This window comes from Pseudomonas sp. C6002 (assembly GCF_013385805.1).
Classification (GTDB): Bacteria; Pseudomonadota; Gammaproteobacteria; order Pseudomonadales; family Pseudomonadaceae; genus Aquipseudomonas.
The window spans coordinates 59,831-117,500 of the sequence record NZ_JACAPH010000034.1 but is presented as its reverse complement, the minus strand read 5'-3'; the positions used below and the strand labels follow the sequence as shown (position 1 = coordinate 117,500).

The 57,670-nt window shown below is 59.7% G+C and carries 45 protein-coding genes, 4 tRNA genes and 2 pseudogenes; 27 read left to right on the top strand and 24 right to left on the bottom strand.

Annotated features, from left to right (window positions below; genetic code table 11):
• The first annotated feature begins 449 nt into the window (after window positions 1-449).
• From HX817_RS25775 to HX817_RS25765, 3 genes and pseudogenes are all read left to right on the top strand, one after another.
• Window positions 450-1,580 (top strand): carbon-nitrogen hydrolase family protein, encoded by a 1,131-nt coding sequence (locus tag HX817_RS25775; RefSeq protein WP_008431963.1) that lies wholly within the window; start codon window positions 450-452, stop codon window positions 1,578-1,580.
• A 4-nt stretch (window positions 1,581-1,584) separates the two neighbouring features.
• Window positions 1,585-2,619, top strand: a complete 1,035-nt coding sequence (locus HX817_RS25770) for an AraC family transcriptional regulator (RefSeq protein ID WP_177021050.1) — start codon at window positions 1,585-1,587, stop codon at window positions 2,617-2,619.
• Between the two features lie 300 nt (window positions 2,620-2,919).
• Window positions 2,920-3,939 (top strand): annotated as a pseudogene (locus tag HX817_RS25765) (pyruvate dehydrogenase).
• Window positions 3,940-4,083: 144 nt separating this feature from the next.
• Here HX817_RS25765 and HX817_RS25760 read toward each other — a convergent pair.
• The gene (locus HX817_RS25760; protein ID WP_008431958.1) at window positions 4,084-4,554 is read right to left on the bottom strand and encodes a MarR family winged helix-turn-helix transcriptional regulator; all 471 of its coding nucleotides are present in this window, start codon (window positions 4,552-4,554) and stop codon (window positions 4,084-4,086) included.
• 145 nt (window positions 4,555-4,699) lie between these two features.
• Between HX817_RS25760 and aceE the strand changes: the two genes are divergently transcribed.
• Window positions 4,700-7,369 (top strand): pyruvate dehydrogenase (acetyl-transferring), homodimeric type, encoded by a 2,670-nt coding sequence (gene aceE, locus HX817_RS25755; protein ID WP_177041589.1) that lies wholly within the window; start codon window positions 4,700-4,702, stop codon window positions 7,367-7,369.
• On the opposite strand, the gene HX817_RS25750 is transcribed toward aceE, so the two are convergent.
• Window positions 7,370-8,209, bottom strand: coding sequence for a DUF2242 domain-containing protein (locus tag HX817_RS25750; RefSeq protein ID WP_003207865.1), 840 nt, complete (start codon window positions 8,207-8,209; stop codon window positions 7,370-7,372).
• Window positions 8,210-8,298: 89 nt separating this feature from the next.
• Window positions 8,299-9,198, bottom strand: coding sequence for a LysR family transcriptional regulator (locus HX817_RS25745; protein WP_177041587.1), 900 nt, complete (start codon window positions 9,196-9,198; stop codon window positions 8,299-8,301).
• 127 nt (window positions 9,199-9,325) lie between these two features.
• Here HX817_RS25745 and HX817_RS25740 point away from each other — a divergent pair, with 127 nt between their 5' ends.
• Together HX817_RS25740 and nhaA are read left to right on the top strand one after the other, a co-directional pair.
• Entirely contained in the window at window positions 9,326-10,504 is a 1,179-nt protein-coding gene (locus HX817_RS25740; protein WP_177041585.1) for an MFS transporter, read from the top strand.
• 115 nt (window positions 10,505-10,619) lie between these two features.
• Window positions 10,620-11,954: a Na+/H+ antiporter NhaA gene (gene nhaA / locus HX817_RS25735; RefSeq protein WP_177041583.1), complete on the top strand. Its 1,335-nt coding sequence runs from the start codon at window positions 10,620-10,622 to the stop codon at window positions 11,952-11,954.
• A gap of 89 nt (window positions 11,955-12,043) precedes the next feature.
• Here nhaA and HX817_RS25730 read toward each other — a convergent pair whose 3' ends face one another.
• The 10 genes from HX817_RS25730 to HX817_RS25685 all read right to left on the bottom strand — a co-directional run bounded on the left by HX817_RS25730 (window position 12,044) and on the right by HX817_RS25685 (window position 21,435).
• Window positions 12,044-13,918, bottom strand: coding sequence for a SurA N-terminal domain-containing protein (locus tag HX817_RS25730; protein WP_003207860.1), 1,875 nt, complete (start codon window positions 13,916-13,918; stop codon window positions 12,044-12,046).
• Window positions 13,919-14,148: 230 nt separating this feature from the next.
• On the bottom strand, window positions 14,149-14,421 hold the full coding sequence (locus HX817_RS25725; protein WP_003174819.1) for an HU family DNA-binding protein: 273 nt from the start codon (window positions 14,419-14,421) through the stop codon (window positions 14,149-14,151).
• A gap of 146 nt (window positions 14,422-14,567) precedes the next feature.
• A complete protein-coding gene (gene lon, locus HX817_RS25720) occupies window positions 14,568-16,964 on the bottom strand; it encodes an endopeptidase La (protein WP_003207858.1) in 2,397 nt (798 codons plus the stop codon).
• Window positions 16,965-17,115: 151 nt separating this feature from the next.
• Complete coding sequence (gene clpX / locus HX817_RS25715) at window positions 17,116-18,399, bottom strand: ATP-dependent Clp protease ATP-binding subunit ClpX (RefSeq protein WP_003207856.1); 1,284 nt, start codon at window positions 18,397-18,399, stop codon at window positions 17,116-17,118.
• 112 nt (window positions 18,400-18,511) lie between these two features.
• The gene (gene clpP, locus HX817_RS25710; RefSeq protein WP_003174822.1) at window positions 18,512-19,147 is read right to left on the bottom strand and encodes an ATP-dependent Clp endopeptidase proteolytic subunit ClpP; all 636 of its coding nucleotides are present in this window, start codon (window positions 19,145-19,147) and stop codon (window positions 18,512-18,514) included.
• Between the two features lie 92 nt (window positions 19,148-19,239).
• Window positions 19,240-20,550 carry a trigger factor gene (gene tig / locus HX817_RS25705; protein WP_003207855.1) on the bottom strand — a complete coding sequence of 437 codons (1,311 nt, stop codon included), beginning with the start codon at window positions 20,548-20,550 and terminating at the stop codon, window positions 19,240-19,242.
• Window positions 20,551-20,951: 401 nt separating this feature from the next.
• Window positions 20,952-21,027, bottom strand: a tRNA-His gene (locus HX817_RS25700).
• An 82-nt stretch (window positions 21,028-21,109) separates the two neighbouring features.
• Window positions 21,110-21,194 (bottom strand) — tRNA-Leu (locus HX817_RS25695).
• 56 nt (window positions 21,195-21,250) lie between these two features.
• A tRNA-His gene (locus HX817_RS25690) sits at window positions 21,251-21,326 on the bottom strand.
• Between the two features lie 32 nt (window positions 21,327-21,358).
• Window positions 21,359-21,435: transfer RNA gene (locus HX817_RS25685), tRNA-Arg, on the bottom strand.
• Between the two features lie 230 nt (window positions 21,436-21,665).
• Between HX817_RS25685 and folD the strand changes: the two genes are divergently transcribed.
• The gene (gene folD, locus HX817_RS25680) at window positions 21,666-22,520 is read left to right on the top strand and encodes a bifunctional methylenetetrahydrofolate dehydrogenase/methenyltetrahydrofolate cyclohydrolase FolD (protein ID WP_003207853.1); all 855 of its coding nucleotides are present in this window, start codon (window positions 21,666-21,668) and stop codon (window positions 22,518-22,520) included.
• A gap of 207 nt (window positions 22,521-22,727) precedes the next feature.
• Complete coding sequence (gene pbpG / locus HX817_RS25675) at window positions 22,728-23,660, top strand: D-alanyl-D-alanine endopeptidase (RefSeq protein WP_003207851.1); 933 nt, start codon at window positions 22,728-22,730, stop codon at window positions 23,658-23,660.
• Between the two features lie 46 nt (window positions 23,661-23,706).
• Here the strand turns inward: pbpG and HX817_RS25670 are convergent, their stop codons facing one another.
• Window positions 23,707-24,336 carry a peptidase C39 family protein gene (locus tag HX817_RS25670; RefSeq protein WP_050550299.1) on the bottom strand — a complete coding sequence of 210 codons (630 nt, stop codon included), beginning with the start codon at window positions 24,334-24,336 and terminating at the stop codon, window positions 23,707-23,709.
• Window positions 24,337-24,599: 263 nt separating this feature from the next.
• On the opposite strand from HX817_RS25670, the gene HX817_RS25665 reads away from it, so the two are divergent.
• On the top strand, window positions 24,600-24,761 hold the full coding sequence (locus tag HX817_RS25665) for a hypothetical protein (RefSeq protein ID WP_003207847.1): 162 nt from the start codon (window positions 24,600-24,602) through the stop codon (window positions 24,759-24,761).
• Between the two features lie 4 nt (window positions 24,762-24,765).
• On the opposite strand, the gene HX817_RS25660 is transcribed toward HX817_RS25665, so the two are convergent.
• The gene (locus tag HX817_RS25660; protein ID WP_003207845.1) at window positions 24,766-25,176 is read right to left on the bottom strand and encodes a hypothetical protein; all 411 of its coding nucleotides are present in this window, start codon (window positions 25,174-25,176) and stop codon (window positions 24,766-24,768) included.
• Between the two features lie 216 nt (window positions 25,177-25,392).
• On the opposite strand from HX817_RS25660, the gene HX817_RS25655 reads away from it, so the two are divergent.
• The 3 genes from HX817_RS25655 to HX817_RS25645 are packed head-to-tail and all read left to right on the top strand — an operon-like array spanning window position 25,393 to window position 31,172.
• Window positions 25,393-28,614, top strand: coding sequence for an efflux RND transporter permease subunit (locus HX817_RS25655; protein ID WP_087693205.1), 3,222 nt, complete (start codon window positions 25,393-25,395; stop codon window positions 28,612-28,614).
• Entirely contained in the window at window positions 28,604-29,770 is a 1,167-nt protein-coding gene (locus HX817_RS25650) for an efflux RND transporter periplasmic adaptor subunit (RefSeq protein ID WP_177041581.1), read from the top strand. Before HX817_RS25655 ends, HX817_RS25650 begins: the two co-directional genes overlap by 11 nt.
• Window positions 29,754-31,172, top strand: a complete 1,419-nt coding sequence (locus HX817_RS25645) for an efflux transporter outer membrane subunit (RefSeq protein WP_177041578.1) — start codon at window positions 29,754-29,756, stop codon at window positions 31,170-31,172. Before HX817_RS25650 ends, HX817_RS25645 begins: the two co-directional genes overlap by 17 nt.
• 51 nt (window positions 31,173-31,223) lie before the next feature.
• Here the strand turns inward: HX817_RS25645 and HX817_RS25640 are convergent, their stop codons facing one another.
• From HX817_RS25640 to HX817_RS25625, 4 genes are all read right to left on the bottom strand, one after another.
• Window positions 31,224-32,471 (bottom strand): ATP-grasp domain-containing protein, encoded by a 1,248-nt coding sequence (locus HX817_RS25640; RefSeq protein ID WP_087693202.1) that lies wholly within the window; start codon window positions 32,469-32,471, stop codon window positions 31,224-31,226.
• The gene (locus HX817_RS25635) at window positions 32,468-33,397 is read right to left on the bottom strand and encodes a DMT family transporter (protein WP_087693201.1); all 930 of its coding nucleotides are present in this window, start codon (window positions 33,395-33,397) and stop codon (window positions 32,468-32,470) included. Before HX817_RS25635 ends, HX817_RS25640 begins: the two co-directional genes overlap by 4 nt.
• Before the next feature lie 75 nt (window positions 33,398-33,472).
• Window positions 33,473-34,036: a phosphoribosyltransferase family protein gene (locus HX817_RS25630; RefSeq protein WP_177022258.1), complete on the bottom strand. Its 564-nt coding sequence runs from the start codon at window positions 34,034-34,036 to the stop codon at window positions 33,473-33,475.
• A gap of 4 nt (window positions 34,037-34,040) precedes the next feature.
• The gene (locus HX817_RS25625; protein ID WP_177041576.1) at window positions 34,041-34,982 is read right to left on the bottom strand and encodes a cysteine synthase family protein; all 942 of its coding nucleotides are present in this window, start codon (window positions 34,980-34,982) and stop codon (window positions 34,041-34,043) included.
• 215 nt (window positions 34,983-35,197) lie between these two features.
• Between HX817_RS25625 and HX817_RS25620 the strand changes: the two are divergent.
• Together HX817_RS25620 and HX817_RS25615 are read left to right on the top strand one after the other, a co-directional pair.
• A pseudogene (locus HX817_RS25620) lies at window positions 35,198-35,539 on the top strand (RND transporter); the annotation flags it as partial.
• 844 nt (window positions 35,540-36,383) lie between these two features.
• Complete coding sequence (locus tag HX817_RS25615; protein ID WP_087693199.1) at window positions 36,384-36,632, top strand: DUF6124 family protein; 249 nt, start codon at window positions 36,384-36,386, stop codon at window positions 36,630-36,632.
• Window positions 36,633-36,755: 123 nt separating this feature from the next.
• Here HX817_RS25615 and HX817_RS25610 read toward each other — a convergent pair whose 3' ends face one another.
• Window positions 36,756-38,039, bottom strand: a complete 1,284-nt coding sequence (locus HX817_RS25610; RefSeq protein WP_087693198.1) for a Zn-dependent hydrolase — start codon at window positions 38,037-38,039, stop codon at window positions 36,756-36,758.
• A gap of 179 nt (window positions 38,040-38,218) precedes the next feature.
• On the bottom strand, window positions 38,219-39,706 hold the full coding sequence (locus HX817_RS25605; RefSeq protein WP_177041574.1) for an NCS1 family nucleobase:cation symporter-1: 1,488 nt from the start codon (window positions 39,704-39,706) through the stop codon (window positions 38,219-38,221).
• 601 nt (window positions 39,707-40,307) lie between these two features.
• Here HX817_RS25605 and hydA point away from each other — a divergent pair.
• The 3 genes from hydA to preA all read left to right on the top strand — a co-directional run bounded on the left by hydA (window position 40,308) and on the right by preA (window position 44,552).
• Window positions 40,308-41,747 carry a dihydropyrimidinase gene (gene hydA / locus HX817_RS25600; RefSeq protein WP_177036793.1) on the top strand — a complete coding sequence of 480 codons (1,440 nt, stop codon included), beginning with the start codon at window positions 40,308-40,310 and terminating at the stop codon, window positions 41,745-41,747.
• Window positions 41,748-41,910: 163 nt separating this feature from the next.
• On the top strand, window positions 41,911-43,278 hold the full coding sequence (locus HX817_RS25595) for an NAD(P)-dependent oxidoreductase (protein ID WP_087694481.1): 1,368 nt from the start codon (window positions 41,911-41,913) through the stop codon (window positions 43,276-43,278).
• Window positions 43,278-44,552: an NAD-dependent dihydropyrimidine dehydrogenase subunit PreA gene (gene preA, locus HX817_RS25590; protein WP_177041572.1), complete on the top strand. Its 1,275-nt coding sequence runs from the start codon at window positions 43,278-43,280 to the stop codon at window positions 44,550-44,552. Before HX817_RS25595 ends, preA begins: the two co-directional genes overlap by 1 nt.
• A 118-nt stretch (window positions 44,553-44,670) precedes the next feature.
• Here preA and HX817_RS25585 read toward each other — a convergent pair whose 3' ends face one another.
• Window positions 44,671-45,291 (bottom strand): TetR/AcrR family transcriptional regulator, encoded by a 621-nt coding sequence (locus HX817_RS25585; RefSeq protein ID WP_003207828.1) that lies wholly within the window; start codon window positions 45,289-45,291, stop codon window positions 44,671-44,673.
• A 144-nt stretch (window positions 45,292-45,435) separates the two neighbouring features.
• Here HX817_RS25585 and HX817_RS25580 point away from each other — a divergent pair, with 144 nt between their 5' ends.
• The 10 genes from HX817_RS25580 (at window position 45,436) to HX817_RS25535 (ending at window position 54,551) form a co-directional block, all read left to right on the top strand.
• Complete coding sequence (locus HX817_RS25580) at window positions 45,436-45,879, top strand: GNAT family N-acetyltransferase (protein WP_003207827.1); 444 nt, start codon at window positions 45,436-45,438, stop codon at window positions 45,877-45,879.
• Between the two features lie 23 nt (window positions 45,880-45,902).
• Window positions 45,903-46,268 carry a copper homeostasis periplasmic binding protein CopC gene (gene copC / locus HX817_RS25575; RefSeq protein WP_003207825.1) on the top strand — a complete coding sequence of 122 codons (366 nt, stop codon included), beginning with the start codon at window positions 45,903-45,905 and terminating at the stop codon, window positions 46,266-46,268.
• Between the two features lie 3 nt (window positions 46,269-46,271).
• A complete protein-coding gene (gene copD / locus HX817_RS25570; RefSeq protein WP_003207822.1) occupies window positions 46,272-47,129 on the top strand; it encodes a copper homeostasis membrane protein CopD in 858 nt (285 codons plus the stop codon).
• Between the two features lie 148 nt (window positions 47,130-47,277).
• Window positions 47,278-48,546 carry an OprD family porin gene (locus HX817_RS25565; protein WP_102369547.1) on the top strand — a complete coding sequence of 423 codons (1,269 nt, stop codon included), beginning with the start codon at window positions 47,278-47,280 and terminating at the stop codon, window positions 48,544-48,546.
• A 304-nt stretch (window positions 48,547-48,850) separates the two neighbouring features.
• Window positions 48,851-49,672: an NAD(P)-dependent oxidoreductase gene (locus HX817_RS25560; RefSeq protein ID WP_177041570.1), complete on the top strand. Its 822-nt coding sequence runs from the start codon at window positions 48,851-48,853 to the stop codon at window positions 49,670-49,672.
• A 30-nt stretch (window positions 49,673-49,702) separates the two neighbouring features.
• Entirely contained in the window at window positions 49,703-50,578 is an 876-nt protein-coding gene (locus tag HX817_RS25555) for an SMP-30/gluconolactonase/LRE family protein (RefSeq protein ID WP_177041568.1), read from the top strand.
• A gap of 51 nt (window positions 50,579-50,629) precedes the next feature.
• Window positions 50,630-51,601, top strand: a complete 972-nt coding sequence (locus HX817_RS25550) for a TRAP transporter substrate-binding protein (RefSeq protein WP_177041566.1) — start codon at window positions 50,630-50,632, stop codon at window positions 51,599-51,601.
• A gap of 67 nt (window positions 51,602-51,668) precedes the next feature.
• Window positions 51,669-52,196 carry a TRAP transporter small permease gene (locus HX817_RS25545; protein WP_003207813.1) on the top strand — a complete coding sequence of 176 codons (528 nt, stop codon included), beginning with the start codon at window positions 51,669-51,671 and terminating at the stop codon, window positions 52,194-52,196.
• Entirely contained in the window at window positions 52,197-53,477 is a 1,281-nt protein-coding gene (locus tag HX817_RS25540; RefSeq protein ID WP_003207810.1) for a TRAP transporter large permease, read from the top strand.
• 213 nt (window positions 53,478-53,690) lie between these two features.
• A complete protein-coding gene (locus HX817_RS25535) occupies window positions 53,691-54,551 on the top strand; it encodes an aldose 1-epimerase (RefSeq protein WP_177041564.1) in 861 nt (286 codons plus the stop codon).
• A 123-nt stretch (window positions 54,552-54,674) separates the two neighbouring features.
• Here HX817_RS25535 and HX817_RS25530 read toward each other — a convergent pair whose 3' ends face one another.
• Both HX817_RS25530 and HX817_RS25525 read right to left on the bottom strand, forming a co-directional pair.
• On the bottom strand, window positions 54,675-55,820 hold the full coding sequence (locus tag HX817_RS25530) for an HlyD family secretion protein (RefSeq protein ID WP_003207807.1): 1,146 nt from the start codon (window positions 55,818-55,820) through the stop codon (window positions 54,675-54,677).
• Window positions 55,817-57,475, bottom strand: a complete 1,659-nt coding sequence (locus tag HX817_RS25525) for an MFS transporter (protein WP_003207803.1) — start codon at window positions 57,473-57,475, stop codon at window positions 55,817-55,819. Before HX817_RS25525 ends, HX817_RS25530 begins: the two co-directional genes overlap by 4 nt.
• Window positions 57,476-57,670: the final 195 nt, after the last annotated feature.

Sequence of the window (57,670 nt, the reverse complement as noted above, 5' to 3'; positions counted from 1 at the left end):
ACATTGATGGGTGCGAAGAGGAAGTTCATGGACTCTTACGCACACATCTTTACTTGTACATACAAGCATATGCAAGGTTGTTGCCAACTCGACGCGTCGTTGAACAGAGAGGCCTGTAAGGCGCTGAAACACCTGAGTTGCGCGGCCAGCCCTCCGCGAACCCATCGCGCGAATCAACCTTGGCGAGGAACTTGCGCACGGTATTGAGGCACAAAGTAACAATCTGCCAGAAGCTGGTGCGCGCACGAGTAACATCCCACGGCATTGACCAGCGCGCGTGCACCTGTGGTCACAACCCGTTACTGTCGACCCTGGAAAGATCAGGGCCGCGGCGAAAACACGCACTCAAGGCTTTTGAGATTTTCGTGCCAAACCACGGTTTTTCGTACCCAGCCCAGAAATTTGAGAGAAAATGCAAACCCAGCACACGGTCCGTTGTCATTTGCCCCATGCGTAAACTTCTTGGCTTCACCCTCATCATGGCCCTGGTCGCCGCCGTTTCCGCCTATCTGGTCTGGACCCAGGAGCGCCCCGTGGGCCATTACCTGTCCGACCTGCGGATCAACCTGGCCGTCGACCAGGGCGTGCCCGCCGACCGCGGCAACCTGCTGGGCATCCAGCCGGAACTGTTCCCCGCCGACTACCAGAGCCTGGAACGCCTGCACCTCAAGCTGGCGGCCTATCTGCAAAACGCCCGTGACCAAGGCCTGATCAACGACAAGACCATCGTGGTACTGCCGGAACATATCGGCACCTGGCTGATGGTCAGCGGCGAAAAGAACGAGCTGTACCAGGCCACCAACCTCAAGGAAGCGATGAACTGGTTGTCGGCGAGCAACCCGCTGCTGTTCCTGCGGGCCTTGATCAGCGCCAAGGGTGACGACCGCATCGACGACGCCTACCTGCGTATGAAGGCCCCGGCCATGGCCCGCGACTATCAAGTGCTGTTCGGTGGCCTGGCCAAGGAATTCGGCGTGACCCTGGTGGCCGGCTCCATTGCCCTGCCCAACCCGAGCGTCAACCAGGGCCAGCTGCAGATTGGCCATGGCGCGCTGTACAACACCAGTGTGGTCTTCGACCGCGATGGCTTGCCGCTGGGCCAGCCGCAACGCCAGCTGTATCCGATTTTTGACGAGCGCGGCTTTATTGAGCCGGGCGATGAAAACAGCGTCAGCGTGGTCGATACCCCGGCCGGGCGCCTGGGCATCCTGATCGGCAGCGACAGCTGGTACCCGGACAACTACCGCAAGCTCAACGAGCAAGGCGCCCAGTTGGTGGCGGTGCCGGCCTTCGTGATTGGCCGCGAGACCTGGGACAAGCCGTGGCGCGGCTTCAAAAGCGTGTCGACGCCAGCCGAGATCAGCCTCAAGCCCGAAGAGCTCAGCGAAGGCGAAGCCTGGCACCGCCTGACCCTGATCAGCCAGCAACCCATCAGCCAGGCCACCGCCGGCATGAGCGTGTTCCTGCGCGGGCAGTTCTTTGACATGGGCAGCGCCGGGCAAAGCTTCCTCAGCAGCAACGGCCAGGTGTTCGCCGACGGCAATGCCCGTGGCGCGCGCCTGCTGAACGTGTGGCTGTAACTCAATGAAGCCGGTGCGGCTTGGGGATTTGTCGGTGGGCTTCGTCCACACCTTGGCCGATGCGATCCACAGCCATGGCCTGGACCCGCAACCGTTGCTGCTGCAATACGGCCTTGACCCGGCACGCCTGGCCGAGGCGGGTGCACGCTTGTCGATCCCGCGCTATATGCGCCTGGGCTTTGCGGCCATCCAGTTGACCGGCGACGCCAGCCTGGGCCTGCGCATGGGCCAGCTCAGCCGCCTGAGCCAGGCCGGGCTCGCCGGGGTCACCGCCGCCCAGGCGCCCACCGTGCGCGAAGCCGCCCGTACCCTGACGCGCTTCGAAGCCTTGTACGGCTCCAACTATCGCGGCCAGTCGAGCTTTCACGAGGACACGGATGGCGCCTGGTTGCGCTTCTATTCCATCAGCCCCTACAACGCCTACAACCGCTTTGTGGTGGATTCGATCATCGCCGGGTGGCTGCATCAGTTGTCGAGCCTGAGCCTGCAACCGGTGCAGGCGCAACGCATCGAAATCGAATTCGAAGCACCGGACTACAGCGAGCGCTACAGCGTGCTGGGGGACTGCCCGATCCAGTTTGGCGCCGAGCACAATCAGTTGCGCCTTAGCCAGCAAACCCTGGCCCTGCGCAACCCGGAACACTGCCCGAGTACCTGGCAATTACTGGTGCAGTTGTGCGAACGGGAACTGGAGCAGTTGACGCGCACCCGCAGCCTGCGCGAGCGCATTACCCGCTTGCTCGGGCCGATGCTCAATGGTGGCCGGGAACCCGACCTGGAAGAAGTGGCGTCACGCTTGAAACTGCCGACCTGGACCCTGCGGCGCAAGCTGGCGGAAGAAGGGACTCAGTTCCGGGCGATTCTCAACGACACTCGCCGCGACCTGGCCATGACCTACATTCGCGATACCGAACTGGCGTTCGGTGAAATTGCCTATTTGCTCGGTTTTGCTTCAGCGGAAGCCTTTCAACGGGCGTTCAAGCGCTGGAACAGCCAGACCCCAGGGGAATTTCGCCGCAGTCAGCGGCATTCCGCCTGACGTCTGTCTTACAGCTCGGTGGCATCATCGGCCGGATCCAGCGGATCCAGTTCAAAGGCGTGGTACTCGAGCAATTCTTCTTGGTAATCGTCCATGGTTGACTCCTTGTTTTATGAAAAGGGGTTGCTTAGTGACCTGCACAACCAGCCTAAAGTGCCGTCATGACGAAAAAATGTCCGTGGCATGACGTTCCTGCACTTCAGGATTAAACGTAGCAGGATTGCCTTGATTTAGCCGGATGAATTTTAGATGCAACTGCAATCATTGCAATTGCAATCGTAAGCCAAATTCCTTTAGGGTATGGGCACCCGTTGCCAAGCGACCCTGCTCATGACTGCCAGCACCGAACGCTCTGCCCTGATCTGCATCGACGCCCTGAATGCAACGCAGCAGCCCCGCTGCTCGCCCCTGTATAGCGTGATGACCATGGCCAACACCCTGGAGTCCAGCCGGCAGGCGTGGGTGATTCGCGGCCAGTCGCGCTCACGCCGAGTGGTGAGCTGGCCCACCTGGTTCGCGCGCAATACCGGGGAAAAACCCATGCTGTACCTGCACACGGCCGCGTCATCGGCGCAGTTGCGCGCGCTGTCCGGCGAGACCCGTCAGCGGGGCATCCTGTGCAACGACAATGCAACCCAGCCCTCCCCTTCACTGCCCTAATGGCTGGCCAGCAATCCTCACTGCACACCTTATGACCCGGCCTCCGGCGAGGAAGCCCGGGCGATTGTGCTGGCGGGTTTGCAGGCGCTGTATGTCGACGGCGAGCCGGGGTTCTACTACCTGGCACTGCACGATCAACACGAAGGGCCAGGGCTGAGCCCGCAGGATAGTGAGCATGCGCTCAGGGGCATGTACCGGGTCCGGCGCTCATACACCAGTGAATTGAGGGTGCGGTTGCTGGGTGCGGGTCGAGCGTTTGAAGAAGTCGTGCACGCCGCGCAGTTGCTCGAGACGGATTGGAACGTCGAGGCGCAACTGTGGAGTTGCCCCAGCTATACACGGCTGGCCCGCGAAGCGAATGCGGCGCAACGCTGGAACCGCCTGCACCCGTTGGAACCGAAGCGCAGTTGTCATCTAAGGGATTGCCTGGCTGGGGATGGCGCGCCGGTGGTCGCGGTCACCGGGTATCCGCAGCCGATCGTCGATCAATTGGCGGGGCATGTGGATGCGCGGTTTGTGGCGTTGGGTGCGGGCTCCGTGGAAACGTCTGCACCCAGTCGATATTGGGTAGCGGTGCTGGCATTGAAGGCGTTGGCGGATGACGGCTGGATCGAAGCAGAACAGGTGGAGACCGCCCTGAATCGATATCACCTGAAATGACGATCTGCAATCCATCGCAGATCAAATGTGGGAGCGGGCTTGCTCGCGAAGACGGTGTGCCTGTTGATATTACTGTTGCTGACACACCGCTTTCGCAAGCAAGCCCGCTCCCACACGGAATCCGCGTCGCCTGGAATATTTGCTTCAGGTCTTACGCCGCCCACGGGTCTGCACACCCGCCTCCATCGCCAGCCCTGCAGTGCGTTCCAACGCCTCGGCAAAACCCCGGCGTTGCTCGCTGTCGAGCTGCGACAAAAACAATTCATCCACGCTGCTTTCGTAGATTTTCCACATCTTTTTACGCAATACCCGGCCCGCGTCGGTGATCGAGACAAAGGCAGCACGCCCGTCACCGTCGGAGCGCGAACGCACCACCAGGCCGTCCTTTTCCAGGCGGTCGACCAGACGCGTCAGGTTGTAGCGTTCGATGGCCAGCACATCGGCCAATTCGTGCATGCGCCGGGTGCCATCGGGGCCACTTTCCAGGCCCCACAAAGCGTCGTACCAGGCATACGGCGGCAGACCGGCATCGGCCAGGCGCCGTTCGATTTCACGGATGACCGTCCTGTGGGCCCGAACAAAACGGAACCAGACATCAGGCTCTTTCGACGACATGCAACACCATCCGGGGAATTTCAAGAAGGTTGCAATAGTAGCTCATCCCGCGCTAGATTCAGCCATGTAGTTGCAATTGCAACTACATTCGCAAAGCTCCCACAAGGAGCCCACACGCTGAAACCCGTCCACCCTGGAGCCTGACATGACCCCGAACACTGCAGTACGCCTCGACGACGATCCACAGGAAACCCGCGAATGGCTGGAGTCCATCGAATCGGTGCTGTCCACCGAAGGCCGCCCGCGCGCGCATTACCTGATTGATCAGTTGCTGGATTTCGACGTGGCGCGGCATGGCGACTTCTACGGGCGGGTGACCACCCCGTACGTCAACACCATCCCGGTAGACCGCCAGTTGCCCTACCCCGGCAACCTGGCCACCGAGCGCCGGCTGAATGCGTTTATTCGCTGGAACGCCATGGCCATGGTGCTGCGCGCGGGCAAACATTCCGGCGTGGGCGGGCATATCGCAACCTATGCGTCGGCTGCGGTGCTGTATGACGTAGGCTTCGACCATTTCTTCCGTGGCCGAACTGAAAGCTTCGATGGCGACCTGGTGTACATCCAGGGCCACTCCGCGCCGGGCATTTACGGGCGGGCGTACCTCGAAGGCCGGATCAGCGAAGCCCAGCTGGACAACTTCCGCCGGGAAGCCGGTGGCGACGGTTTGTCATCCTATCCGCACCCTCGCCTGATGCCGGACTTCTGGCAGTTTCCTACGGTTTCCATGGGCCTCGGACCGATTACCGCCGCGTATCAGGCGCGCTTCATGCGCTACCTGGAGTTCCGCGACCTCAAGCAGCACCAGGGCCGCAAGGTGTGGGCGTTCCTCGGTGATGGCGAGATGGATCAGCCGGAATCCCTGGCAGCCATTTCCCTGGCCGGGCGCGAGAAGCTCGACAACCTGATCTTCGTGGTCAACTGCAACCTGCAACGCCTGGATGGGCCGGTGCGCGGCAATGCCAAGGTGATCCAGGAATTCGAAAGCCTGTACCGCGCCGCCGGCTGGAACGTGATCAAGGTAATCTGGGGCGGCGGCTGGGATGCGCTGCTGGAAAAGGATAAAAGCGGCTTGCTGCGCCAGCGCATGATGGAGTGCGTGGACGGCGACTATCAAAACTACAAATCACAAAACGGCGCCTACGTGCGGGAACACTTCTTCGGCAAATACCCGGAGTTGCTGGCGCTGGTGGCAGACATGTCCGACGACGACATCTGGAAACTCTCACGGGGCGGCCATGACCCGGACAAGGTCTACAACGCCTATGCCGCCGCCGTGCGTCACAGCGGCCAGCCGACGGTGATCCTGGCGAAAACCGTCAAGGGCTTCGGCATGGGCGAGGCCGGCGAAGGCCAGAACATCAACCACCAGTTGAAAAAGATGGGCGCTGAAGCCGTCAAAGCCTTCCGCGATCGCTTCGGGCTGGAAGTGGCCGACGACCAACTGGCTGAAATCCCGTATCTCAAACCGGCCGCCGACAGCGAAGAGGCCCGCTATTTCGCCGCCCGCCGCCAGTCACTGGGTGGCTACGTGCCGGCTCGCCATAGCGCGGTCGAGTCGCTGAAGATCCCGGAACTGGATGCCTTCGCCACCCAGCTCAAGGACACCGGCGAACGCGCGATCTCCACCACCATGGCCTTTGTGCGCATCCTCGGCACCCTGCTCAAGGACCCGAACCTGGGCAAACTGATCGTGCCCATCGTGCCGGACGAGTCCCGCACCTTTGGCATGGAAAGCCTGTTCCGCCAGATCGGCATTCACTCCGCGGTCGGCCAGCTCTACACCCCACAGGATGCCGGTCAGCTTTCCTACTACAAGGAAAGCAAGGACGGACAGATCATGCAGGAAGGCCTGAATGAATCCGGCGCCATTTCCTCGTGGATTGCCGCGAGTACGTCCTACGCCAACCACGGCTTGATGACCGTGCCGTTCTACATTTTCTATTCGATGTTCGGCTTCCAGCGGGTCGGCGACCTGGCCTGGGCCGCAGGTGATGCACGAGCGCGGGGCTTCCTGCTGGGGGCGACGGCCGGGCGCACCACGCTGATGGGCGAAGGCCTGCAGCATGACGATGGCCACAGCCATGTGCTGTCGTCGGTGATCCCGTGTTGCATTTCCTACGATCCGACGTTTGCCTTCGAGCTGGCGGTGATCATTCGCGAAGGCATGCGCCGGATGTACGTCGAGCAAGAGGACATCTACTACTACATCACCCTGCTCAACGAAAACTACCCGCACCCGGCGATGCCCGAAGGCGTCGAGGGCGGGATTCTCAAGGGCATGTATCGGTTGAAGGCGGCTGAAGACACCACGCAACCACGGGTACAGCTGATGGGCAGCGGTTCGATCCTGCGGGAAGTCATCGCCGCCGCGGACCTGCTGCGCGATGATTTTGCCGTGGCCAGCGATGTGTGGAGTGTCACCAGCCTGACCGAGCTGCGCCGGGAAGGCCATGCCGTGGAGCGCTGGAACCTGCTGCATCCTGAAAGCGAACCGCGTACCAGCTATGTCGAGCAGTGCCTTGAGGGCCAGCCCGGGCCCGTGGTGGTCGCCACCGACTACATGAAAATCTTTGCCGATCAGATTCGCCCGTTTGTACCGGGCCGGCGCTTTGTGGCGCTGGGCACCGATGGCTTCGGGCAATCGGATACCCGCGAAACCTTGCGCGAGTTCTTCGAGGTGGACCGGTATTTCATTGCCCTGGCGGCCTTGAAGGCGCTGGCGGATGACGGCCTGATCAGCCGCGCCAGGGTGGCGGAGGCGATCAGCCGCTACGGGATCAACGTCGACAAGGCCAACCCCGTAGCGGTGTAGTTACTGCGCAGGCGTCGGCAGAGGCGGAATCGCTTCGGTCGGCGCCGGCAGCGCAGGAGTGGTGGCTTCTGGCGCAGGTGCCGGGGCTTCCTTTGGTGCAATCGGCGCAGGTTCCGCCGGTGGTACCACCGGCTCCGATGCCGCTGGCACTACCGCCGGCGTCACTGGGGCTGCCGGTGTGGCCGGCGCTTCTTTTGGCACTTCTTTCGGCGCTTCAACCTTATCGGCCTTATCGGCTGCCGGAGCTGCCTTAGGTTCCGGGATGCCCAGGTCAGCCTTGGGTTTCTCTGGAATATGCGCTGCCTTTTTCACTTCCTGGGGCAGGAAAACGTCCACCAGGGCGAAATAACGCTCATAAAACTTCGGCGCAGACACCGTCTCGCTGGCCACCTTGACCATGGAGTCGTCGGTGGAGCCAATCGGCATCGACACCGAACCCAACACACCCACACCGAGGCTGGCGGAGTTGTTGACCTTCTTCAAGGCGTAGCGATCCTGCAAGGCGTTGGCGAACATCGTCGAGTGATGATTGCCGCTGCCATCGTCGGCACACACCACGTTGAAGCTGATCTGCAGGTGAGTTTCGCCGGTCTGCTGGAAGCTCTTGTTACCCGCCACCAGCTTTGGATCGCTGCTGGTGATGATGTAACCCTGGCTCAACAGCGCACGCCGCGCCGCTTCGCAGGCCGCCGTGTCACTGACCGGGTAATCACGGGAAAACGTGCCGGAGTCGTCGAAGTTCTCATGTTCATAAATAGCGGTCTTGGGTGACGAGCAGCCCGCAGCGCCCGCCAGCACCAGCGCCAACCCGAGGCTACGCAAGTGAAATGATGTCGACATCGAAAATCCTGAGGAAAACAGTCAGGGCGGTATTGTGCAACAGAACGTGGCCTCGGCGCGCGAATTCCTGTCGGTAAAACGTCACAGCCTTACGGGACGGTGTCCGCAGGAAAAAGCCGCTCGCCCATATGGTCGATAAACACGCGCAATTTCGCCGAGGCATGGCGACTTGATGGCCAGAGCATCCAGAAGCTGCCGCTGTGCTCCAGGTAATAGTCCAGCACCCGTTGCAGCCGGCCCTGCTCCACCGATTCGCGGACCATGAAGTCTGGCAGGCAGGCAATCCCCAGGCCTTCATGGGCCACGTGCATCAGTGATTCGATGGTGGTGGAGACCAGCGGCGCACGCAGGGTCGGCTCCGGCAGGCCCGGCTCCGGGCGCAGAGGCCAGGTTTCCAGTTTGCCGGTGGCGCAGAATTTGTGGCGCAGGCAGGCGTGGTCGCTCAAATCCCGGGGCTGGCGCGGCGTACCGTGCAGGCGCAGGTACTCCGGGGACGCCACCAGCACCAGGCGGTAATACCCGATGTGGCGCGCCATCAAGCGTGAGTCCTCGGGTTTGCCGGTGCGGATCACCGCGTCGAAACCCTCCTCGATCACATCCACCATGCGGTCGGAGAAGTCCACGTCCAGCTCGATCTCGGGATAGGCGCGCATGAAATCCGTCAGTACCGGCATCAACAAGCCGCGCACTTGCGGCAGGCTGACGCGCAACTTGCCTCTGGGGGTGGCGGATGCCTGGCTCAGTTCCTGTTCTGCGGCTTCGACTTCCGCCAGGATGCGCCGGGAGCGTTCGAGAAACAGCGCGCCCTCGCTGGTCAACGTGATACTGCGGGTGCTGCGATGGAACAGCCGCACCCCCAGGCGCTCTTCGATGCGCGCGATGCTTTTGCCAATCGCCGAGGACGACACCCCCAGCATGCGCCCGGCCTCGGTAAAGCTGCGGGTTTCGGCCACCTGCACAAACACTGAAATACTGCCCAGGCTGTCCATCGTCTCGCTCCCGAGGATTGCGGACATTGGCGTCCGATAAGTTCGGAACCTTAGCCTGTTTTTCTCCACCGTGCAGCACCCTACTCTGGCTCCCTGCCCTTTCGTCTGAAAACCGGAGCCAAAAAACATGAGCGACAGCGCCCTATCTTCCACGACCCCCACGGTGAGCCGTGAACGACTGCCTCTGGGCGGCCTGTTGGCATTAGCTACCGCCGGCTTCATCACCATCCTCACCGAAGCCATGCCGGCAGGCTTGCTCCCGCAAATGGGCGCCGGCCTCGGGGTGTCCGAAGCGTTGGTGGGCCAGTTGGTGACCCTGTACGCCCTGGGCTCGCTGTTGGCCGCGATTCCCCTGACCATCGCCACCCGGGGCTGGCGCCGGCGGCCATTGCTGATGATTGCCATCGGCGGGTTTGCCTTGGTTAACAGTGTGACGGCGTTTTCCAGCGATTACCTGCTGACCCTGGTGGCCAGGTTCTTCGCCGGGGTGTTCGCGGGATTGCTCTGGGCGCTGCTGGCCGGTTATGCCAGCCGCATGGTTGCGCCGCACCTGCAAGGCAGGGCCATTGCCGTGGCCATGCTCGGCGCGCCATTGGCGCTGTCACTGGGTGTACCGGCCGGGACATTCCTGGGCACCACGGTGGGCTGGCGCCTGAGCTTCGCGATCATGTCCGGCCTGACGGTTGTGCTGCTGGCCTGGGTGCGCTGGCAGGTCCCGGACTTTGCCGGGCAACAGGCGGAAAAACGCCTGGGGCTGCGCCAGGTGCTGGCACTGCCAGGGATTCGTCCGGTGCTGTTTGTGACTTTCACCTACGTACTGGCTCATAACATTCTCTACACCTATATCGCGCCGTTCCTGGTACCTGCCGGGATTGCAGCGGACATCGACCAGGTGCTGCTGGTGTTTGGCCTGGCGGCGCTGCTGGGTATCTGGATCGTCGGCGCGCTGATTGATCAGCGGCTGCGCGCCTTATTGGTAATCAGCTGCGCAATGTTCGCGCTGTCGGCCCTGGCGCTGGCGCTCTGGATCACCTCGGCGACGGTGATCTACACCACGGTGGCGTTATGGGGGCTGGCGTTTGGCGGTTTGCCGGCATTGCTGCAAACGGCGCTGGCCAAGTCGGCCGGGGATTCAGCCGATGCCGCACAGTCGATGCTGGTGACGGTGTGGAACCTGGGCATCGCCGGTGGCGGACTACTCGGCGGCATGTTGTTGCAAGGGTGGGGAGTGACATCGTTTCCATGGGCGGTCGCCGCGTTGGTCGTACTGGCGCTGATCGCGACGCTGCGTTTAACCGATGTTTAAACGAAACGTGACGTGATGTTTCTTAACTCTTATGATCGCACCGGGTGCGCTGCTGCATACGGCACAGCGCAGGTTAAAGGATAAGCATTGGTCGGGCCGCCAATGGAGACTTGTCGTGCCTGATAAACACCCTGCTATTCCGCGCCCCCAGGTTCTGGTCGAAGGCGCCCTGTCCGCATTGGAGCGGTTTTCAAGGATCGAAGCAGTCAGCGGTATCGTGTTGCTGCTGGCAGCGATCGTCGCGCTGGTCTGGGCCAACAGCCCCGTCGCAGATTCCTACGAACACTTCTGGAACACCCCACTCACTATCGGGCTGGGAGACTTCACGGTCTCGCGCTCGTTGCACTTCCTGGTGAACGATGGGCTGATGACCATCTTCTTCCTGGTGGTGGGCGCCGAGATTCGCCAGGAGATCAGGGACGGCGCACTCGCCAACCTGAAACTGGCCACCCTGCCCCTCGGCGCGGCACTGGGTGGCGTGCTGATGCCGGCGCTGATTTACACCCTGCTCAACCATGGCACGGTCGCGGCCAGTGGCTGGGCAGTGCCCACTGCCACCGACATTGCATTTGCCGTGGGCGTGCTGGCGCTGTTGGGTAAATCCATCCCCGCCGGCGTGCGCATCCTGCTGCTGGCGCTGGCGATCATTGATGACATCGTCGCCATCCTGATCATCGCGATTTTCTATACCGCCAGCCTGGACTACATGGGCCTGGTGATCGCGGCCTGCGGGCTGGCGCTGGTGCTGGTTTTTCAGCGGATGGGAATTGGCAAGGCGGTGGTGTACCTGTTGCCGGGGGCGATTGTCTGGTTTGGGCTGCTCAAGACCGGCGTCCATCCGACGCTCGCGGGCGTAATGCTTGGCCTGATAACGCCCGTGACTTCCAGACCGACTCGGGAACGCCCTCTGGACACCATCGGGCGCACATTTAACGAGCTGATGGACCGGCTTTCGCATCCGTCAGAAAGTGCCCATCAGGTCGCCAAACCATTGAAGCAATTGAGACAGGCCCAACGGGAAATGTTGCCGCCGGTGCAGCGGATTCAAGCCGGGTTACACCCATGGGTGGCCTTCGGCGTCATGCCACTGTTTGCCCTGGCCAACGCCGGAGTGAGCCTGCAAGGGTTCAACCTGGACGATCCACTGCCCCACGGCGTGTTCATGGGGGTCATCCTGGCCCTGGTGCTCGGCAAGCCGCTGGGCGTGATGCTGGCGAGCGTGGTGCTGGTCAAACTGAACATCTGCCAACTGCCGGAGGGCGTGACCTGGAACGGCGTCGCCCTGGTGGGCCTGCTGGCGGGAATTGGTTTCACCATGTCGATCTTCATCTCGTCGCTGGCCTTCTCCGATCCGACGCTGCTGTCGGCTGCCAAGCTGAGTGTGCTGAGCGCTTCGACCCTGGCGGCTGTGATTGGCCTGAGTTGGGGCAAGCTCAAGTTTGCGCGTTGAATCAAGACTGGTTGAGTCAGCTGATTAGTGGATAAAAAAAGACCCCGGCCTCTTCAGGCCGGGGTCTTTTTATTCAGGCTGTTACGAGATCAGAACTTCTTGATCTCAGCCTTGGTTTCCAACTGCTTGCGATAGGCGGCGAAGTCTTGCTGGCCGACACGGGACGCGAGGAAGCGGCGGTACTGAGCCTTCTCGTCATCGGTCGGTGCAGCGGCTTCATTGACCGCGTTCAAGCGCACGATCACCAGGCTACCGTCTGGCAGTGTCACGCTGGTGAAGGTCGGCTTGTCCTTGGCCGCAGGCTTTGGCATGCGGAACAGGGCTTGCAGCACGGCTGGCTCGACGCCTTCCTGGCCCCGGGTGGCCGCTTCGGTGACTTTCCAGGCCTGGCCATCCACCGGCTGGTTCAGCGGGGTCTTGCCATCACGCAGGTTGGCAATCAGCTCGTCCGCGTGAGTCTTCGCCGCAGCGCTCGCGCGCTCCTTGGTCAACTGGGCACGGATGGCAGTGGCAACGCTTTCCAGCGGCAGCTGGGTAGGCTTCAGGTGCTCTTTGGCACGCAGTACCACGATGGTTTCCGGGTCCAGCTCGATGGCGGTGCTGTTGGCACCCTCATCCAGTACTTCAGGGCTGAATGCAGCGGTCACCACGGCACGGTTGGCAGCGATGCCTTCGCCACCTTCACGGCCAAACGGCGCGGAGGTGTGCACGGTCAGCTTCAGGTCCGACGCCGGCTGGGCCAGGTCGGAAGCTTCGAATGCAGCGTCTTCCAGTTGCTTGGTCGCATCGACGAAACGCTGTTCAACCTGTTGGGTCTTGAGCTCGCGGGTCAGCTTGTCTTTCAGGCTGGCGAACGATGGCACTTCAGGTGCTTCAACGCCCAACAGCTTGATCAGGTGCCAGCCGAAGCTGGAACGCACCGGTGCCGAGACCTGGTCCTTGTTCAGTGCATACAGCGCTGTTTCGAAGGCAGGGTCGTAGACGCCAGGGCCAGCGAAACCGAGGTCACCGCCGTTGTTCGCAGAACCCGGATCCTGGGAGAACTCCTTGGCCAGGGCTTCGAATTTCTCGCCCTTGGCCAGGCGCGCCTGGATTTCTTCGATCTTGGCCTTGGCCTGCTCGTCAGTGGTCTTGTCGTTGACTTCAATCAGGATGTGCGCCGCGCGACGCTGTTCAGCGAGGTTGGCGGTTTCTTTCTGATAGAGGGCTTGCAGCTCATCGTCCTTGACCGCGACCTGGTCGAAGAAGGAAGCCTTCTTCAGCTCCAGATAGTCGATGACCACCTGGTCCGGGGTCATGAACTCCTTGGCGTGCTGGTCGTAGTAAGCCTTGACCTCGTCGTCAGTGATCTTCACTGCTGCAGGGTCGGCCTTGACGCTGACGGTGGCGAAATCGCGGGTCTGTTTTTCCAGACGGGCGAACGCGAGCACTTCGGCATCAGTCACAAAACCGCTGCCGGCAATGCCTGCACGAACCTGGCCGATCAGCATTTCCTGGCTCAGCATCTGACGGAATTGCATACGGCTGTAGCCCAGCTGACGGATCACCTGGTCGAAACGCTCAGCGTTGAACTGGCCATCCACCTGGAATTCCGGCGTCTGCAGGATCACTTGATCCAGCGCAGCTTCGGAGAAAGCGAATTTCGAATCGGCCGCGCCTTGCAGCAGCAGCTTGCGATCGATCAGGCCCTTGAGGGCGGCGTCGCGCAGCAGCTTTTCGTCCAGCAAGGAAGCATCGAAGTCCTTGCCCAGCTGTTGCATCAGCTGGCGACGTTGCATGTCGACGGCCTGGCCCAGTTCGCTTTGGGTGATTTCTTCACCGTTGACCTTGGCCACGTCCTGCTTGTTGTTGGTCGAAGCCTGAAAAATAGCCTCGATACCGGTGAACGCCATCAATGCGACGATGATCCCGATAATGGTCTTGGCAATCCAGCCTTGTGAATTGTCCCTGATATTCTGCAGCATGCGTCCCCCAGAAACGGTTGAACTTCAAAATTAGGCAACCGTGGAGCGTGGGTAGAGTCCGGATAGAAGAAAGGCGCATCCGAGGATGCGCCTTCTCGTAACTGGCGGAGCGGACGGGGGTTTGAACCCACACCCCCGGCGTGGCGACCCGATGGATACTCGGGTCAGCTGCCGCTCCGCTGCCAGGTCAGACCTGCGTCCGACCCGGATGGGTAAGGCTTGAGCGAAGCTTAGTTAACGGCTTCTTTCAGGGCTTTACCGGCTTTGAAACCTGGTTTTTTGGCAGCGGCGATTTGCAGAGCCTTGCCAGTCTGTGGGTTACGGCCAGTGCGAGCTGGACGATCGGTCACAGAGAAAGTACCGAAACCAACCAGTACCACAGAGTCGCCGGCCTTGAGAGCGCCAGTGACGGATTCGATTACTGCGTCCAGCGCACGGCCAGCAGCGGCTTTCGGGATATCAGCAGATGCAGCGATAGCATCAATCAGTTCCGACTTGTTCACTCTAAGTCCCCTTATATCTATTGAGTATGATTCTAAGTTTTTTGGTGAAAGCAAAAACCAGTGCTGAATGGCCTACAGACACTTAAGAGCCGCTTTATAACAAGGGCTCTAAAAAGCTGTCAAGGAAGCCCCCAGGCTTAAACGTATTAATGCGTGCTAATTCTTTCCTTAGAGTCAGTCTCGCGTTTTTCATCCTTTGCAACTATCTCCGGAGCCACATCCGGCAAGGGCTCCGGCGCGTATTGCAGCGCAATTTGCAGGACCTCGTCAATCCATTTAACCGGTTTAATCTGCAGATCCTGCTTGATGTTGTCAGGAATCTCCTTCAAGTCGCGAACATTCTCTTCAGGAATGATCACAGTCTTGATACCACCGCGGTGTGCAGCCAGCAATTTCTCTTTGAGGCCACCAATGGCCAGTACCTGGCCACGCAGGGTGATTTCCCCGGTCATGGCGACATCGGCGCGCACCGGAATGCCGGTCAGGGCTGATACCAGTGCCGTGCACATGCCTACGCCTGCGCTAGGACCGTCTTTCGGCGTTGCCCCTTCCGGCATGTGGATGTGGGTGTCGTGCTTCTCGTGGAAGTCCAGGGGGATCCCCAGGCTCTTGGCGCGGCTGCGCACCACGGTCTGCGCGGCGGTGATGGATTCAACCATCACGTCACCCAGGGAACCGGTCTTGATCAGTTGCCCTTTGCCCGGGATTACGGCGGCCTCGATGGTCAGCAATTCGCCGCCCACCTGGGTCCACGCCAGGCCAGTGACCTGGCCTACCTGGTCCTGCTGCTCAGCCAGGCCGTAGCGGAATTTGCGCACGCCCAGGAAGTGTTCCAGCAGGTCAGCGGTGACCTTCACCGAGAAGCGTTTTTCCAGCGCATGTTCCTTCACGGCCTTGCGGCAGATCTTCGCCAGTTGACGCTCAAGGCCCCGTACACCGGCCTCGCGGGTGTAGAAACGAATGATGTCGCGGATCGCGTCGGCATCAAATTCGATCTCGCCTTTTTTCAGGCCGTTGGCCGCAATCTGCTTGGGCGAGAGGTATTTGACGGCGATGTTGATCTTCTCGTCTTCGGTGTAACCCGGCAGACGAATCACCTCCATCCGGTCCAGCAAGGCTGGCGGAATATTCATCGAGTTGGAGGTGCACAGGAACATTACGTCGGACAGGTCGTAGTCGACTTCCAGGTAATGGTCGTTGAAATTGTGGTTCTGCTCGGGGTCGAGCACTTCCAGCAAAGCAGACGCCGGGTCGCCACGCATGTCGCTGCCCATCTTGTCGATTTCATCGAGCAGGAACAGCGGGTTGCGCACACCCACCTTTGTCATCTTTTGAATCAATCTTCCTGGCATCGAACCGATGTAAGTCCGGCGATGACCACGGATTTCCGCTTCATCACGCACACCGCCCAGGGCCATGCGCACGAATTTGCGGTTGGTGGCGTGGGCAATCGACTCCGCCAGCGAGGTTTTACCCACACCAGGAGGACCGACCAGGCACAACACCGGGCCACGAATCTTCTTCACGCGCTTTTGCACGGCGAGGTATTCGAGAATGCGTTCCTTGACTTCTTCGAGGCCGTAGTGATCGGCGTCGAGAATATCTTCGGCGCGGGCCAGGTCCAGGCGCACTTTGGTCTGGGCCTTCCACGGCACCTGCACCAGCCAGTCGATATACGAACGAACCACGGTGGCTTCGGCCGACATCGGCGACATTTGCTTGAGCTTGTTCAGCTCGGCAGTGGCCTTGGTCAACGCGTCTTTCGGCAGGCCGGCGGCATCGATGCGCTTTTTCAGCTCCTCGATTTCGTTGTGGCCTTCCTCGCTGTCGCCCAGCTCTTTCTGAATGGCCTTCATCTGCTCATTCAGGTAGTACTCGCGCTGGCTGCGCTCCATTTGCTTTTTGACACGGCCGCGAATGCGCTTCTCAACCTGCAGCAGGTCGATTTCGGCATCCAGCAGCGCCAGGACGTGTTCGACCCGGGCCGACAAATCGATGATCTCGAGAATGTCCTGCTTCTGCTCGATTTTCAGCGCCATGTGCGCGGCCATGGTGTCGACCAGGCGGCTTGGCTCATCAATGCTGTTGAGGGAGGAGAGGACTTCTGCGGGGACTTTCTTGCCCAGTTGCACGTATTGCTCGAACTGGGACAGCAGGCTGCGAACGAACACTTCGGATTCGCGCTCAGGGGCGTCGACTTCGTCGATCAGCGCCACTTCGGCACGCAGGTGGCCGTCCACTTCCATGAAGCGCTCGACCGCACCGCGCTGCTCGCCTTCCACCAGCACCTTGACGGTGCCATCAGGCAGCTTGAGCAGTTGCAGGACAGTTGCAACGGTACCAACGCGATACAGGGCATCTTCGCCCGGATCATCGTCAGCAGGATTTCTCTGGGCCAGCAGCAGGATCTGCTTGTCGCCCGTCATCGCGGCCTCGAGGGCTTCGATAGACTTCTCGCGCCCCACGAACAGCGGGATAACCATGTGCGGATAGACGACGACATCACGCAACGGCAGGAGAGGCAATTCGATGGTTGTCTTCATGATTTCGCCTCTATGACAGATGAAAGTAAGCTTGAAACCAAGATGGGGGCTGCCTGCAAAAAAAACAAGCGTAATGGCATCAGTTAAACGCAGTAAAAACAAAGGGGCCCCTTAAGGCCCCTTTATTTTGTACAGCTCGGCAGTGCAACGCTTACGCGTCTGGCGCAGCCTTGGCAGCCGGCTCACTGTTTTCGTAGATATACAGTGGCTTGGACTTGCCTTCTATAACGCTTTCGTCGATCACCACTTTACTCACCTCGGACTGCGAGGGGATTTCGTACATGGTGTCGAGCAGTACGCCTTCGAGGATCGAGCGCAAACCACGGGCGCCGGTCTTGCGCTCCAGTGCCCGCTTGGCCACCGATTTGAGCGCGTCAGCACGGAACTCGAGGTCCACACCTTCCATCTCGAACAGCTTGGCGTATTGCTTGGTCAGGGCGTTTTTCGGCTCGGTGAGGATCTGCATCAACGCAGCCTCATCCAGCTCGTCCAGCGTCGCCAGGACCGGCAGACGGCCAACGAATTCCGGGATCAGACCGAACTTGACCAAATCGTCAGGCTCGACTTCACGCAGGGATTCACCGACTTTCTTGCCTTCTTCCTTGCTGCGTACTTCTGCACTGAAGCCAATGCCGCCACGGGTGGAACGGTTTTGAATAACCTTTTCCAGGCCGGAGAACGCACCGCCACAGATGAACAGGATGTTGCGCGTATCAACCTGAAGGAATTCCTGCTGCGGGTGCTTGCGGCCGCCTTGTGGCGGTACGGAAGCAACCGTGCCTTCGATCAGTTTCAACAGCGCTTGCTGCACGCCTTCACCGGAAACGTCCCGGGTGATCGACGGGTTGTCGGATTTGCGCGAAATCTTGTCGATTTCATCGATGTAGACAATGCCCATCTGGGCCTTCTCCACGTCGTAGTCGCATTTCTGCAGCAGCTTCTGAATGATGTTCTCGACGTCTTCACCTACGTAACCGGCCTCGGTAAGAGTGGTTGCGTCGGCGATGGTGAAGGGAACGTTCAGCAGGCGAGCCAGGGTCTCTGCAAGCAGGGTTTTACCCGAGCCTGTAGGGCCGATCAGCAAGATGTTGCTTTTGCCGAGCTCGACGTCGTCACTTTTCTTGTCACGCTGGTTCAGACGCTTGTAGTGGTTGTACACCGCTACGGCCAGAACCTTCTTTGCACGCTCTTGACCAATCACATACTGATCAAGGATGCCGCTGATTTCTTTAGGCGAAGGCAATTTATGCGCGCTGCTTTCGGCCTGGGCTTCCTGCACCTCCTCACGGATGATGTCATTGCACAGGTCGACGCACTCGTCGCAGATAAAGACCGAGGGGCCGGCAATCAACTTGCGTACTTCATGCTGGCTTTTGCCACAGAAGGAGCAATAGAGCAGCTTGCCGTTGTCCTCGCCGTTGCGGGTGTCAGTCATTCGTTCGATCCAAATCCGATAGGCTTGCAACACAAGATGAAGGCTATTGAGGGCTTTTTCAAGTCCACTGGTGGTCGGACCTGCCGACCTGCCCTATTTTGAGCTGCTTATATTAAGCGGGGCGCTTTTCGATCACTGCGTCGATCAACCCGTATTCACGAGCCGCTTCGGCGCTCATGAAATTGTCACGGTTGGTGTCGCGCTCGATCTCTTCCAGGGTATGCCCGCTATGTTTGGCCATCAGCGTGTTGAGACGCTCACGAATGAAGAGGATTTCCTTGGCATGGATTTCGATGTCCGATGCCTGGCCCTGGAAACCGCCCAGTGGCTGGTGAATCATCACGCGTGAGTTCGGCAGGCAGTAACGCTTGCCCTCAGCACCAGCGGTCAGCAGGAAAGCACCCATGCTGCACGCCTGACCGATACAGGTGGTCGATACGTTCGGCTTGATGAACTGCATGGTGTCGTAGATCGACATGCCCGCTGTCACCGAACCGCCCGGGGAGTTGATGTAGAGATGGATGTCCTTGTCCGGATTTTCCGCTTCAAGGAACAGCAGCTGCGCACAAATCAGGTTGGCCATGTAGTCCTCTACCGGACCAACCAGAAAGATCACTCGCTCCTTGAGCAGGCGCGAGTAGATGTCATAGGCGCGTTCGCCACGAGCAGATTGCTCGACAACCATCGGGACCAGGCCGCCAGCGGCCTGGATATCAGAGTTCTGCTGAATATACGAATTACGGAACATGCTCTGCAGTTACTCCCAAATAGTCATGTCTTGAATACGCATAAGCCAGCGCGAGGCTGGCTTATGGGTGTATTTTCAAACGAGTTGAGCGATCAGTCGGCTTGTGCTGCTTCAGCCGGCTTGACTGCTTCTTCGTAAGAGACCGCTTTATCGGTCACCTTAGCCTTCTGCAGAACAGTATCCACAACTTGCTCTTCCAGCACAACCGAACGCACTTCGTTCAGCTGCTGGTCGTTCTTGTAGTACCAGGACACAACAGCCTCAGGCTCCTGGTAGGCCGAAGCCATTTCCTGGATCATTTCGCGAACGCGGGTTTCGTCAGGCTTGAGGTCGAATTGCTTGACCACTTCAGCCACGATCAGACCCAGTACAACGCGGCGCTTGGCCTGCTCTTCGAACAGTTCGGCCGGCAGTTGGTCAGGCTTGATGTTGCCGCCGAACTGCTGAACAGCCTGCACGCGCAGACGATCAACTTCGTTGGACAGCAGGGCCTTCGGCACTTCGATCGGGTTGGCAGCCAGCAGACCGTCCATCACCTGGTTCTTGACCTTGGATTTGATCGCCTGGCGCAGTTCACGCTCCATGTTCTTGCGAACTTCGGTGCGGAAACCTTCGATGCCGGTTTCCTTGATGCCGAACTGGTTGAAGAACTCTTCGTTCAGTTCTGGCAGCTTGGGCTCGGAAACGGTGTTGACGGTCACGGTGAACTCGGCGGTTTTGCCAGCCAGGTCCAGGTTCTGATAGTCAGCCGGGAAAGTCAGGTTCAGAACGCGCTCTTCGCCAGCTTTGGCGCCAACCAGGCCGTCTTCGAAACCAGGAATCATGCGGTTGGAACCCAGCACCAGCTGAGTACCCTTGGCGGAGCCGCCAGCGAATGCTTCGCCGTCAACCTTGCCTACGAAATCGATGTTCAGCTGGTCTTCGTTCTGGGCAGCACGATCGGCCACTTCAAAACGGGTGTTCTGCTTGCGCAGAATTTCCAGCATGTTGTCCAGGTCGGAGTCAGCAACATCAGCGCTCAGGCGCTCGATGGCGATCGAATCGAAACCGGCAACTTCGAACTCAGGGAACACTTCGAAGATTGCAACGTATTCCAGATCCTTGCCTGCTTCCAGGGACTTGGGCTCGATGGAAGGCGAGCCAGCCGGGTTCAGCTTCTGCTCGACAACGGCTTCGTAGAAGGAAGCCTGGATCACGTCACCTACAGCTTCCTGACGTGCATCAGCACCGAAGCGGCGCTTGATTTCGCTCATTGGCACTTTGCCTGGACGGAAACCAGCGATCTTGGCCTTTTGGGCAGTCTGCTGCAGACGCTTGTTGACCTGGGTCTCGATGCGCTCGGCCGGCACGGTGATGCTCATGCGGCGCTCAAGAGCAGAAGTATTTTCAACAGAAACTTGCATGGATATTCCTCGTTGCACAGACGTTAGCTGGCCGTTTCCGACCCCAGAATCAAGGGCATGCATTCTAGTGGGTCAAACTCAAGAAGTCACCCTACTGAAAACGGGTAAAAAAACAGCAGGCAATTTATAGGTGCGAATGCACGAGTGCAGCTCGCCCCGGTGGCAAATACATCCCATCATGCCAGGGCTCTGCGCCAACCCTTCTATATATAGAAGCGGTTGCCAATCATCTCCCTGACAACCGACCCTGCGGACAAGGCCGGCAGGCAGTGCGGCATCATCGCGAAACATAAATACGACGAAACGCCCTGCCCTGCAGCCCAACACCTGCGACTGCGTTGAAACTCAAACCGCTGAAACAAAAAAGGCGCCAGACTATTAATCTGGCGCCTTTCGAAATATGGGGTGGACGAAGGGGATCGAACCCTCGACAACGGGAGTCACAATCCCGTGCTCTACCAACTGAGCTACGCCCACCATATTGCGTGACCAAAAAGCCCGTCAAAAAGGCTATTTGTTGAGCTTCGCGCCGACCCGCAGGCCTTCACGAAACTTTATTTGGTGCGGATGAAGAGACTCGAACTCTTACACCTTGCGGCGCTGGAACCTAAATCCAGTGTGTCTACCAATTCCACCACATCCGCGCTTGAAGCTTTTAAAGCAAAGGCGCCAGACTATTAATCTGGCGCCTTTTTAAATATGGGGTGGACGAAGGGGATCGAACCCTCGACAACGGGAGTCACAATCCCGTGCTCTACCAACTGAGCTACGCCCACCATATTGCGCTACTTGTGCCAAAGCTGCCTAATGGCGCACCCGGCAGGACTCGAACCTGCGACCATCCGCTTAGAAGGCGGATGCTCTATCCAGCTGAGCTACGGGCGCCTTATTAATCTGTACTCTTGGAGGATTACAAACTAACCAGTGCTAGGCTGTGCCCGACAAGTGCGACGAATAGTATAGATGGACCCGAAACCCGTCAAATCCTTTTTATAAAAAATTCATTTTATTTAAGGGGTTAGGGGAATTTGCAGACCAAGCGCCTTTGCCCTCACGCCATGGCATGCGAGAATGCGCGCACTTTTCTTCCCCCTCTCGATGGTTAATCACGCGTAATGACTGCACAACTTATCGACGGCAAATCAATCGCCGCCAGCCTGCGCCAGCAGATCGCCAAACGAGTCGCCGAGCGCAGCCAACAAGGCCTGCGCACGCCGGGCCTCGCGGTGATCCTGGTCGGCAGCGATCCTGCCTCTCAGGTTTATGTCTCGCACAAGCGTAAAGACTGTGAAGAGGTCGGCTTTATTTCCAAAGCCTACGACTTGGCTGAAGACACCACCCAACAGGCCCTCACCGACCTGATCGACAGCCTCAACGACGATCCGGCCATCGACGGCATCCTGCTGCAACTGCCATTGCCCGAGCATCTGGACGCGTCGAAATTGCTCGAACGCATCCGCCCGGACAAGGACGTCGACGGTTTCCACCCTTATAACGTCGGCCGCCTGGCCCAGCGTATCCCGCTGCTGCGCCCGTGCACCCCGAAGGGCATCATGACCCTGCTGGAAAGCACCGGCGTCGATCTGTATGGCCTGGATGCCGTCGTCGTCGGCGCCTCGAACATCGTCGGTCGCCCGATGGCCATGGAACTGCTGCTGGCCGGCTGCACCGTGACCGTGACCCACCGCTTCACCAAGGACCTGGCCGGCCACGTTGGCCGCGCCGACCTGGTGGTCGTCGCCGCCGGCAAGCCGGGCCTGGTCAAGGGTGAGTGGATCAAGGAAGGCGCCATCGTCATCGACGTGGGCATCAACCGCCAGGACGATGGCAAGCTCGTGGGCGACGTGGTGTACGAAACCGCCCTGCCCCGTGCCGGCTGGATCACCCCGGTACCCGGTGGTGTCGGCCCGATGACCCGTGCCTGCCTGCTGGAAAACACCCTGTACGCCGCCGAAACCCTGCACGTCTAATAACCAGCCGTTCTGAAAGAGCCCTGCCTTATCGCAGGGCTTTTTATTGGCCGAAAAAAAGTAGTTTTTTCTTTGTTTTTAAGGGGTTTCATCTGTTTTCAGAAGAACATTCGACAGTTTCTGATCCATACTCCTAAAATGTAACGGCATTTATCAGAAAGTCCGTGCAGAACGGTATATCCCTACTTTTTTAGCGAGTTCATCCGCGTGAAAATTCATCTTTCCATTGTCAGCCTATTTTTTGCATTGACAGGCACCTTCGCGAGCGCAAGCGAAACCACCACCGCTCCCCGCGACATGTCCACCCTGCACATCGCCTCCGGCAGTGCGATGGTGGTAGACCTGCAGACCAACAAAGTCATCTATGCCAGCAACCCGGATGTCATCGTGCCGATCGCCTCGGTGAGCAAACTGATGACCGGCCTGATCGTGCTGGAAGCCAAGCAGAACATGGATGAATACATCGACATCAACATCAAGGACACGCCAGAGATGAAAGGCGTGTTCTCCCGGGTCAAGATCGGCAGCGAGATGCCGCGCAAGGAGATGTTGCTGATTGCCCTGATGTCCTCGGAAAACCGCGCCGCCGCCAGCCTGGCCCACCACTACCCGGGCGGCTACCCGGCCTTCATCGCAGCGATGAACGCCAAGGCCAAGGCACTGGGCATGACCAGTACCCATTATGTGGAACCTACCGGCCTGTCGATCCATAACGTGTCCACCGCCCGCGACCTGAGCAAGCTGCTGGCCGCCGCACGCAAGTACCCGATGCTCAGCCAGTTGAGCACCACCAAGGAAAAGACCGTCTCGTTCCGCAAACCCAACTACACCCTGGGTTTCTCCAACACTGACCACCTGATCAACCGCGCCAACTGGGACATCAAGCTGACCAAGACCGGCTTTACCAACCAGGCCGGCCATTGCCTGGTGCTGGTGACCAGCATGGGTAATCGCCCGGTGTCGCTGGTGATCCTCGATGCCTTCGGCAAATTCACCCACTTTGCCGATGCCGGGCGCATCCGCAGCTGGGTCGAAACCGGCAAGAGCGGCTCGGTGCCAGACGTCGCATTGCGCTACAAGGCTGACAAGAACCTGAAGAACCGCCCACGGGCGAATGTTCAGGTCACCGAGTCCCGCTGATCCGTAAATAGCGACATAAAAAACGGCGCCCTTGAGCGCCGTTTTTTTATTTGGCCTGACTGGCCAGTGCCTTGACTGCTTGGGCCGCCGCCTGTTCCTGGCCCGCCTGGGCTGTGGCGCTGGCAGCCTGCTGCCAGCGCTGGGCGTCGACCTTGACCGGCAACTGGGTGGGCCGCTGAATCAGTACCGCCCACTTGCCGCCGTCTTTCCACGCCGACTCAAACGCACTGAAATCCATCGGCATGCGTCGCGCCAAGCCTGAACGCAGCAGCACCATGCTCTTCTGCTTGTTGTAACCCACCACCACGACATACCGCGGCCCGGCCCAGAAGGTCGAGCCCTGGGTGATACGCGCCATCACCGGGTACCCGGCCGCGACCTGTGCCAGCAGCGCCGGCAGCTGATCTTCCAGCGGGTACACCAACATCCCGTATTCACGGGCCAGCACCTGCATGTTGCGTTCAAGGTCCGCTTCAGCGCCCGGCAAATGCAGTGGCTTATCCAATAGCCCCGGTGTAATCACAATGCCTTGTTGAGACAGCATGCTGGCAAGAGCGGCTGGGCCACCGAGGTAAGTCTCACCGCGAAACGCCGGCACGCCCTTGAGCTCGACACTCTCCGGCAGCCCCGGGATGCTCGTGGGTTTTGGATGCGAGGAACAGGCCGCCAGCCCCATGAAACAGGCGGCGACCCACCAGGAGGTTTTAATGTTCGAGGGAAACCGCAACTTCTTCACTCACTTGATCAACGGTCGACGTGGGCCCTGATCATAGGACGCTCCGGGGCGCGGGTATAGCCTTGCAGCGCAGTAAAAGGCCGGCGATAGAGCAAACAAGTTGGACGCACACGACCATTGGTCAATAGCAGGCAACCTGCGGATAGCTAGACTGTCCATTGAGAAGACAGTGTGTGCCCGGCACCGGGCGAAAGGAGGCACTTATGAGCCTGACAACAACGATTCTGCTTTTGATCTGTGGCTGGCTGGCCGTCGCCGCCGCCATGCTGTGGGGCGTGATGCGCGTGACCCGCCGGCACCATCACCCACACGTAAAACCCGCAGCACCCGGCAAGCTGCACAAACCCGCCGGGCACCACGCCTGACGCCTTAGCCAGGCATGCAACTGAAGTCTTCGGTCTGCGCCAATTCCTTGCCGTGGCTATCCTTCAACTCGGCACGCACCGTCGTACCCAGGCTGGATTCCACCAGGGTGTAATGCTCGCCGGCCTTGAAGTTGCCGTAGGTCACATGCCCGCGACAATCCTGCTGGTTATCATCCCCCGCCTCTTCTTCAAACAAGGTGACGTCCAGGCGATGCGCGCCGGGTTTCACTTCGAAGTAGCGGCCATCATTAATATTTTTACCGTCTACCCGCTCGGCCATCAGGTCGTTGGGTGCCTCCTCTTGCAAGCCGATCCAGGCTTCGCTCGGGTCCGCCTTCGGCATCGGGCCGGCACACGCCGACAACAACAGGACCGCACTCAAGGCCGGGATCAACAACAAGGGTTTAAGAGACATGGCAGAACTCCAAATGGATAAAGAGTGAACAGGCGAAACAGCTCCCGTTCGATCGGTATCCAGCTTGTTACTGTCACCATTGTTGAACAAATGAATACATATGAAAGGATCTTCAGCCGTTAACTAAATCTTCCTTCACCTGGCTGAAAGGTGCGTGTTAGGTGGGTCCGTCAAGACTGCGAGCGTTTGCAATCCAACTCCTTTGGAGGTTACGGCATGCTCGGGCTGGTAAAGACCGCACTGCTCAAGCCCTACACGTTTATCGTGCTGGCAATTTTCATCTGCATCATCGGGCCCATGGCGGCCTTGCGTACCCCCACTGACGTATTTCCCGATATTGGCATCCCCGTCGTTGCGGTGGTTTGGCAGTACAACGGCCTGTCTCCGGACGCCATGGCCGGTCGCGTGATCTACACCTACGAACGCTCCCTGAGTACCACCGTCAACGACATCGAGCACATTGAATCGCAGTCGTTACCCGGCATGGGCATCGTGAAGATTTTCTTCCAGCCCGGCGTGGATATCCGCACCGCCAACGCCCAGGTAACAGCGGTGTCACAAACCGTGCTCAAGCAGATGCCACCGGGCATTACGCCGCCGCTGATCCTCAACTACAGCGCCTCTACGGTGCCGATTCTGCAGATGGCGTTCTCCAGCCCCAGCTTGTCGGAAGCGAAGATCCGCGACCTGGTGCAGAACAACATCCGCTTGCCCCTGAGCGCCCTGCCCGGCCTGGCCATGCCCACGCCAATGGGCGGCAAGCAACGCCAGATCACCCTCGACCTCGACCCCCAGGCGCTGGCCGCCAAAGGTCTCTCGGCGCAGGACGTAGGCAACGCCCTGGCCCTGCAAAACCAGATCATCCCGGTGGGTACCGCCAAACTCGGCCCCAACGAATACACGATCTTGCTCAACAACAGCCCCAAGGCGATTGATGAGCTCAACGACTTGCCGATCAAGACAGTCGACGGTGCGATCATCACCATCGGCCAGGTGGCCCACGTGCGTGACGGCTCGCCGCCGCAGACCAACATCGTGCGCGTCGACGGCCACCGTGCGGTGCTGATGCCGGCCCTGAAAAACGGCAGCATCTCCACCCTGTCGATCATCGACGGCATCCGCCAGATGCTGCCGCGCATCAATGAAACCCTGCCGCCGTCGCTGAAGACCTCGCTGCTCGGCGACGCCTCGGTGTTCGTCAAACAGTCGGTGGGCAGCGTGGCCCAGGAAGGCATCATCGCCGCCTTGCTGACCAGTGCGATGATCCTGCTGTTCCTCGGCAGCTGGCGCTCGACCATCATCATCGCCGCGTCGATTCCCCTCGCGGTGCTGTCGGCCATCGCCCTGCTGGCGGCCACCGGGCAAACCCTCAACGTCATGACCCTCGGCGGGCTGGCGTTAGCGGTAGGGATCCTGGTGGACGACGCCACAGTGACCATCGAGAACATCAACTGGCACCTGGAACAAGGCAAGGCGGTGAAGGACGCGATCCTCGACGGCGCCAAGCAAATCGTCGGCCCGGCGTTCGTGTCCCTGCTGTGTATCTGCATCGTGTTTGTGCCGATGTTCATGCTGCAAGGCATCGCCGGCTACCTGTTCCGCCCGATGGCATTGGCGGTGATTTTCGCCATGGCCAGCTCGTTCATTCTGTCGCGAACCCTGGTGCCGACCCTGGCGATGTTCCTGCTCAAGCCGCACGTGCCGGAGCAAGGTGAAGGTCATCACCCGGAAGATGAATTCATCAACCATCACGAGGGCGACCAGCACAAACCGCAGCGCAACGCGGTGCTGCAATCGGTGCTGAATTTCCAGCAGGGTTTTGAGCGTCACTTCTCCAACGTGCGGGACGTTTACCACGGCCTGCTGACCCTGGCCCTCGGCGCCCGCAAGCGCTTCATCATCGGCTTCCTGGCGTGCATCCTCGCCTCGTTCCTGCTGCTGCCAAGCCTGGGCCAGGACTTCTTCCCGGCCACCGACGCCGGGGCCATGGCCCTGCACGTGCGCTTGCCGCTGGGCACACGCATCGAAGAGAGCGCGGCGGCCTTTGACCGGATCGAAGCGCGGATTCGCGAGATCGTTCCGGCCGACGAACTGGACACCATCGTCGACAACATCGGCATCCCGCTGAGCGGCATCGACATGGCCTACAGCAGCAGTGGCACCATCGGCCCACAGGACGGCGATATCCAGGTCACCCTGAAAAAGGACCATGCGCCCACCGCCGACTACGTGAAAAAACTGCGTGAAGCGTTGCCCGAAAGCTTCCCCGGCAGCCAGTTCGCATTCCTCCCGGCAGACATCAGCAGCCAGATCCTCAACTTCGGTTCGCCGGCCCCGCTGGACGTGAAAATCTCCGGGCGCAGCGATGAAGAAAACCGCGCCTACGCCATCGAACTGGAACGTCGCCTGAAACACATACCGGGCATTGCCGACCTGCGCATCCAGCAGTCCACCGGCTACCCGTCACTGCAAGTCAACGTGGACCGCATGCGTGCCAACGGCCTGGGCATCACCGAGCGTGACGTAACCAACAGCATGGTTGCGTCCCTGGCCGGCAGCTCGCAAACCGCACCAACGTTCTGGCTCAACCCGGCCAACGGCGTGTCGTATTCGATCGTGGCCGCAACCCCGCAGTACCGCCTCGACAGCTTGCCTTCCCTGGAAGCATTGCCGGTGACCGGTGCCGATGGGCAGTCGCAGATCCTCGGCGGCGTAGCGACCATTTCGCGGGTACAAAGCCCGGCGGTGGTGACCCACTACAACATCGAACCGACCCTGGACCTGTACGCCAACGTGCAAGGCCGCGACCTCGGCGGCGTCGCCAGCGATGTGCAAAAGGTGCTGAACGACATGGCCCCGATGCGCCCCAAAGGCGCGACCATCAGCCTGCACGGGCAGATCGATGCGCTGCATGAAGCGTTCAACGGCTTGAGCTTCGGCCTGCTCGGTGCGGTGGTGCTGATCTACCTGCTGATCGTGGTCAACTTCCAGTCCTGGACTGACCCGTTCGTGATCATCACCGCACTGCCGGCAGCGCTCGCGGGAATCGTCTGGATGCTGTTCCTCAGCGGCACGTCATTGTCGGTGCCCGCACTCACGGGGGCCATCCTCTGTATGGGCGTGGCCACCGCCAACTCGATCCTGGTGGTGAGCTTCTGCCGAGAGCGCCTGGCCGAACATGGCGATGCACTCAAGGCCGCACTGGAAGCCGGCTACACCCGTTTCCGCCCAGTCTGCATGACCGCCCTGGCGATGATCATCGGCATGTTGCCGCTGGCCTTGTCCGAAGAACAAAACGCGCCGCTGGGACGTGCCGTGATCGGCGGCCTGATCCTCGCCACCACTGCCACTTTGCTGTTTGTACCCGTGGTCTTCAGCCTGGTCCACGGTCGTCACCCTACTCGCGCTGCTGCTGGAGAAACTTCACATGTCGTCTGATCACAAACCCTCGCGCAAGCGTCTGATGCTCATGGGTGTCGGCGGCCTGACACTGGCCGCCCTGTTGGTCGCCAACGGCCTGCACGCCCGTACGATGCATGAAAAATCCGTCACCGCCTGGACCGAAACCGCCGCCGTGCCGCAGGTGCTGGTGTTCCAGCCCAAACAGAACGCGGCCGGCGACACCCTGCGCCTGCCCGCGCATCTGGAAGCCTGGAGCAAGGCACCGATTCATGCACGGGTCAGCGGTTACCTGAAAGACTGGAAAGTCGACATCGGCAGCCAGGTCAAGGTCGGGCAGATTCTCGCCGAGATCGACAGCCCCGACCTCGACCAGCAAGTGGCGCAAACCCACGCCCGCATGGTGCAGGAACAGGCCAACGCACGACTGGCAGAAACCACTGCCACCCGCTGGAAAAACCTGCTGGACAGCCATTCGGTATCGCGCCAGGAGGCCGATGAAAAAACCTCGAATGCCCTGGCCGCCAAGGCCAACGCCCAGGCCGCCGAGGCTGACTATGCGCGGCTCTCGGCGCTGGAAGACTACAAGACCATTCGCGCGCCATTCGCCGGTGTGATCACCGCGCGCAACACCGACATCGGCCAGTTGATCAAGGCTGACAGCGACAGCGATCCGGAACTGTTCGACATCGCCGACACCCACCAACTGCGCCTCTACGTGCCGGTGCCGCAGAACTACGCCGCGGTGATTCATCCCGGGCTGGCCGCCCAACTGACGGTACCCGAGCACCCCGGCGAACACTTCAGCGCGAAGCTGATGGGCGACTCCACCGCCATCGACCGCCGCTCCGGCACCCTGCTCGCACAGTTCGTGGCCGACAACCCGGACGGCAAGTTGCTGCCCGGCGACTACGCCGAAGCCACCCTGGCGATTCCGGCGGATACCCATGGCGTGAGCATCCCGGCCAGCGCTCTAATCTTCCGCGCCGAAGGTACCCAGGTCGCGGTACTGGACGCCAAGAACCACGTGCACCTGCAAGACATCCACATCGGCCTCGACCTCGGCGAGCGCCTGGTGATTGACCAGGGCTTGAAACCCACTGACCGCGTAGTCGACAACCCACCCGACGCACTGCGCGAAGGCGACGCCGTGCAAATGGCCGATGCCGGAGGTGCCCATGCGCCCAAGGCTTAAACCCCTCGCGGCCCTGGTATTGGTGGCACTGCACGGTTGCTCGCTGGCGCCCACCTACAAGGCGCCGACCATCGACCTGCCGGCCAAGTACCGCGAACAGACCAGCGACGGCCCGTGGCACAGCGCGCAACCGTCCGACCAACTGGCGCCGAAGTGGTGGCAGCTGTATCAGGACCCGCACCTGAACGACCTGCAGGAACAACTGCTCAAGGCCAACCCGGACCTGGCCGCAGCGTTGGCGCATTTCGATGCGTCACAGGCGTATGCCAGCCAACTGCATGCCGGGCTGTTCCCGCAAATCACCGCCAGCGCGCAACCGTTGCGCCAGCGGCAATCGGACAATCGGCCACTGCGGGGTGATACCCAGCCTTCGGTGTACAACAGCAACACGGCGGGGTTTGCGCTGAGCTTCGATCTGGATCTGTGGGGCAAAATCCGCAACCAGGTGGCGGCTGGCGATGCACAGGCCCAAGCCTCCGGGGATGACTTGGCGGTGGCGCGCCTGAGCCTGCAGCATCAGTTGGCGACGCTGTACGTGCAGCTCAACGGGCTGGATGCCCAGAGCCGGATTCTCAGCAGTTCGCTGGATGATTTTGGCCAGGCGCTGAAACTGACCCGCAGCCGGTACGAGGGGCAGATCGCCTCGGAGCTCGACCTGACCCGGGCGCAGAATCAGCTGGCTGAAGCACAGGCGCAGCTTGACGATGTGCGCGGTCAACGCAATCTCACCGAGCATGCGATTGGTGAATTGGTGGGCGTATCCGCCAGTGAATTCCAGCTGCCGCCGAGCCAGCAATTGATCGCGCTGCCGGGGATTCCGCAACAACTGCCGAGCCACCTGCTGCAACGCCGGCCGGATATCGCGGCAGCCGAGCGACGGGTGTTTGCGGCCAACGCGAATATCGGCGTGGCCAAGGCGGCGTGGTACCCGGATTTCAGTTTGACCGGCTTGATTGGCGGGCAGACCCAAGGTGTGGGCAACTTGTTCTCCGCCGCCAATCGGTATTGGGCGCTGGGGCCGCTGGTGAATCTGCCGATCTTTGATGGCGGCCGGTTGAGCGCCAATGAGCGCCAGGCCAAGGCGGAGTTTGAAGAGGCTTCGGCGCACTATCGCAGCCAGGTGTTAAGAGCCGTGCGTGAGGTGGAAGACAACCTTGGGCAACTGCGCGACTTGCAGCAGGAGGCGATGGACGAACAAGCCGCCGCGAATGCCGCCGAACACACACAGGCACTGGCGATGAACAGTTACCAGGCGGGGGCTGTGAGTTACCTGGATGTGGTGACGGCGCAGACGGCGGCGTTGCAGGCGCAGCGCACGTTGCAGGCGGTGCAGACGCGGCAGTTGCAGGCGAGTGTGGGTTTGGTGACGGCATTGGGCGGCGGCTGGTTGCCTGGGGCGTGAGGTTGCTTCCTACAACCGGGATCACATACGGGAGTTTTGTTGATCCGGACGTCAGGGCGCCAAGTAGGCTCCCACAGCCTCGAGTGCTCGAAGCTTCAAATAATCCGCCTTGATGACCGCGTTGTCGGCATGCACCAAATAAATGGTACCCGGTTGGCTGAATACGTCTTTGGTCATGCCAATCGGCTGCCCGCTGCCAACGTAGAACACCGAATAAAAATAGGACTCGAGCTTCAGAAGCTCGCTTAAAAACAGCTCTTTGGTGAAACAACCCGGCGAACGATTGATTAGGCAGACGTTATAGCTGTGCAGCAACAATTCATAACCTACCTGGGCGTCAAGCAAGCGCTCAAATTGTTCCGGCTCAACGATGGACATAACCGTGGCGCGAATCTGCCCCAGTCCTGTCGTCTGTTCGGATACTTCAGGACGAAGAATTCCGTCGGTGCGCGCTGCGATCTCCACAAGTCTGGGACCTTTTTCGGTCAGCATAACCTCCGCGTGGCTAGGGCCATTTTCAATGCCCAGGCTTCTGACGACCTTGCGGGTGTAGTCGACCAGCAGCTCACACTCAGGCTCGGCAGGGCTGACCAGTTCATCAATGTCGTAAATGACGCTACCGCTGTCCAGCCGCTCCTTTCGGTATCTCACCACTTCAGTGACCATCTGCCTCGCGCCCAGGGAGACCATATTCACAACATATTCCACACCAACCAAATATTCCTGGATCAGGACCTGAGCGTTCCTAATATTGAGTCGATTGGTCGTTCCCAAAACCTTTCCGAAGGCGACCTCACAATCTTGCAAATCATCGCAAATATAAACCCCATCCGCGCCTGCACTATCCAGAGGTTTCAGCACCACGGGAAACCTGCCATGCCCCAGGATCCAGGCCTTGGCCGCATTCCATGACTCAACGATAGCCTGTTGCGCGGCTGGCAGCCCAGCGTCGGCGACACAACGGATCATTTCAAACTTGTTCCTGCGCGCTTGAGTTCGGTTGAATTGGTTGCGATAAGGAAGATTGAGCTGCTCGTTGAGCCAATCAGACAACAACACACCGGTTTCAGCCCCAGCGATGATGTACTGGGGATCGAACGTCGCAACGCGTTCGACCGTCGCTTCCAACTGCTTATTGACGATCAGACATTCATAAATCGAGGCATCGAAACCCATGTAGTAATAATCATCGAGCGTCGCGGACGACGCCACATGGATCAACGTACAGCCTCGCTCACGCAACGCTTTCGCGACAAACTTACCGGATGAAAAACCATCGACTATCACGACTCTGCTCATCTCAATCCCCGCCTTTCGAGATACAGACTTGCGATTGCTCGTCCAGAGAGTAAAAAAATAATGACGCCAACCGCCGTGACACTGGCTGCCGAAAACTCCACTCGTGTGTCGAGATATTGAAGCAGCAGGACAAACACCGGCAGTGTCAGCAGTAACAGCGAGACATGGATAGCACTGAGATAATGAATGGTTTTTTGAATCAGATAAATCGGCAGCAAATGGCCAATCACCACTAACGTCAGCATCGGCCAGAACAGCTCAGGGCCCAAGGCAAAACCGACACCCGTCGCGGGAATCAAGACGACACAGGCAATGATCATCACCACATTTCGGACCGCCAGAATTTCATAAACAACCCACTGTCGAGCGAATAGCTTTTTCGAGACGATCGTATACATCACGGTGCCCAACGCGCACACCAGAACGCTGACGATGCCAAGCATTCGCTGCCCGGTAGTGGTGGAAGACACACCACTGTCACCCATGAATGACTTGAACAACATGATTCCCACGGAAATCAGTACCAGCCAGGAAATCAATGTATCCGCCAACGCGGTTTTAACCCTGTTTTTATCAAGAGCAGAGAGGATGAGCGTTAGCGCCGGCCCGCATGCCACTGAGGCCACGCCGACAACGGCAGGTTCCAGATAACGGAGTGCGTAGAATAGGCCGCCCCAGTTCAATAGAACTGCAACATTGACTAAAAAAACTAACAATATGTTTTCGCACAGTTTTAAGATAAGTTTTTTGTTACTTCGCAAGAGCGTAAAACTTAGAAAAAACGCTCCTGAAAAACTGAAGCAGTAAAAAATGACTACCAAGGGATTTATCATTTGGGTAACAAAAGCCACATACACGTCAAATGCAGCACTGATAAAGCAAAAAATCAGCCCAAGCACCATTCCGCGCCGCATCAAGCTACTCATTTAAATCACCAGATGGTGTGCAACCTTGACGGGCTTCGAATTGCTTCATCGTCTTGATGCCATCTAAAATCCGCATCAGTCAATCACCTCAACACCTCCAGCCCTCACATTGATTTTTATTATAGTTTTTACCAAAATCCCAGTTTTCTCAAACACCTCCCCGATTCCTCCGCTGCCTACTTTTTCTACTGCACAGATAACACCTAAAACTTCCCCACCACTTGCTCTAACGGCGTCAACCAATGAAACAATCGTCCCCCCGGTACTCAACGTATCATCAACGATGACAACTCGATCATCGCGACCTATTCCGTTGAGATATAGTTTCCCGTCAAAGTATTCTGAACTAATATCCACAACCTGCTCATTTAGACAACCCAGGCTATAGGGATACCAGCGCGCCATCGCAAGAGGAATGCCAGTCAATAACGAAACCGCTGTGGCGAGAGGCGCCCCTTTATCCTCCTCAGTAACAATTTTAGTAGCAGTCAGATCCATAAGCCTAATTGACCTCTGAGCGACTTCCATCAAAACTTGTGGCCGCAGCGCGGGAATCTGATCCGCAAACTCATTAACCGTAGTCAATGCTTTTCCAGAATTCACAACATCGGCGTTCCTATAAACATCTTCAAGTAACATTTTTTCAATCCTCCCTGTATTCTGGATAAATACCATCCCAGCGACTTCTATATTTCCACGCACTATCAAAAAATAGAGTCACGATATTTTGATTGTTACACTCCCGAATAATCTCGTCACAGACCAATAAATTTGCGCCGCAAGTTGGTCCAATCTGGATACCCGAATCAACGATAAATTGCTTCATGCGCTGCCAAGACCGGGCGCCATCCACTAACCTCACCTCATCTACAAGTTCAGGTATCGTATTAATGGATAATACTCCAGCCCCCAGCCCCATAAGATTATGAGGAAGATGCTTAAAAGCCGTATTTTTCTTCATCGCGTAGAGAGGCGCCGAACTTTTGACCTCTATACCTATAGCTTTAATTTCTTTGTATTCTCGTTTCAACACTTCTGCAATACCGGAAAACGTTCCCCCTGTACCGATGGAGCATATGAAAAAGTCAGGTATGACATTCATCTTTTTTAGTGCATTGACGATTTCTTCGCCACAGCCGTGCCATGCCTCTTTATTTAGTAGCGTATTGGACTGATCCAGAAAGTAGGTATTTCCTTCTAGTGCTTCTGAGGAAAACTTTTTGGCCATCGTAGCCGCTCCAGCTAAAAACTCTTCTTTTGGAGTTTCGGTTATTTGTGCCCCATAAGATAAAATTTGTGCTTTGCGTTCCTGCGTCATGCCCTCTGGCATAAAAACTCTTATTGAATAACCTTTTTCTCTGCCTATCCATGCGAGCGCGGCACCTCCGTTCCCTGTGGAACTATCCACCAGTATCATGCCAGGTTGAATAACCCCCGATGCCTCTAGCTTGGTAATGATACTCAAGTAGGTTCTATCCTTATGACTGCCCGACGGGTTCATAAACTCGCACTTTGAAAACACCCGATTTCCGCTGTCGCTTTTAACCTCCACAAGTGGCGTATCTCCTATATCACCTAGCTTCATTATTCCTCCTTTAACCCAAGCATTTATTCCGATGCATTTGACCCTATCAAAACATTGCAAAAGTAAATAGCTAGCAAAACGGTTAGGTGCTTGCAAAAAAAACTAACACCTTCAGGTAGCACCGATAACGGAAAAATGAAAAAGGGAACTTTCACACAAGCTGCTCGGATGTGACCTTCATACTATTTAACCCATTATCTGCAGTTACCAGTATCCACTGGGCTCTGGGGTCCTTGGTAAACCTGCCGATCTTCGACGGCGGGCGCCTGAGTGCCAGGCCAAGGCCGAATTTGAAGAGGCCTCGGCCCACTACCTCAGCCAGGTTTTACGCGCCGTGCGCAAGGTTAAAGATAACTAGGGGCAACTGCCGGATTTGCAGCAGAAAGCGCTGGATGAACAGTTATCTGGCGGGGGCTCTGAGTTATCTGGATGTGGTGACGGCGCAGACCGCAGCGTTGCAGGCGCAGCGCACGTTGCAAGCGGTGCAAACGCGGCAGTTGCAGGCAAGTGTAGGCTTGGTGACGGCGCTGGGCGGCGGTTGGAAGCCTGACGCCTGATACAAATCTCGAGCCCACCCTGGATCAAATGTGGGAGCTGGCTTGCCTGCGATAGCGGAGTGTCAGGCACTGCAACTGTGTCTGAAACACCGCTATCGCGGGCAAGCCCGGCTCCCACATTTGAGAGGAGTGAAGCCTGACGACTCAGGCCCCCAGTTTGCCGCTGGCAATCACCACCGACGTGCGTCACGTCAAACATCTCTAGACTGACCCACCGCCAATTTCAATCCTCCGGCCGACTATTCAGAAAAACACTCACCGCTGTGTAATCGCTGCCATCGGCATGTCGATACAGCGAACTGCTGTGATAGTCGGATACATCCCCCGCCACCGACACATTGATCGTACGGCCCTGAACATCAACTTTTGCCGATGCGTCACGCGTAATTAGAAATGGACTGGCATCCCTCAATGCAGCCAATACTTCACTGTCGTCCTCCAAGGCGCGGTAAACGTAATATCGATAGCTGAGATGATGAGAGGCCGATGAACAAAGGAGACTTCGTACAAAGGAGCAGGACATGCCTTACAACCCATCCTCGAAGCGACATATTTCCTACGCTTCTTTCGGGTTGCTGGTCGGAACGGGCACCACTAGTCTTCGCCAGTCGCTGCCAATTCAGCGACCGGACGTGAGAAATCCGAACGACTCCATTGGCGCAAAAGCGCCCGCCGTATACAGTGCAGGCGCTTTTTCTGTGCTCGCTGTTATGGCGGCTGTGCGCGGGCACGCTTCGGCGTGGCCAAGCTCCTGGGGTCTTGGTTTTCTCACTCCGCGTACAGCTGCCACCTTCGTTCGTGAGAAAACCCTGGTGGTAGTCTCTAACTCTCCAGGAACTGCATCATGATCAAAGACAGTCCAAATCCTCTTTCCGATTCAAACCTGCTCTTCACCCTCCGCCCTGGTCTCGATACCGAAACCCTGCTGCTTAATGCCTCTCAGGATCTGGAATCTATCAATGCCATCGCCGCGCACTTGGCCTTTGAGGTTGATGGTTCACAGCGCAGCGTGATGCTGGGGATGTGTCGGATGCTGGAGGGCGTGCAGTTGCTTGTAGATCGGGTGGTGGATGCGAGGGTAGCCGTGAGCTGACCTATAAATGTGGGAGCTGGCTTGCCTGCGATAGCGGAGTGTCAGGCACTGCAACTGTGTCTGAAACACCGCTATCGCGGGCAAGCCCGGCTCCCACATTTGAGAGGAGTGAAGCCTGTCGACTCAGGCAGCCAGTTTGCCGCTGGCGATTGCCACCGAAGCTGCCACCATCGCCCTCAGCAACACCGCACACCCCGCCGCCAAATCATCCGGCGCCGCGTTCTCGATTTCGTTATGGCTGATGCCACCTTCACACGGCACAAAGATCATCCCCGCGGGCCCCAGTTCCGCGACGAAAATCGCGTCATGCCCTGCCCCGCTCACGATATCCATGTTGGACAACCCCAACCCATTGGCCGCATCACGCACGGCATCCACGCAGCCTTTGTCGAAGTACAGCGGCGGGAAGTCAGCGGTGGGTGTCATCTCGAATGTGAGGCCGTGCTTGGCGCAGGTCTCGTCGATCACCTTGCGCACCTGGGCAATCATCGAATCCAGCCGCGCCGGTTCCAGATGGCGGAAGTCCAGGGTCATGCGCACTTCGCCAGGAATGACGTTGCGTGAGCCCGGATACGCTTGCAGGCAGCCGACGGTGCCGCAGGCGTGAGGCTGATGACCCAACGCCGCCGCGTTTACTGCAGCCACCACGGCCGCGGCACCGACCAGGGCATCCTTGCGCAGGTGCATCGGGGTCGGCCCCGCATGCGCCTCGACACCCCGCAGTTTCAGGTCGAACCATTTCTGGCCAAGGGCGCCCAGCACCACACCGATGGTTTTCTTTTCATCCTCAAGAATCGGACCTTGCTCGATATGTGCTTCGAAATATGCGCCCACCTTGTGCCCGCTCACCGGGCGTGATCCGGCATACCCAATGGCATTCAGCGCATCGCCCACGGTCACGCCGTCGGCATCCGTCTTGGCCAGCGTGTCGGCCAGGGTGAATTTCTCGGCAAACACCCCGGAGCCCATCATGCATGGAGGAAAGCGCGAGCCTTCTTCGTTGGTCCACACCACCACTTCCAGCGGCGCTTCGGTTTCCACCTTCAGGTCATTGAGGGTGCGCAATACCTCAACGCCCGCCAGCACGCCAAAACAGCCATCAAACTTGCCGCCGGTGGGCTGGGTGTCGATATGGCTGCCGGTCATCACCGGCGGCAACTGGGGATTGCGCCCGGGCCGGCGGGCGAAGATGTTACCGACGCCATCGATGGTCACGGTACAGCCCGCTTCCTCGCACCACTTCACAAACAGGTCGCGGGCCTGGCGATCGAGGTCGGTCAGGGCCAGGCGGCAGACGCCGCCCTTGGGGGTGGCGCCGAGCTTGGCGAGTTCCATCAGGGACAGCCACAGACGATCGCGGTTGATGTGCTGATGGGTGGATTGCAGAACGTCTATGGCAGCGTTCATGGGGATCTCCTCAGGCAGTAGTTCTTATGAATTTGACCAGACTCTCACTGAAGGACTGCGATCAAAAATGTGGGAGCGGGCTTGCTCGCGAAGGCGGTGATTCAGCTAACACATCTGGCGACTGGCACACCGTATTCGCGAGCAAGCCCGCTCCCACATTTGATTGCATTCCACATCGATTAAAGCGGTGTTTTCACGGCGACCACACGAGCCCCGCGTTTCATGCAGAGGGCGTAATACAACAGGCCACCGAGCGCCGAGCCGGTGAACCAGCCATAGCTGTAGAACCAGCTGAACGCATCGCTGCCCAGGGACAGCAACGTCAGCACCACCGGCACGCCAAACGCCAGGAAGCCATGCCAGTTCCACGCCGGGTACACGTCATCACGATACAAACCGGCGAGGTCCAGTTGCTGTTTCTTGATGATGAAATAGTCCACCACCATGATCCCGGCGATCGGCCCCAAGAGGCTTGAGTAACCCAGCAACCAGTTGGAATAGACGGTTTCCAGGCTCACCTCGGAAATGATCAGCCCGAGCTTTTTCAGCAGTTCGTGGGCCATCAGCGCCAGGCCCACCAGGCCGGTGAGCACCACCGCCGTGGTGCGGTTGATCAGCTTGGGGGCGATGTTCTGGAAGTCGTTGGTGGGCGAGACGATGTTCGCCGCGGTGTTGGTGGACAAGGTGGCGATGATGATCAGCGCCATCGCCACGGCCACCCACACCGGGCTCTGGATATGGCCGATCAGGGTGACCGGGTCGGAGACGCTGACGCCCACCAGTTTCACCGAGGCGGCGGTCATGATTACGCCGAGGGCGGCGAACAGGAACATGGTCAGCGGCAGGCCGAAAATCTGCCCGAGGATCTGGTCTTTCTGACTCTTGGCGTAGCGGCTGAAGTCGGGGATGTTCAATGACAAGGTGGCCCAGAAACCCACCATCGCCGTCAGGCCTGCCATGAAGTAGCCGGTGAGGCTCGCGCCTTCGGGACGCTTGGGCGGGATCGCCATCAACTCGGTCAGCGAGACATTCGGCAGCGCCCATACCAGCAGCCCGATTCCCACCGCTACCAGCAGCGGAGCAGACAGGGTTTCCAGCCATTTGATCGACTCGGCGCCACGCAATACCACCCACAGGTTCAGGGTCCAGAAGATCATGAAGCCGATCACTTCACCGGTGCCACCAAGGGACTTCCAACCCTCGAAAACCGAGCCCAGGAACAGGTGAATCGCCAGGCCGCCAAACATCGTCTGGATACCGAACCAGCCACACGCCACCAGCGCGCGGATCAGGCACGGCACGTTGGAGCCAAGCACACCGAAGGACGAGCGCAGCAACACCGGGAACGGGATGCCGTACTTGGTGCCGGGGAAGGCGTTGAGGGTCAGTGGGATCAACACCACGATATTGGCCAGCAGGATCGCCATCAGCGCCTCGCCCACCGACAACCCGAAGTACGCGGTGAGCACGCCGCCCAGGGTGTAGGTCGGCACACACACCGACATGCCGATCCACAGCGCGGTGATATGCCACTTGTTCCAGGTGCGTTCGCGCACCTTGGTCGGTGCCATGTCGTGGTTGTAGCGGGGGCTGTCGAGGACGTCGGGGCCGGCGTCGAGTTCGTACAGGCCGTTGCGCTCAATGACTTGCGATCTGTTCTGTTGCATGGCCGCTCCACGGTTTTTTCGAATTATTTTTGCTCATCCCGTGACGTGCACGGGATGGCCGGAGTACCTCGTTGACAACATGACATCCGGGACCCGGCCAACCGCCACCGCACTCAATAACCGTGCCGTAAACCGTCAACCTGCCCGCACCGCTTGTATAACTTGCTGATGTTTATCAGCTTTATTGTCTCGACCGAAGAGCCCCTCGTTACTTTCAGCGTTACTCAGGCCAAATAACGCAGAAGTTGTCCGAACCATCAGGACTCAATCTGGTGCAACACAATTATTTTTATTTACCGGCCCCGTCAAGAGGCATGTCTCAAGCGTCTGATTTGCAATAGGAAATGTTGCTCATATTGGGAACCTGTCAAGTGCGTCAAAATGGTGAGAGGCCGCTACATTTTGGTGATTTTTATTTTTTATCGTTAAAATTCAATTACTTAATAAAGATATAAGCTTATAAAAAATATTCTTGCTCATTCGAAAAACTCGGGCTAGTTTCTATTCCTGTCACCGCTGACAGGAATTAATTTTCCAGCGGCGCGATGCATGACAACACTTAGAACTGGCACAAGCCGGTCAAGCCTGTGAGGAACTCGACATGTCGCTGTTGATCCGTGGCGCTACCGTTATTACCCATGATGAAAGTTACCGAGCCGATGTTTTATGCGCAGACGGTCTAATCCGCGCCATTGGCACTGATCTGGATATTCCCGCCGGCACCGAGATACTCGACGGCAGCGGTCAATACCTGATGCCCGGCGGCATCGACCCCCATACCCATATGCAGTTGCCCTTCATGGGCACCGTGGCCAGTGAAGATTTTTTCAGTGGCACGGCCGCCGGGTTGGCGGGCGGCACCACGTCGATCATCGACTTCGTGATTCCCAACCCGCAGCAATCCCTGCTGGAAGCCTTCCATCAGTGGCGCGGCTGGGCCGAGAAGTCGGCGTCCGACTACGGCTTTCACGTCGCCATTACCTGGTGGAGCGAGCAGGTCCGCGAGGAAATGGCCGAGCTGGTGAGCCAACACGGCATCAACAGCTTCAAGCATTTCATGGCGTACAAGAACGCGATCATGGCCGCCGACGACACCTTGGTGGCGAGCTTCGAACGCTGCCTGGAACTGGGTGCGGTACCGACGGTGCATGCCGAAAACGGCGAGCTGGTGTATCACCTGCAACGCAAGCTGATGGCCCAGGGCATTACCGGGCCTGAAGCGCATCCGTTGTCGCGGCCTTCGCAGGTGGAAGGTGAAGCCGCCAGCCGGGCGATCAGGATTGCCGAAACCATCGGCACGCCGCTGTACCTGGTGCACGTGTCCACCAAGGAAGCGCTGGATGAAATCACCTACGCCCGCAGCAAGGGCCAGCCGGTGTACGGCGAAGTATTGGCCGGGCATCTGCTGCTGGACGACAGCGTGTATCAACACCCCGACTGGCAGACCGCCGCCGGCTATGTGATGAGCCCGCCCTTCCGCCCGCGCGGGCATCAGGAGGCACTGTGGCATGGCTTGCAATCGGGCAACCTGCACACCACCGCCACCGACCATTGCTGCTTCTGCGCCGAGCAAAAAGCCGCCGGGCGGGATGACTTCAGCAAGATTCCCAATGGCACTGCCGGTATCGAAGACCGCATGGCGGTGTTGTGGGATGAGGGCGTGAACACTGGGCGCTTGTCGATGCAGGAATTCGTTGCGCTGACGTCTACCAACACCGCGAAGATCTTCAACCTGTATCCACGCAAAGGAGCGATCCGCGTGGGGGCCGATGCTGACCTGGTGCTGTGGGACCCGCAAGGCACACGGACCATTTCCGCGAAGACTCACCACCAGAAAGTCGACTTCAACATCTTCGAAGGCAAGACCGTGCGCGGCGTGCCGAGCCATACCATCAGCCAGGGCAAGCTGGTCTGGGCGGATGGGGATTTGCGCGCCGAACGGGGTGCGGGTCGGTATATCGAACGGCCGACGTATCCGCCGGTGTTTGAGCAGTTGAGCAAGCGGGCGGAGCGTTCCAGGCCGGTTGCTGTGAAACGCTGAGGCCGCCATTCGCGAGCAAGTCCGCTCCCACATTCGCCCCCATTCCAACAGGATAAATGCAGTCGAATGTGGGAGCGGGCTTGCTCGCGAAGAGGCCGGTACAGGCAACAAAAAAACCACTGCCCACCAGAGGCAGCACCTCAAAAACCGTGAGGCCAATACCGTGATCCAGACCCTGAACCATCTTCCCCACCCCCATGAAGATGCGGCGGCCCTCGCCGCGCATTTCACCGACCTGGCGCCGCCGCTCAATGCCCGGCAAGCCCAACTGGAAGCCTCGCGCTGCCTCTACTGCTACGACGCGCCGTGCGTCAACGCGTGCCCCAGCGAGATCGATATCCCCTCGTTCATCCGCAATATCCACACCGAAAACGTCCAGGGCGCCGCACAGAAGATTCTCTCGGCGAATATCCTCGGCGGCAGTTGCGCCCGGGTCTGCCCGACGGAAATCCTCTGCCAGCAAGCCTGCGTGCGCAACAATGCCGAGGAATGCGCCCCGGTGCTGATCGGCCTGTTGCAGCGCTACGCGGTGGACAACGCGCACTTCAGCGAACACCCGTTCCAGCGCGCCGCGCCCACCGGCAAGCGCATCGCGGTGGTCGGCGCCGGGCCTGCGGGTTTGTCCTGCGCCCATCGCAGCGCCCTGCACGGCCATGACGTGGTGATTTTCGAAGCCCGGGAAAAAGCCGGCGGCCTGAATGAATACGGGATCGCCAAGTACAAGCTGGTGGATGACTTCGCGCAAAAGGAACTGGATTTCCTCCTGCAAATTGGCGGCATCGAGATCCGTCACGGCCAGCGCCTGGGCGACAACCTGACCTTGAGCGAACTGCACCAGCAGTTCGATGCAGTGTTCCTCGGCCTTGGCCTGGCTGCCAGCAAACAGCTCGGCCTGCCACACGAAGACGCCCCCGGCCTGCTCGCCGCCACCGACTACATCCGTGAACTGCGCCAGGCCGACGACCTCAGTCAACTGCCCCTGGCCGACCGTTGTATCGTGCTCGGCGCCGGCAACACGGCCATCGACATGGCGGTGCAAATGGCCCGCCTCGGTGCCCGTGACGTCAACCTGGTGTATCGCCGTGGCCTGGCTGAAATGGGCGCCACCGGCCATGAGCAGGACATCGCCAAGGCCAACCAGGTACGCCTGCTGACCTGGGCCCAGCCCGAAGAAGTGTTGCTCGACGACCAGGGCCATGTGCGCGGCATGCGTTTCGCCCGCACCCGCATGGTCGATGGCCGCCTGCAAGCCACCGGCGAGACCTTCGAACTGGCCGCCGACGCGATCTTCAAGGCCATCGGCCAAGGCTTCGACGACGAGGCGCTGCACGACCCGCTGGCCCACCAACTGCAACGCCAGGGCGATCGGATCTTCGTCAACGAACAGCTGCGCACCAGCATCCCCGGTGTGTACGCCGGCGGCGATTGCGTCAGCCTCGGCCAGGACCTCACCGTCCAGGCCGTGCAACACGGCAAGCTGGCCGCGCAAGCCATGCACGCTCAACTCATGCTGAATGTGGAGGCTGCGTAATGGCCGATCTCTCGATTGTATTCGCCGGCATCAAAGCCCCCAATCCGTTCTGGCTGGCCTCCGCGCCGCCTACCGACAAGGCCTACAACGTGGTCCGCGCCTTTGAAGCAGGCTGGGGCGGCGTGGTCTGGAAAACCCTCGGCGAAGACCCGGCCGCGGTCAACGTCTCATCGCGCTACTCGGCACACTTTGGCGCCAACCGTGAAGTGCTCGGCATCAACAATATCGAGCTGATTACCGATAGGTCCCTGGAGATCAACCTGCGGGAAATCACCCAGGTGAAAAAGGACTGGCCGGACCGCGCGCTGATCGTGTCATTGATGGTGCCGTGTGTTGAGGAGTCGTGGAAACACATCCTGCCACTGGTGGAAGCCACCGGCTGCGACGGCATCGAGCTGAACTTCGGCTGCCCCCACGGCATGCCGGAACGCGGCATGGGCGCGGCGGTGGGCCAGGTGCCGGAGTATGTGGAACAGGTGACGCGCTGGTGCAAGACCTATTGCTCGCTGCCGGTGATCGTCAAGCTCACGCCGAACATCACCGACATACGCGTGGCGGCGCGGGCAGCGTGTCGCGGGGGCGCGGATGCGGTGTCGCTGATCAACACCATCAACTCCATCACCAGTGTCGACCTGGAGCGCATGGTCGCCCTGCCGATGGTCGGCACCCAAAGCACCCACGGGGGTTACTGCGGCTCGGCGGTGAAACCCATCGCACTGAACATGGTGGCGGAGATTGCCCGGGACCCACAGACACAAGGCTTGCCGATCTGCGGGATTGGCGGGATTGGCAACTGGCGCGATGCAGCGGAATTCGTCGCGCTGGGCTGCGGCGCGGTGCAGGTGTGCACGGCGGCGATGCTGCATGGGTTTCGGATTGTCGAAGAAATGAAGGACGGGCTGTCGCGGTGGATGGACAGCCAGGGTTACAGCAGCCTGCAGGAATTTTCCGGGCGGGCGGTGGGCAATACGACGGATTGGAAGTACCTGGATATCAATTACCAGGTGATCGCCAAAATTGACCAGGCGGCGTGTATTGGCTGTGGGCGTTGCCATATTGCCTGTGAAGACACGTCGCACCAGGCGATTGCCAGCTTGAAGCAGGCGGATGGGACACATAAATACGAGGTGATCGATGATGAGTGCGTGGGGTGCAACCTGTGCCAGATCACCTGCCCGGTGGCGGACTGTATCGAGATGGTGCCGGTGGATACCGGAAAGCCGTTTTTGAACTGGACGCAGGACCCGAGGAACCCCTACCGCGAGGCGGTGTAGCCTGAATGATCGTTCCCACGCTCCGCGTGGGAATGCATCCGTTGATGCTCCGCGTCACGACCTTAAGAACGGACGCAGAGCGTCCAGGCGGCATTCCCACGCGGAGCGTGGGAACGATCTAGGGCTCCAACCCGATCCCCCGCAGGATCACACTCGTCACCGTCTGCACCGCCCGCTCAAACTGCATGTCCGACAACGGCTGATGGTCATTCAGGATCTTCACCTGATGGTCAAAGTCGGCATAGTGCTGGGTCGACGCCCAGATCATATACAGCAGGCTCGACGGCTCCACCGGCAAAATCCGCTTGTCCTCCACCCACTGGCGAATCTTCGCTTCCTTCATCTTGGCCCAGTCATACAGGCTCACATCCAGCGCCTCCCCCAGGGTTGGCGCGCCGTGGATGATTTCATTCGCCCAGACTTTCGAACCATAAGGCCGGCTGCGGGAATGTTGCATCTTGGCGCGGATGTAGCTACTGAGCACCACCCGCGGGTCGTCGAACATCTCGAAGCACAAGGCGTCCTGCTTCCACACCTCCAGCAGGTCGAACAACACCGCGCTGTACAGCTCGCTCTTGGTACTGAAGTAGTAATGCAGGTTGGAGCGCGGCAGTTGCACTTCTTCAGCGATGTCGGCCATGGCGGTGCTGCCATAGCCCTTCTCGGCGAAGACCTTTTCAGCCGCCAGCAGAATCTTTTCGACGTTGACCCGACGAATACCGATCTTGTGATTGCCCATAAGGGCTCCCTGACAACAACATAGCTTCAAGACTACCATCCGCTCTAGATCGCGGCGACACGCCACTGTGAAACTTCGTACAAGAACCTTCCCCGCCGATAGCGGATTGGTTAGCATCGCCATCCCCTCGAAGGATCATCCCCCATGACTATTCGACAGCGAAGCGCGTGCGACGACCCGGTGCTGGGTGCACTGTGGGAACGCTCGGTGCGCGCCACCCATGACTTTCTCAGCGAAGACGACATCCAGCGCCTGCTGCCCCTGGTACGCGACTGCTACCTGCCGATGCCCGCACTTGAAGTGTGGGTGTACGAAGATACCCAAGGCATTGGCGGCTTCGTCGGCACCGGCGGCAATAATGTCGAGATGCTGTTTATCGACCCGAACCGACGCGGCCAGGGCATCGGTCGCCAGTTGCTGGACTTCGTCCGCGCCCGCCACGACACCCTACGGGTCGACGTGAACGAGCAGAATCCACAGGCCGTGGGTTTCTACCTGCACTATGGTTTTATCCAGACCGGCCGCTCGCCCGTCGATGGCGAAGGCAAGCCCTTCCCCTTGTTGCACATGGCACTACCGAACGACTGACTCTCACCTGAAGGTATTGAACAATGTTGATCAAGAAGACCCTCACCACCGTTGCCCTGCTCGCTTCCCTGCTGGGCGCCTCGGCCGCGTTTGCCCACGCCCACCTGAAAAGCTCGGAGCCTGCCGCCGACAGCAGCGTCGCCGCGCCCAAGGACCTGCGCCTGACGTTCAGCGAAGGCGTTGAAGCGACCTTCACCAAGGTATCCCTGAGCAAGGACGGCACCGAAGTCGCGATCAAGGGCCTGGAAACCCCGGACGCCGACAAGAAAGTATTGGTGGTGACACCGGCCGCACCCTTGGCCGCCGGCACCTACAAAGTGGTGTGGAACGCGGTCTCGGTGGATACCCACAAGAGCAACGGTGAATACAGCTTCAAGGTCGGCCAATAATCCATGGCCACCCTGCTGGTGCTGTGCCGTTTCCTGCATTTCATCGTCGTGCTGTTGATGTTCGGGGCCTGTGTGTTCAGGCCCTGGCTGCTGGGCGCGGGACCGCAACCGGTGCTGGACCGCCAACTGTCGCGCATCACCCAAGGGTTGGCGTGGCTGGCATTGGTGTCGGGGGTGGCGTGGCTGCTGTTGATCAGCGCGAGCATGGCCGGTGTCGGGCTGGGCGCGCTGGAATGGTCGACCGTGCAGTTGGTGCTGGGCAAAACCTTCTTCGGCCAGGTCTGGACCTGGCACTTGCTACTGAACGTGCTGCTGGTGCTGGGCCTGATGACGCCGTGGAAGGCGTTGCGCCTGCCGCTCTGTGCATTGCTGCTGGCGACACTGGCACCGGTGGGCCATGGCGCCATGCTCAATGGCATGGCCGGACAGTTGCTGATCCTCAATCAGGTGGTGCACCTGGTGTGTGTCGGTGCCTGGCTGGGCGGCCTGCTCCTGCTGGTGTTGATCCTCAGGCAATCGCCCCGCTATCCGTTGGAACCGATCCTCAAGCGCTTCAGTGGCATCGGTTATGGCCTGGTGACAGGGCTGCTGGTGACCGGATTGATCAACGTGCGGGTGCTCACCGGGCAGTTCTGGCCGACGCCCTTGTTCACAGGGTTCGCCCTGATCCTGTTGATCAAGGTGCTGCTGGTGTTCGGCATGCTCGCCCTGGCGCTGCTGAACCGCCTGCGGATTCACAACTGTGAGCAGCGGCTGCCTGCCTTGAAGGCCAGCGTGATGATTGAATGGTTACTAGGTGTTTCAGCGGTAGCCGCCGTTTCGCTGCTTGGCACCTTGCCGCCCATGGTTGCAGCGGGATAACTCCTTCCCCCCTGACTCCCTTCACGCAGGGAGTCATCGTATAACTTTCGATTGACATCCCCCTGAAACCTCGCAAATATCGCCCTCAATGTTGTACGACAACGTATAACAAAATATAAAAACAACAAAAAGACAAGGGAGCGTCACTGTGAGCCAACACGTCCGCCATTTCTCCGGCACCACCCGTTTTGCCGCCATCGGTTTGAGCAGCCTGGCCTTTACCCTCCCCGCCACCGCCTCGGCAGAAGGCTTCATCGATGACGCCACCGCCACGCTCAACCTGCGCAACGCCTACTTCAACCGCAACTTCACCAACCCCGCCTACCCCCAGGGCAAGGCCGAGGAGTGGACGCAAAACTTCATTCTCGATGCCAGGTCCGGCTTCACTCAAGGCACCGTCGGTTTCGGCCTGGACGTGCTGGGCCTGTACTCGCAGAAACTCGACGGCGGCAAAGGTACCGCCGGCACCCAACTGCTGCCGACCCGCAGCGATGGCCGCCCTGCCGATAACTTCGGGCGCCTGGGCGTGGCGCTGAAAACCAAGCTGTCGAACACCGAATTGAAAGTCGGCGAATGGATGCCGGTACTGCCGATCCTGCGCTCGGATGACGGCCGCTCACTGCCGCAAACGTTCCGCGGCGGCCAGGTAACGTCCAGGGAAATCGCCGGCCTGACCTTGTATGGCGGCCAGTTTCGCGGCAACAGCCCGCGCAACGACGCGAGCATGGATGACATGTTTCTCAACGGCAAAGCCGCATTCACCTCGGACCGCTTCAACTTCGGCGGCGGCGAATACACCTTCAACGACAAGCGCACCCAGGTTGGCGTGTGGTACGCCGAACTCAGTGACATCTACCAGCAACAGTATTTCAACCTGACCCACAGCCAGCCCGTGGGCGACTGGACCCTGGGCGCCAACCTCGGGTTCTTCACCGGCAAGGAAGACGGCAAGGCCCTGGCCGGCGACCTCGACAACAAAACCGCGTTCGCCCTGCTCTCGGCCAAATACAAAGGCAACAGCTTCTATATCGGCCTGCAGAAACTCACCGGCGACAGCGCCTGGATGCGGGTCAACGGCACCAGCGGCGGCACCCTGGCCAACGACAGCTACAACGCCAGCTACGACAACGCCAAGGAAAAATCCTGGCAGGTGCGGCACGACTTCAACTTCGTGGTACTGGGCATTCCCGGGTTGACCATGATGAACCGCTACATCAGTGGCGATAACGTGCACACCGGGGCGATCACCAATGGCAAGGAGTGGGGCCGTGAATCGGAGCTGGCCTACACGGTACAAAGCGGTCCACTGCGGGACCTGAATGTGCGCTGGCGCAACGCAACGATGCGCCGGGATTTCAGTACCAACGAGTTTGATGAGAACCGGATATTCATCAGTTACCCGCTGTCGTTGTTATAGCGGTTTACAAACAACCGGAAAGGCTTTTGTGGCGGGGGAGATTGCTGTGGGGGGAGCTTGCTGTGGCGAGGGAGCTTGCTCCCGCTGGGCTGCGCAGCGGCCCCAAAATCTTGGGAGCGCTTCGCACTCCAGCGGGAGCAAGCTCCCTCGCCACAGCAAGCCCTCTTGCCACAGCGAGCCCCCTCGCCACAGGACAGCGATGAGCCTCTATCAACTTCGACCAATAGTGCGTTGACAAGTGTAGGAAACCCTAAGGATACTTCGGATCAGTCATACGACAACCTACAACAATAACGGGATCACCATGACCACCACAACCGCCCCTACCCCGTTCAACCGCTTGCTGCTCACCGGTGCCGCCGGTGGCCTGGGCAAAGTCTTGCGCGAACGCCTGCGTCCTTACGCCAAGGTACTGCGCCTGTCGGATATCGCCGACATGGCCCCGGCCGCTGACGACAGCGAAGAAGTATTGCCTTGCGATCTTTCCGACAAACAAGCCGTGCACCAACTGGTGGAAGGCGTCGATGCGATCCTGCATTTCGGCGGCGTATCGGTGGAACGCTCGTTCGAGGAAGTGCTGGGCGCGAACATCTGCGGGATCTTCCACATCTATGAAGCGGCGCGTCGCCATGGGGTCAAGCGCGTCATCTTCGCCAGCTCCAACCACGTGATCGGCTTCTACAAGCAGGACGACGCCCTCGACGCCCACTCCCCGCGCCGCCCCGACAGTTACTACGGGCTGTCCAAATCCTACGGCGAGGACATGGCCAGTTTCTACTTCGATCGCTACGGCATCGAGACCGTGAGCATCCGCATCGGCTCCTCGTTCCCGGAACCCCAGAACCGCCGGATGATGCACACCTGGCTGAGCTTCGACGACCTCACCCAACTGCTCGAACGCTCGCTGTACACACCGAATGTCGGGCATACCGTGGTCTACGGCATGTCGGATAACCTCGATGTGTGGTGGGACAACCGCTTCGCCGCGCACCTGGGCTTCACCCCGCGGGACTCTTCCGAAGTATTCCGCAAACAGGTGGAAGCCCAGCCGATGCCCGCTGCCGACGACCCGGCGCGGGTGTACCAGGGTGGCGCGTTTTGCGCCGCCGGCCCGTTCGGTGACTGACCACAGACCAACCCAAGGGAATGAGTGGCCATGCAAGCAGAACTGATTGTCGACGCCCGCAACGCCGTGGGTGAATGCCCGGTGTGGGTACCCGGGGAAAACGCCCTGTACTGGGTGGATATTCCCACAGGCGAACTGCAACGCTGGAACGCCACCAGCGGCCAGGCGCAGGCCTGGAAAGCTCCGCAGATGCTCGCCTGCATCGCCCGCACCTCGGCGGGCGATTGGGTTGCGGGCATGCAAACCGGGTTTTTCCGGCTGACGCCCCACAACGATGGCAGGCTCGACACTGCGCCCCTGGCCAGCGTCGAGCACGCCCGCCCGGACATGCGCCTGAACGATGGCCGCTGTGATCGCCAGGGCCGGTTCTGGGCCGGCAGCATGGTGCTGAACATGGCCGAGAATGCGGCCGACGGTGCACTTTACCGCTACGAAACAGGCCGGGCGGTTCACACCGCACTCAACGGTTTCATCACCCCCAACGGCCTGGCCTTCAGCCCGGACGGGCGCACGATGTACCTCTCGGATTCGCACCCGTTGGTCCAGCAGGTCTGGGCCTTCGACTACGACATCGACAGCGGCACGCCGTCCAATCGGCGGCTGTTTGTGGATATGCACCAGTTCCTCGGCCGCCCCGACGGAGCCGCCGTGGATGCCGAAGGTTGCTACTGGATCTGCGCCAACGATGCCGGGCTGGTCCACCGCTTTACCCCCGACGGCCGTCTCGACCGCTCACTGGCCGTGCCGGTGAAAAAACCCACCATGTGCGCCTTCGGTGGCAACCGCCTGGACACCCTGTTCGTCACCTCGATCCGCGACGACCACAGTGCCCAGTCGCTGGCCGGCGGCGTGTTTGCCCTCAACCCCGGGGTCACCGGATTGCCGGAGCCGACCTTCATCCTCTAGCTGCATCGCTGTGCCTTGAATAAAACAATAACAAGACTGGAGAGACACCCCATGGACTTCAAACGCACTTTGCTCCTCGCCGCACTCCCCTTCACCTTCGTCTTCGCCGGTGCCGCCCACGCGCTGGAAATCAAATTCGCCGACATCCACCCCGCCGGCTACCCCACCGTCGTCGCCGAAGAACAGCTGGGTAAAACCCTGGTGGCCCAAAGCAACGGCGGCCTGACCTTCAAGATGTTCCCCGGCGGCGTGCTGGGCTCGGAAAAGGAAGTGGTGGAACAGGCCCAGGTCGGCGCGATCCAGATGGCCCGGGTCAGCCTCGGCATCGTCGGCCCGGTGGTGCCGGACGTGAACGTGTTCAACATGCCGTTCGTGTTCCGCGACCAGGTGCATATGCGCAAGGTCATCGACGGCGAGATCGGCGATGAAATCCTCGCCAAGATCACCGACTCCGAATTCAACCTGGTGGCGCTCGCCTGGATGGACGGCGGCACGCGCAACCTCTACACCAAGAAACCGGTGCGCAAGATCGAAGACCTCAAGGGCATGAAGATCCGCGTGCAGGGCAACCCGATCTTCATCGAAACCATCAACGCCATGGGCGGCAACGGCATTGCCATGGACACCGGCGAGATCTTCAGCGCCCTGCAGACCGGCGTGATTGACGGCGCGGAAAACAACCCGCCCACCCTGCTGGAACACAACCACTACCAGAACGCCAAGTTCTACAGCCTGACCGGCCACCTGATTCTGCCCGAGCCCATCGTGATGTCGAAAATCACCTGGAACAAGCTCACCCCCGAGCAACAGGTGCTGGTGAAGAACACCGCCAAGGCCGCGCAGATTCAGGAGCGCGAGCGGTGGGACGCCAAGTCCGCCAGCAGTGAAGCCAAGCTCAAGGCTGCTGGCGTCGAGTTCATCGACATCGACAAAAAACCGTTCTATGAGGCCACCGCTTCGATTCGCGACAAGTACGGCGCGCCCTACGCCGACCTGATCAAGCGCATCGAAGCCGTCGAGTAACCCTTTTTCCTCTCATAGATAAGGCCCGGCGCGGTCGGTACCGACGCGCCCGGTTACGGTGAACGCCATGAAGAATTTACTGCTGCGCATCAACGACCGCATTTACATGAGCTGCATCTGGATCGCCGGCCTCGCCGTTCTCGGCGTCGCGCTGATCATCCCCTGGGGCATCTTCGCCCGCTACGTGCTCGGCACCGGCTCCAGCTGGCCGGAGCCCACCGCCATCCTGCTGATGCTGGTGTTCACCTTTGTCGGCGCCGCCGCCAGCTACCGCGCCGGGGCGCACATGTCGGTGGCCATGGTCACCGACCGCCTGCCGCCCGGCCAACGCCGAATCGTCGGCATCGTCTCGCAATTGCTGATGGCAACCATCTGCCTGTTCATGACGATTTGGGGCAGCAAATTGTGCCTGTCGACCTGGAACCAGTTCATGAGCGCCATGCCGACCTTGCGGGTGGGCATCACCTATATGCCGATCCCGATCGGTGGCTTGCTGACCCTGGTTTTTGTGCTGGAAAAACTCCTGCTGGGTGACCAGAGCAACCGTCGGGTCGTGCGCTTCGACCTGGTTGAAGAAAGTGAAGGGGCTGCCTGAATGGACGCATTGATTCTGTTGGGCAGCTTTATCGCCCTGATCCTGATTGGCATGCCGGTGGCCTACGCCCTGGGGCTTTCTGCGCTGATCGGCGCGTGGTGGATCGACATTCCGTTCCAGGCCCTGATGATTCAGGTGGCCGGCGGGGTGAACAAGTTTTCGCTGATGGCGATTCCGTTCTTCGTGCTGGCCGGGGCGATCATGGCCGAGGGCGGCATGTCGCGCCGGCTGGTGGCGTTTGCCGGGGTGCTGGTGGGCTTTGTGCGCGGCGGCCTGTCCCTGGTGAACATCATGGCCTCGACGTTTTTTGGCGCGATCTCCGGCTCGTCGGTGGCCGATACGGCGTCTGTCGGTTCGGTGCTGATTCCGGAAATGGAACGCCAGGGCTATCCCCGTGAATTCGCCACCGCCGTCACCGTGAGCGGCTCGGTACAAGCCTTGCTGACGCCTCCGAGCCACAACTCGGTGCTCTACTCCCTGGCGGCGGGCGGCACCGTGTCCATCGCCTCGCTGTTCATGGCCGGCGTGGTCCCGGGCCTGCTGATGAGCGCCTGCCTGATGGTGCTGTGCCTGATCTTCGCGAAAAAGCGCAACTACCCCAAAGGCGAAGTGATCCCCCTGAAACAGGCACTGAAAATCTGCGCCGACGCATTGTGGGGCCTGATGGCCATGGTGATCATTCTTGGCGGGATTCTGTCGGGCATCTTCACCGCCACCGAGTCGGCGGCGATTGCGGTGTTGTGGGCGTTCTTCGTGACCATGTTCATCTACCGCGACTACAAATGGAGCGAGCTGCCCAAGCTGATGCACCGCACGGTGCGCACGATCTCCATCGTGATGATCCTGATCGCGTTCGCCGCCAGCTTCGGCTACATCATGACCCTGATGCAGATCCCGGCGAAGATCACCACGATGTTCCTGACCCTGTCGGACAACCGCTACGTGATCCTGATGTGCATCAACGCCATGCTGCTGTTGCTGGGTACGGTGATGGACATGGCGCCGCTGATTTTGATCCTCACGCCGATTTTGCTGCCGGTGATCCTGGGGATTGGCGTCGACCCGGTGCACTTCGGCATGATCATGCTGGTGAACCTGGGGATCGGCCTGATCACCCCGCCGGTGGGTGCGGTGTTGTTTGTGGGGGCGGCGGTGGGCAAAGTCAGCATCGAGAAGACCGTGAAGGCGTTGCTGCCGTTTTATGGCGTGCTGTTTTTGGTGCTGATGGCCGTGACCTACATTCCGGCGTTGTCGTTGTGGTTGCCGGGGTTGGTGTTATAAGCCCCACACTGCGTGTAGCGAGGGAGCTATTGTGGAGAGGGAGCTGCTGTGGCAAGGGAGCTTGGTGTGGAGAGGGAGCTTTCTGTGGCGAGGGAGCTTGCTCCCGCTGGAGTGCGAAGCGCTCCCGCTTTTTTTGGGGCCGCTCCGCAGCCCATCGGGAGCAAGCTCCCTCGCCACACAAGCATTCATCATTCAATAGGTCTGCTGACACTCATGATGCTTGAACTCGAAGACAACCTGACCCACCTGACGCTGGCGCCAGCGTTGGGCGGGAGTATCGTCAACTGGACAGTACGCAGCAGCGGCCAGCCGTTGCTACGCCACACCGATCAACAGGCGCTGGCCAGCGGCCTGCCGGGGAAGCTTGCGTGCTTCCCGCTGACGCCCTGGTCGAACCGGGTTGCCGAAGGTGGCTTTGATAACCCATCAGGGTGGTTGGGACTTGAGCCCAACAGCCCGCTGGACCCGCTGCCAATTCATGGCAGTGCCTGGCAACAGGTGTGGCAGGTGGTCAGCCAGACGTCAGACGAAGTGGTGTTGCAACTGGACAGCAGCACACCCTTTGCGTATCGCGCCGAGCAGCGGGTTCAGTTGAAGGGCGGCAAGTTGAGCATCACCTTGCGCGTCACGCACCTGGCGGAAACGGCGACGTGGCATGGGCTGGGATTGCATCCGTATCTGCCCCGCAGGCCGGGCACGCAATTGCAGGCAAAGGCTTCGCAGGTATGGATGAGTGATGCGGCGAAATTGCCGACAGGGCTGGCTGCCGTACCCGCCGAGTGGGATTTTCAACACCCAGAATCGTTGCCCGAGACACTGGTGGACAACGGTTTTTGCCAGTGGGACGGGCGCTGCGTCATCCAGCAGCCAGACCTGGGTTACACCCTGGAATGCCAGGCCACCGGCAGCGACTATTACCTGCTGTATTGCCCGCCGGGGCTGGATTTTTTCTGCTTCGAGCCGGTGAGTCATCCGGTGAATGCCCATCACCTGCCGGGTAGGCCGGGATTGAAGCTGTTGGAACAAGGCCAGTCGGCAGAACTCAGTTTCAGCCTGCAATACAAAACCCTCTAACAACACAAAACCCATGTGGGAGCGGGCTTGCTCGCGAATGCGGTGGATCAGTCAACACATCTGCGACTGACACTCCGCATTCGCGAGCAAGCCCGCTCCCACATTTTTGATCTCCATTGTGTCTTAGGGAGGGGTGTTTTTCAGGCGCCCCGCCGTGTCGATACTCACCACCACCGATAACCCCGGTCGCAGCCGTTCACTCTGCTCCTGCCCCGGATCCACGGTAATCCGCACCGGCACCCGCTGGGCGATCTTGACGAAGTTGCCGGTAGCATTGTCCGCCTGCAACAGGCTGAACTCCGACCCGGTCGCCGGGGAAATGCGCTGCACCGTGCCGTGAAACTTTCGGTGGTCCAGGGCATCCACGGTAAAGGTCACCGGCTGGCCAACCTGCACGTTGTCCATCTGGGTTTCTTTCATGTTGGCGATCACCCACAGCTGGTTCGGCACCAGCGCCATCAACTGCGCGCCGCTGTTGACGTAGGCCCCGAGGCGCACGCCAATCTGGCCCAGTTGCCCGTCACGCGGGGCGATGATCCGGGTGTTCGACAGGTCGATACGCGCCAGCTCCACTGCCGCATCGGCACTGGCCACCGCCGCCTCCAGCGAACCGCGATTGACGATCACTGTCTGCAAATCCTGCCGGGCGATTTCCAGGTTGGCCTGGGCCTGGGCCACGGCCGCGATGGTTTGCGCATTGGCGGCGCGGGTCACGTCCAGCTCGCGTTTGGACACCGACCCATCGCTGATCAACTCCTCATTGCGGCGCAAATCCGCGGTGCTTTTGCGGGCCTGGGCCTGGCTGTCCATCAAGGCCGCCTGACGCAGCTTGATGGTCGCCTCGGCGCTGTTGCGTTGCTGCACCACATTGGCCAGGGACGCCTGCTGCACCGCCAATTGCGCCTGGGCCTGATCAAGGCGCTGCTTGTAGATACGGTCATCGAGGCGCACCAGCAAATCCCCGGCCTTGACGTACTGGAAGTCCGTCACCGGCACTTCATACACGTAGCCGCTGAGCTGCGGCCCGATGATCGTCACCTGGCCGCGCACCAGGGCGTTTTCGGTGGTTTCCACGGCGCTGCTGAAGGGCGGCAACTGCCAGGCGTAGAGCACGATCAGCACGCCGATAATCGCAATCGCGGCAAAGCCCATGGAAGAGATGATGCGCACCCGCAAGGAGCGCGGTTCGGTGGCCGGCATGCTCGGCGGCGCGGTGCCTTCCGGCGTGGAAGCGATGGCGTTGGTGGTGGTCGTCGTCGGTTCGGTCATGAAGAAAGTGCGCCGCTGGGTTGAACGGGAGGCGCTGCACTGGCGGCAGCTTTAGTGGTACTCATCAGCCAGAGGCTGCGGATAAAGATCCAGATCATGGTGAGTATGGCGATGATCGCGATCAGCATGAACACATCGTTGTAGGCCATCACATTCGCCTCGCGGGTGGCGGCCGTGGCCAGGCTGCGAATGCCCATGAGGTTGCGCAACTCGGGGTCGGCGATCACCCCGCCATAGGCCGAGCCGCCGCTGGCAACACGCGCCGCCACACGCGGGTCGAGCAAGGTCAGGTGTTCGACGATCATGCTGGAATGGAATTTTTCCCGCACGATCTGGAACGTACCGAGCAATGCCGCGCCGATGAGGCCGCCGAGGTTCTGGCAGATCCCGAACAGCACCGAGAAACTCACCAGGTTCCTGGGGTTGGTCAGTACGTTCTTCGTGCCCAGGACCATGGTCGGCCCGAGGAAGAACGTGCCGCCAAAGCCTAGCAGGAACTGGCTGATGTACATGTTTTGCGGACGCGTGAGGTTGCTGGAGAAACTGTCCATCACCGAGCCCACGGCCATGAAGGCCAGGGAGATGATCAGCGGCATCAGCAAATGCGCGGGGTTGATGGTCAGCGCGCTCACGGCCAGGCCGGCAATCGCCCCCGCCAGCATCACCCAATACAGCGTGCGCATCTGCTCGTTGCTCATGTTCAGCATCTGCATGAAGCCCACTGCACCGGTGGACTGCTCCGAGAGCACCATGCGAATCAGCACCACCGCCAGCGCCAGGCGAATCATCGCCCCGCTGCCCAGCCAACGGGTCATCAGCAACGGGTTGGAGCGGTTATGTTCGATGGCCAGGCCGGCCATGATCAGCACCAGCGAGCAGGCCGAGGCGATACCGATCCACGGCGCTTCCAGCCACCAGTCGATACGGCCCAGGGACAGCACCGCGCAGAGCAAGGCAACGCCGGTGGCGAGGATGGCGAAGGTCAGGAAGTCGAGTTTTTCGAAGGTCTTGAAGCGGTCGCCCGGTGGCAGCTTGAGCAGGAACACACAGCCCAGGCAGGTCAGGGCCATGCCCAGTTCGAACAGGTACAGGCCGCGCCATTCGGCGATTTGCAGCAGGTCTTCGGAGAACAGTCGGGCCAGGGGCAACGCCAATTGCGCGGTGCCCAGGCCGAGCACCAGGGCTTTCATCCGCCACTTTGCGGGAAAGGCCTGGATCATGTAGTAAAGGCCCAGGGAACTGAGGGCGGCGCCGACCATGCCGTGGGCCGCGCGTACGGCGATGGCCGAGCTGAGGTCGTTGACGAACAGGTGGCCGAAGGTGACCAGGGCGTAGAGCACCAGGAACACTTCGGTGAACGCACGCAGGCCGAATTGCTGGCGGAATTTCACCAGCAGCAGGTTCATGGAGACGTTGGTCATGACGTAAGCGGCGGGGAGCCAGGCCATCTCGGCCGTCGTCGCGCCCAGGGCGCCCTGGAGGTACACAAGGTTGGCGATCACCAGCGAGTTGCCGAGGCCACCGGTGATTGCCACCAGTACGCCAACGAGGGCGTAGGCCCAGCGCTTGCGGGTGGAATGCAGCGGCGTCGACGGCGAGCCCGGCAGGCTCGGGCGCTCGTGGGGCTGCCAGGTGTGGGGGGTGTATTTGTCCATTCGGTGGCCTTGATGACCGGCGTTTGGGGCCGGTGGAACGGTTACTCAGGGAGTAGTAAACCTGAGTGGAGTTCAACTTGCCATCCTGGGAGGGATTTGGGCGGTTGGGGTGTATATCCGTTGCTGCGGTAACGGCTGCTTATGGTTCCGCTCTTACAGCGGCTCACTTCTTAACAGCGCAAAAGTAAGCAAAAC

Coding starts and splice junctions, on each gene's coding strand:
- HX817_RS25775 (WP_008431963.1), top strand. CDS start 450: ATGCGTAAACTTCTTGGCTTCACCCTCATCATGGCCCTGGTCGCCGCC.
- HX817_RS25770 (WP_177021050.1), top strand. CDS start 1,585: ATGAAGCCGGTGCGGCTTGGGGATTTGTCGGTGGGCTTCGTCCACACC.
- HX817_RS25760 (WP_008431958.1), bottom strand. CDS start 4,554: ATGTCGTCGAAAGAGCCTGATGTCTGGTTCCGTTTTGTTCGGGCCCAC.
- aceE (WP_177041589.1), top strand. CDS start 4,700: ATGACCCCGAACACTGCAGTACGCCTCGACGACGATCCACAGGAAACC.
- HX817_RS25750 (WP_003207865.1), bottom strand. CDS start 8,209: ATGTCGACATCATTTCACTTGCGTAGCCTCGGGTTGGCGCTGGTGCTG.
- HX817_RS25745 (WP_177041587.1), bottom strand. CDS start 9,198: ATGGACAGCCTGGGCAGTATTTCAGTGTTTGTGCAGGTGGCCGAAACC.
- HX817_RS25740 (WP_177041585.1), top strand. CDS start 9,326: ATGAGCGACAGCGCCCTATCTTCCACGACCCCCACGGTGAGCCGTGAA.
- HX817_RS25730 (WP_003207860.1), bottom strand. CDS start 13,918: ATGCTGCAGAATATCAGGGACAATTCACAAGGCTGGATTGCCAAGACC.
- lon (WP_003207858.1), bottom strand. CDS start 16,964: ATGAAGACAACCATCGAATTGCCTCTCCTGCCGTTGCGTGATGTCGTC.
- clpX (WP_003207856.1), bottom strand. CDS start 18,399: ATGACTGACACCCGCAACGGCGAGGACAACGGCAAGCTGCTCTATTGC.
- clpP (WP_003174822.1), bottom strand. CDS start 19,147: ATGTTCCGTAATTCGTATATTCAGCAGAACTCTGATATCCAGGCCGCT.
- tig (WP_003207855.1), bottom strand. CDS start 20,550: ATGCAAGTTTCTGTTGAAAATACTTCTGCTCTTGAGCGCCGCATGAGC.
- folD (WP_003207853.1), top strand. CDS start 21,666: ATGACTGCACAACTTATCGACGGCAAATCAATCGCCGCCAGCCTGCGC.
- HX817_RS25670 (WP_050550299.1), bottom strand. CDS start 24,336: ATGGGGCTGGCGGCCTGTTCCTCGCATCCAAAACCCACGAGCATCCCG.
- HX817_RS25665 (WP_003207847.1), top strand. CDS start 24,600: ATGAGCCTGACAACAACGATTCTGCTTTTGATCTGTGGCTGGCTGGCC.
- HX817_RS25660 (WP_003207845.1), bottom strand. CDS start 25,176: ATGTCTCTTAAACCCTTGTTGTTGATCCCGGCCTTGAGTGCGGTCCTG.
- HX817_RS25655 (WP_087693205.1), top strand. CDS start 25,393: ATGCTCGGGCTGGTAAAGACCGCACTGCTCAAGCCCTACACGTTTATC.
- HX817_RS25650 (WP_177041581.1), top strand. CDS start 28,604: ATGTCGTCTGATCACAAACCCTCGCGCAAGCGTCTGATGCTCATGGGT.
- HX817_RS25645 (WP_177041578.1), top strand. CDS start 29,754: ATGCGCCCAAGGCTTAAACCCCTCGCGGCCCTGGTATTGGTGGCACTG.
- HX817_RS25640 (WP_087693202.1), bottom strand. CDS start 32,471: ATGAGCAGAGTCGTGATAGTCGATGGTTTTTCATCCGGTAAGTTTGTC.
- HX817_RS25635 (WP_087693201.1), bottom strand. CDS start 33,397: ATGAGTAGCTTGATGCGGCGCGGAATGGTGCTTGGGCTGATTTTTTGC.
- HX817_RS25630 (WP_177022258.1), bottom strand. CDS start 34,036: ATGTTACTTGAAGATGTTTATAGGAACGCCGATGTTGTGAATTCTGGA.
- HX817_RS25625 (WP_177041576.1), bottom strand. CDS start 34,982: ATGAAGCTAGGTGATATAGGAGATACGCCACTTGTGGAGGTTAAAAGC.
- HX817_RS25615 (WP_087693199.1), top strand. CDS start 36,384: ATGATCAAAGACAGTCCAAATCCTCTTTCCGATTCAAACCTGCTCTTC.
- HX817_RS25610 (WP_087693198.1), bottom strand. CDS start 38,039: ATGAACGCTGCCATAGACGTTCTGCAATCCACCCATCAGCACATCAAC.
- HX817_RS25605 (WP_177041574.1), bottom strand. CDS start 39,706: ATGCAACAGAACAGATCGCAAGTCATTGAGCGCAACGGCCTGTACGAA.
- hydA (WP_177036793.1), top strand. CDS start 40,308: ATGTCGCTGTTGATCCGTGGCGCTACCGTTATTACCCATGATGAAAGT.
- preA (WP_177041572.1), top strand. CDS start 43,278: ATGGCCGATCTCTCGATTGTATTCGCCGGCATCAAAGCCCCCAATCCG.
- HX817_RS25585 (WP_003207828.1), bottom strand. CDS start 45,291: ATGGGCAATCACAAGATCGGTATTCGTCGGGTCAACGTCGAAAAGATT.
- HX817_RS25580 (WP_003207827.1), top strand. CDS start 45,436: ATGACTATTCGACAGCGAAGCGCGTGCGACGACCCGGTGCTGGGTGCA.
- copC (WP_003207825.1), top strand. CDS start 45,903: ATGTTGATCAAGAAGACCCTCACCACCGTTGCCCTGCTCGCTTCCCTG.
- copD (WP_003207822.1), top strand. CDS start 46,272: ATGGCCACCCTGCTGGTGCTGTGCCGTTTCCTGCATTTCATCGTCGTG.
- HX817_RS25560 (WP_177041570.1), top strand. CDS start 48,851: ATGACCACCACAACCGCCCCTACCCCGTTCAACCGCTTGCTGCTCACC.
- HX817_RS25555 (WP_177041568.1), top strand. CDS start 49,703: ATGCAAGCAGAACTGATTGTCGACGCCCGCAACGCCGTGGGTGAATGC.
- HX817_RS25550 (WP_177041566.1), top strand. CDS start 50,630: ATGGACTTCAAACGCACTTTGCTCCTCGCCGCACTCCCCTTCACCTTC.
- HX817_RS25545 (WP_003207813.1), top strand. CDS start 51,669: ATGAAGAATTTACTGCTGCGCATCAACGACCGCATTTACATGAGCTGC.
- HX817_RS25540 (WP_003207810.1), top strand. CDS start 52,197: ATGGACGCATTGATTCTGTTGGGCAGCTTTATCGCCCTGATCCTGATT.
- HX817_RS25535 (WP_177041564.1), top strand. CDS start 53,691: ATGATGCTTGAACTCGAAGACAACCTGACCCACCTGACGCTGGCGCCA.
- HX817_RS25530 (WP_003207807.1), bottom strand. CDS start 55,820: ATGACCGAACCGACGACGACCACCACCAACGCCATCGCTTCCACGCCG.
- HX817_RS25525 (WP_003207803.1), bottom strand. CDS start 57,475: ATGGACAAATACACCCCCCACACCTGGCAGCCCCACGAGCGCCCGAGC.